We start from the raw sequence: 57,671 nt of genomic DNA, 5'->3' as shown, positions 1-57,671 counted from the left end.
TGGATGAGTCACCAGGAACAAGACTGACTCGGCTGGCATCATAAGGCAGCTGCAATTCTGTTCCAATTTGAAGCTTGTTCGGGTTTTGCAGTCTCTGCCGGTTAATCTGATAAATCTGATACCAGCGGGAAGAGCGCCCCAGATGCTTCTGTGAAATATCAGTCAGCGTGTCATTGCTGCCCACACGATACATGGGACGTCCATCGGTGCTGATAAAGAATCCGGCTGGCTTACCTGGCTTGCGGACAGTTGTACTCCCGGCAAATTCACTGACAGTAGTTTGAGGCACCTTATGGCTGGCCTGGTATCGGGCTTCAATCGCTGCCTGATCGGGGGCAATCAGTTTCAAACCGGGTTTCATTTTCCGAGGATCACTTACGCGGCTCTTGTTGATCTGCGCCAGCAGTTGAAAATAACGACCGGTCCCATAAAGCTTTTTGGAGATCGTCCAGAAATTCTCACCATTCTGCACGACATACTCCCCGCCCACTGCGGTTGCCGTCTGCTGACTGAACGATTCTTCCTGGAAGGCTCCAAACTCTTCGGTGGAAACTTCCTTGACAGGAGCAGGACCATCAAACAGTCCCTGTGCCTCTGGCTGATTTTCTGCGGTCATTTCGTCTGCACGGAAGGTGTTCGAATCAATGGCAGCAGCAGGCCGCTTCACGGTCGTCACACTTTCCGCCTGTTGTGCTGAAAACTCTTCCGCGCGAAACTCACCAAAACGCTCTTCACTCTGCGCAACTTCTGTATCACTGAATTCCGAGACCGCAGGGCGTTCAAACTCCTGATTAGACATGGCGGAATTGGCTGGCTCAAATGAATTCTCCGCTGCTGCTGCGGGAGCCTGAGGCTGTTCCTGGGCAAAACCGGAATCACTAAATTCATCGAAGCCCTTTGAATTGGAAATCTCCGTGATATTGACTTTGGCAGTTTTCTCAGGCATGCGATCAAATTTCTGAACCGGGACAGAATTTTTCTGTTCCGCCAGACCGAAGTCGTCAAACTCACTGGCAGCAGGCTGTTGAGGCTGCATCGACTGAGCCGGCTGTGGTTCTGCTCCAAAGGGATCTTCCTCAACCTGAACGGTGTCAGATTTCATTTCCGCGGCAGGAGCAAATTCATTTGCGGCAGGCTGTTCCATCAATCCTGACGAATCACCTGCAGCCGGTTGAGAAAAACCGGACGCTGGTTCGTTACCAAATTCATTTCCAAATTCGTTTGCTGGTGGTGTTGCCGCTGGTTGCTGCGCAAACTGGTCCGACTCGCCAAAGGGATCTTTTTGTGGTTTATCAAAGGCCGCTGGTTCTGACTGATTCTGCATTCCTCCCTGAAATTCATTCGCGGCAGGATTCGAAAACTCATTCGCTGGTTGTGCCGGACGATCAAACTGTTCAAATCCGTTGTCCGCCTGAGTGGCTGCCATTTCCACAGGTTGCGCAGGCTCACTCTGTGAATTGAAGGAATTATGATCGAACTGATTTGTGCCCGTTGATGCAGTTTGCTCCGTCGCAAACGGGTTCTCTTCCGCTGACTGCTCGGTAGGAGTCGAAAAGCCTGCTGTTTCAGCCGGAGGATTAAAATCATTGGACTGATCGGCGACCAGCCCCGTTGATTCACTATTCTCGCTGCCAGGAGCGAAAGGATCCTCTTTGCCGGATGTTTCTTTATCCAGAACTTCTTCCTCAGGACCATTAATGGCAACAGACTCCTGCGGACGATTGATTTTCTGATAAACAACCAGACCAAAGGCACTGAGCAGGATACAGATCAGACAGAGTCCTACTTTGGTTTCAATGGCGATACCCGACTTGGGTTTTTCGATTCCCCAGTCTTCTTCGGTGGTCTGTTCTGCTTTTTTTTCTTCAGTCATGGCTCTGAACCATTTCTCGTCTAAACGAAATAAGTCTTATTCAGACAAACAGAAAACTGCCTGTCTCCCTGTTCTGATTAATACTCACATTTATGTTTTCACAGCGACACGCAGCTTGGCTGTGCGGCACCGTGGATTGACTCTCTGTTCCGCCTGCGTCGCCACGATCGGCTTGGCAGTCAGATTTTTCCAGACCTTCTGGTTTTTAAATGCCTGCTTGACCATACGGTCTTCCAGAGAATGAAAGCTGATAATCGCAGCTCTCCCTCCGGGCCTGAGTACCTGCGGCAACACGGTCTCCAGCATGGTTTCCAGTTGTTCCAGTTCCTGATTTGCCGCAATACGCAATGCCTGAAAGACCCGCGTAGCCGGATTTTTTCGGGCAGCTGCCAGCGCTTTGCCGGGAATCGCCTGCTGCACGACTTTGATTAAATCAGCGGCCGTCCTGACAGGAACGGCTTTCCTCTGTTTCACAATCTGACTGGCAATCCGCTGGCTGAAACGTTCCTCGCCATACACTTCCAGAATCTCGCATAACTCTGATTCTGAAAGGCTTTCCAGCAACTGCCAGGCAGGAACTCCGGTCCGCGTATCAAAACGCAGATCCAGTTCACCCGCCGATTCAAAACCGAATCCCCGTTCGTCATCTCCCAGCTGATCGGAAGATAACCCCAGGTCCAGCAGCACACGATCCACAGTCTCGATCTGTAACTCTTCCATTACAGCGGGTAGCTCTGCGTAACTGCTCTGTCGCAGGTAACATCGACCTGCAGGCAGTGACTCCGGTTTTAATTTTTGCGTGGCAAAACCCAGCATCATGTCGTCGCGATCCAGACCGATTAAGGTCCCCTCATTATTAATTTTTTGCAGTATATGCTCACTATGACCACCTGCACCGACTGTGCCATCAACGACAATCAGCCCGGGAGACAAATCGAGTTGTGTTATTACTTCACGTAACAGGACCGGTAAGTGGACAGGCCTTTTCTGATCACCGGGCTTACCTGACATGTAACTGAAAACGATTCTAAATAATGGAACAATAGACTGGTTAACTGACTCCGACAGCATGATGCCATCAGAACCATTAAAAAAACGAATTGATTTTTTCGGGAGGGGTAGAGACTTGAGAAGTGAAACTCAGAGAGATGATTGACCTGATTCGTGGACTTTAGAACAAATCCGATCCTCAAGCGCAGGAAGTTTAGAAAAAACCTGTTTTTTTGGCAAGATCAGTTAAAGATTTTTGGAAATCGGAATTTAATAGCTGTAAGTGACTGATTTAAAACCGATTGAAAGCACTTTGAGTCCGGGAGAACGACGCCAGAGGAGAAAACTCAACTCTGTTTCAGCACACGCTTCTCCTGTTCAAGGAGGGAACCCTGAAGCCATCCGTCTCAAGCAGCATCCATTCTACCTGTCCTCGGAGACGAACGACCGGTGGCCCAACCCAATATCATGAGCACACACAGGTGACATCCATTTCACCTTCAATCCGCAAAGCCCGGTAGCCAGCGGAAGAGTTCCGATTTGTCCTCCTTGAACAATACTTTGATTCGAATTGTATTAACCACCTGGTGAAGTCTGCTGAAATGTTCCACATTCCCTCAAAGGTTACCAGGGCATTTGACCAAAGGCCTGAGAGGCCATTTCATCAAAATTTGGTCCATGATCATTAAGATAGGTATTCCATCGTTCCGCACTCCAGATTTCCGCATGGTCCTGAACTCCAATCAGAACCACTTCCTGTTTTGGTTCCAGACTGGCCAGTTCTGCTAAACGCTCAGGAATACAAACCCGTCCCTGAGAATCAACTTCCACTTTCTCTGCTCTGGCATAATACAGACGCAGATATCGGGCAGCTTCTGGACCATTTCTGGAAAAGTCCGCTAATCGTTGTGCCTGCTGTTCAAATCCCTTTTCTGAGTAAACCAACAATACGGACGCGGTGCCTGGAGCGATATAAATCTGGGAATTCTTTTCCTCAACGAGCTCTTCCTTGAGACGTTTGGGAATCGCCAATCGACGTTTACTATCCAGAATCTTATTGAAAGTTCCCGTTAACGCCATTGGTCCCCACTCATCACCACCAATCACCACAGAGTGAGAATTTACCACCCAAAATCGAATCGTCAAGCATGATTGAAAGCTGGGTTAGAGCTCGGCGAACCTGAATCGACCTAGATACTTATCACAACAGGAATTGTGACTTTGCTGATTTTTAAATTTTGTTACAGGAAGTCGAAATTCAGGCCCGAATTTCGTCCCAAATCAGTCATCCAGAGAGAGCAGATTCGTATAAATCCCGTCGTATTTCTCAGCAATTGAGTCCCATGTAAACTCATTCTTCACAAGAGCTTGCGCACTCTTCGCCATTTTGGTAAACCTGGCAGGCTGGGTGTTCAGATCCTGGAGGGCCTGCTGGATCTCGTCAGGACTTCCCGTCGCCACCAGAGTCCCCTGCTCCCCATTTTGAATCAGCTCAGAAACACCATCAACGCGGGTTGAAATGACGGGTAATCCGGAAGCCATCGCTTCCAGAACCACGTTGGGCATTCCCTCCCACAAGGAAGGCAACACAAGACAGGTGGCAGCCCGCATGAGTTGAGGAACCTGGGCCTGCCAGCCACAAAAATGAATCCGATCTGCACAGGATAGAGAATTCGCTTTCTGCTGCAGATCTGCTTTCAACGGTCCCTCCCCTGCAAACAGCAGATGAAAACCAGCCGCCTTCGGGGCGAAGTGCTCAAACGCTGTTAACAGATCATCGGGTGCTTTCTGGGGATCCAGTCTGCCGGCAAACAACACGACTTTCGCGCCACTGGGAATTCCCCAGGGACTTAAATCCAGTGGTTCCGCCTGATCAAATAATTCAAACTCAACGCCATTGGGAATCACCATGACCTTGGAAGCAGGCAGTTTCCCCTGCTGAATCGAGAAATCAGCCACCGACTGGCTGACACAGATATTCAGCTCTACCAGGCGATTGGTGAGTCGATCCAGTAGCAGGTGTCCATTTTTCCGTTTCTCTGAAACGCGAATTCCGGACACGATATGCGGGATTCCTGCCAGCTTCCCTGCCAGTCGACCAGCCAGATTCGCGTGAAACAAAAAAGTCTGCAGCAATAGCGGCTTCTGGACTTTCAGTTTCTGTGCCAGTTTCCTGATGATGCGCACATCCCAGGCTGACCGAACCTGCAGGATTTCCGTGGGAATCCCGGCTTCTTCCAGTCGCTCCACCAGGGGACCGGTCCCTGACAGAGAGTAGACCACCGGTGCCCAGCGCTCCCGATTCAATCGCGTGACGATCTGTACCAGCGCACGTTCCGCGCCGCCGGGCTGCAGGCCGGTAATACAAAACGCGATCGGAATGGGTCTGGTTGGATCAGCCAAACATCATCTCTCTGAGCACATCACTGATTTTATCAGAATGCGGGAAGCATCCCGTTTCATAACTGTCTCGTTATCAGTATGATATTCCCGCTTCGGAACAGGAAGTCGAGACGTTTTCTCTTGTTCACTGACTGTCTATTGTTCGCAGGTCCCAATGCGCGACAAGCTTAGATCTGGATTTAGTATTCATTGAATCCGGAGAAAATGAAAACCTCCGTTAAAATCCATCATTTTCCGCCGTCTGGCCGACGAAATGATCGATGATCCCTGTTCATGCTGACAGAAGCAGACTCTGACCTTCACCCTCTGAATAAGCGATAGATTACTTGAAAACCAGCTGGAACTTTGCTGAATGACCGATTTAAACGACTTTGATTATGAACTGCCTCCCGAATTGATCGCGACCGAGCCGACTCAGCAGCGGGATCAGTCGCGCCTGTTGATCCTCGACCGCAAGTCCCAGTCCATCACACATGGTTCGATTTCTGATCTGCCTGAATATTTAAAGCCGGAGGACTGTCTGGTTTTGAACAATACCCGCGTTCTCTCGGCACGATTATTCGGCACGCGCCAGTCTACGGGGGGAAAATGGGAAGGCCTCTACCTGGGTTCCAATTCCCTGGGCGAGTGGAAATTGATGAGCAAGACCCGGGGAAAGTTGAATCCGGGCGAAATCATTGAATTGCGTCCCGCGCATCAACGGTCACTCGAGAAACAGGTCACGTTGAAATTATTGTCAAAGGATGCGGAAGGTTACTGGACTGCTCTGGTAAGATCCGATGAAGATCACCACAGCCTGCTGGCGCATTTTGGCACGATGCCTCTGCCCCCCTATATGAAACGGGAACTCGCGACCGAGGAAGACTGGGAACGATACCAGACCGTGTATGCGGCTCAACCAGGCGCGGTGGCTGCTCCGACTGCGGGATTGCATTTCACGCCGGAGCTGCTCGAACGCTGTACGCAACGGGGAACCAGCATTGCCAACGTGACGCTGCATGTCGGCATTGGAACCTTTAAACCCATCTCTGTTGAGACGCTCGAAGCGCACAAAATGCATACGGAGTGGTGTGAGTTACCTGCCTCCTCCGCAGATCTGCTCAATCAGACACGCCAGCAGGGAGGCCGAATTGTCTGTGTCGGCACTACCAGTGTTCGCACACTGGAATCCGTCGCACAACAGGGACCACTGCAGGCCTGGCAGGGAGAGACGGATATTTTCATTTATCCCCCCTACCAGTTTCAGGCCGTCGATTGTCTGCTGACGAATTTCCATCTTCCCAAGTCGACGTTGCTGGTGCTGGTGAGCGCTTTTGCCGGCTCGGAATTTATCCGCGAAGCCTACAAAAAAGCTGTAGAAGCAGAATACCGCTTCTACAGCTATGGTGATGCCATGCTGATCTTATAGGCTCAGCTTTACTGAGGTTTGGCGATCTCTTTGGGAACCTGTCCCCCCAGATAACGCCAGTTTTTGATGAAGGAAATCAAGTCAGCCATCTGCTGTGGATCAATTGATTTCTCCAGACCGACTGGCATCAGTGAGACACCGTTCGATTTCATCTCGTCGATTTCATCCTTCAGAATCGTAATCGTCTTTCCTTCCGGCTGTGTCAGGGTAATGGAGGCCCCGCTGTCGGAGGAAATGATCCCGGTGTGAACCACACCATCAATCGTGATGATCGTGTAGCTGAAGAAATTCGCGTCGATGGCCCGGTTCGGGTCCAGAATATTGGTCAGCAGATATTCCGGGGTTTTGGTCCGCGAGTCCCCGATGTCCGGAGCCACGTTGACTCCCATGTCGCCAATCTTGTGGCAGGTCACACAGTTCTTGGCGAACACCAGTTTGCCCTGCAGAGGATCGGCTTTCAGTTTGAGTGATTTCTGATAGTCGGCCAGTACTTTCTGGCGATCCGCGGGAATTGCTGCAGCAAACAGAGCAGCGGCCCGCTTTTTGATTTCAGGATTACGATGTCGCTGCAGACTGCTGGAACGTGATGGACCGAGTTCCGAAATCTTGATCTGATCTTTCTCGATCGCATCCAGCAACAGACCAGTACGATCCTGATTTGCCAGCATCGCATCCAGAATCGCACGTCGCATGCCGGGAGTCTGAGTGGCAAAACCATCCATTAGAATTTCACCGATCCGAGGATCCGAATAAGGGCTGATCGCTTCAATGGCGGCAATTTTGACGGCTTGCGAATTGCCATCCTGAATCAGGGTCAGCAGCGTTTCGCCACCTGTTTCAAAACCAACGAACCGTAAAATACTGATGGCATTCAAACGCTGCCCTGTAGGGGTTTTGGGATTCGCGGCTGTATCCACAATCTTCTGATAGAATTTTTTCAGATTCTGCTGATCTGCATCAGACAGTTTGGACTGGTATTCTGTAATCGACTTACCACGTCGTCTGAGACTGTTACCCAGTCCTTCAAAACCTGAAATCTGCAACGGCAGGAGTGCATTGGAATTCAATACGCCGATCAAGGCGAGCGTTTCCTGAATTTCCTCAGGTTTCAACCGGGGACCGATGACGGCAGCCATTTCGCCGACGGCATCTGTGATTCCCGCCTGATCCGATGTTTTCACATCACCGGACTGCAGCTGCTTTAAGAACGATTTGAAAATTTCCACAGTCTGTTCGGGAGCAGAAGACAATACAGCCGCACGCGTAAAGGGATCACTGGCCCCTTCCAGCATCAGGCTGGCTAACTCATCCACAGTAGAAGAACCGCCTTTTGCTTCCCCCAGACTGATCGCCAGTTGAAATCGCAGCGGGCCTTCCGCCGACTTCACCAGTGACAGGACTTCTGCTTTCAGCTGGTCATTCTGCGACAAGCGGGGTTCGCTCAATTTGACTGCTTGAGCCACCACCCGCTGGGACTGATCTTTCAATGCTTTCGCAATCAACTCATCACTCAGTTTCCCCAGTCCTTCCAGTGCCCACAGGGCATGAACTCGTGACTGTTCGGATTTGCCGCTGGAAACCAGTTGTTCCAGTTGAGGTTGAATTGAGGCATCCTGGCGTTCGAAGATCAGGCGGGAAGCGGTTTCCCGCTGCCAGGCATTTTCTGAAGACAATGCGGCTACCAGCTGTTTTGGTGTCGCATCTTTCAGAGAGGTATAGACATTTTTGTCGATCTTCGCTCCCTTGGGAATAATGCGATAGATCCGGCCACGATCGATTCCATCATTCAGGTCGGAACGTTCTTTCAATTCGACAGGCATAAACTGGGGATGCTCAATCACGGCACGATACATGTCACACAGATACAAAGCACCGTCAGGACCATTGGCCAGGTTGACAGGGCGGAACCATTCATCGCGGCTGGCGATGAACTCCACCTGATCGCGTCCGTATTTGGAATCGTAAGTCGCCCCCATCGGAGTCAGCACATCCCGGTGCACCAGATTCGCAGTTGGCTCACAAGTGAAGCTGTTGCCATAAAATGAGTGTGGAAACAACCCGCCCCGATAAATGGTGACGCCACAGGCAGCGGTAAACTGACCGGCGTGCAGAGTCGAAGTGGTCCAGGTACGGCTGATCGCGTACACGCGGGAATCTTCGCCGTCGGGAGAGACATCATGATAAACCGACTTCACAGCCAGGTAAGGATTCCGCTTGAGATACCGATTTTCCAGCACGATATGTTTATTGGGATTCCGGTTGGAACAGACGAAGCGGTTTCCGTAATCATCAAAGGTCAAACCGAACTGCCCGATTCCGGAGATCGATTCATACTTTCCCGTCAGTGGCTGAAAACGAAAATCCAGTCCGTTGATGGGAACCTGCTCTGCCTTCTTTTTCCATTCGGGATGTGTGGCAATCACCGAACCGCCGCGTAAACCGTTGGCGATATAAACATGATTGTCCAGACCGAGTGTCGGGTGATTGGCCCGCAACTGAGAGTTCTCTTCTTTAAATCCGGTGAACCAGGTTTCGACGAGGTCCGCTTTGTCGTCTCCATCGGTATCTTTCATGTATTGCACTTTCCCCGCCAGGGTGACAATCAGTCCCCCTTTCCAGGGTTGGATACCAGTCGCAAACAGAAGTTTGTCAGCGAAGACAGTGGCAGTCTCATAAAAGCCATCCTGATCTTTATCCCGTAACAGTTTGATCCGGCTCTTTGGGTCTTCGCCCGGCTTGGGACCATGCGGATAATCTGTCATTTCCACGGCCCAGAGCACGCCCGATTCATCAAAGGCAACTGCCACCGGATTGATGACATTGGGTTCAGCAGCCACCACCTGCATTTCAAAATCAGGATGCACAACCGTCTGTTTCAGGCTTTCTTCCGGAGTCAAAGGAGATTTGGGGACCTCTTTTTTCTCAGGAGCGGCAGCGAAAGAGAACTTCAGACAGACTGCAGCCACCAGAGCCAGTGAGCCCCAGCGGAAAGTCTTCCGGAAAAATCGCGGGATCGAATGGCTGCCTGCACCGGCGGGCTGTTTAAACGCTTGAAAAGTAGCTGATTTCATGTTGGATCACCGTAACAATACAGAGGGAGTTCTGGTGTCTTATCAGACCTGGAATGGCACGCTGGTCGAAATGGTCCGCACGCTCGCTGGCGTGCTCGCCTGACATCGACCACCTGTCAAAACAGGACTGATGGACCAATAGTTTAAATCACAAAAAATTACTTACTTCGAAACTATCCTAACCGACAGGGTAACGACTCTCTATCTTACTTGAACCTGCTTTTTGATAATTTATAAACAATATTAACGTTTAGCGAAACCTATTGCACGCCTGGAGCGAGACTCTCCTGTTTTTTCGTTATGACTGCCCGCTATTTTGGGGATTCAGTCACTCGGGAACTCAATTGGCTTTTCACTCCCCTCGGAAATCGTTTACCCTGATACGAAGTGAATAGTGAAGCAGAAAATGATCGCAACCGGAATGAAACTCCTTTTGAAACATACGTGAACGATGCAGTCAACAAGCCTGGTGTTAATCCGTTTCTGTCTGTCGGCCTGGGTCGGTGCCGCCGTGATCTTTGTGATCAATGGCGTACAGGATGTCACCTTTCAGCCGTTTGACTCCTTAACCAGAGACCAGCTGATAACCCTGCATTTCCCCGTTTACTATACGATCGCCTGGGTGCTCTTAACGGGTTCTTTTCTAAGTTCGCTGGTACTCCGAACGAAAAAACTGTGGTCCCGGAAAAAAGCGAACCTGATCACGATTCTGATCATGCTGAGTCTGACCATCAGTCTGGTCGACTATTTCTGGATCTACACGCCGCTGGAATCGATGATCACTCCGGCCGGCAGCCCGCGCCCCGCGCAGTTCCATCACTACCATCAGGCCTCGAAGTACATCAACAGCATCAACATTCTTCTGGCGTTGATCGCAGCCATTCTTGTGAACGGCCCCCTGCTCCCTCAGAAATCAGAGAACAGCGGCACAGCCACTTCAGTCGCGGATGTGAAATAACTGTTTGAGTGCGTCGAGCAGACCATGCGGCGTTCCTTCCCGCGCTTCCTGTCTCAGCACTTCCAATGGCGGATGCAGCAGCTTGTTGACGATCTGTTCAATCGAGCGTTTGATTAACTCCTGATCTTTTTCATCAAGATGCGAAAGCTTGCTGAACAGTTTTTCGACTTCCTGTTCGCGCACATCGTGCCATTGTTCGCGGAGCTGTTTGATGATCGGCCCCGTCGCGCGGTGATAGATGCCGTGCATGAAACGCTCGGTTTCTTCGTCGATAATCGCGAGAGCTTTCTCGACTTCTTTCTGGCGTGCCCGACGATTCTTCTCGCAGGTCGCTTCCAGATCATCGATATCATACAGGAAGATATTGTCGTTGATCTGGCCGATCCCCGGCTCAAAATCGCGCGGTGCTCCCAGATCCAGGATAAAGAATGTTTTGTTGCCGGACTTCTTCAGTACCCGTTCAAAACAGGCAATATCGACAATCGGCCGTGATGCCCCTGTGGTACTCACGATCACATCGGCGGCGGCCAGACAATCTTCCAGTTCCTCATAAGGCCGGGCTTCCCCACCCCACCTGCCTGCCAGTTTCTGAGCGTTTTCCAGGCTGCGGTTCACGACCACAATCTTCTTGACCCCCTCATCTCTGAGATACGTCAACGTCTCTTCCGCCATTTCGCCGGCACCGATAATCAACACGGTCTTATCATCGAACCGTTCAAAAATCCCTTTGCCGAATGTCCCCACCGCCACGCTGGCGATAGAAACCCTGCCTTCCGCCAGCTGGGTTTCAGTTCGCACCCGGGCAGAGACCCGGATCGCCTGTTGAAACAGCGCATGCGTCAATGGTCCGCATAACGCATTGTCGGTCGCACGCTGGTAGGCTTCTTTGACCTGATTCACAATCTGGGGTTCGCCGAGCACCATGCTGTCGAGACTGGAGGCGACCTGAAACAGATGCCGGACTGCATCGGGGCCCGTGCGTTCCAGAAAATCCTCGAAGAAATCGCTGACCGGGACCTGATGGAATTCAGAGAAGAACCGGGCCAGATCCTGATGCGAAGGACCGAGCTCGGCATCCTGTGTAGCGGTATACAGTTCTACCCGGTTACAGGTGGAGATCACCACGATTTCGGTATCGGGATACGATTGCTTTAAAACGGAATACGCCTGGTCCAGTTGCTCCTTGGAAGAGAACGCCAGCTTTTCTCGAATATCCAGCCCCGCTGTCTGATGATTACAATACACGACCTGCAGATTCACGACACAACCCTTTCAACAGTCGAGTCATGAATTTTAATGACGGGAGCGCTATATTGTGAATGCCACGAGTCAAATTTCAGGATGCGTACATTCGACAGGATCTGAATGCCAATCACCGTCAGCAGTATCAGGCCTCCGGTCCAGATTGTCAGCTGGGCAATATGTTTCTGATTAGGCTGTCTGGTCCGCAGGATCAGAATGACGCTCAACATCATTCCCACCCAGACCACTTCATACACAATGATCACCGGATCAAAAAACGAAATGGCATGCGCGCCCTTGCGAACGTAAACTCCCAGCCCGATGCCGATGCCCATGCCGATGGTCATCAACGGTGCAGAAATCATGAGCGCCCAGCGATTCAGGCGCGACAGTTTTGCCAGACTGGGAAGATTGAATCCCGTCGAAAAATTCTGTTTCTGCTTCAGGCGCCGATGCTGAATCAGATACATCAGACTCAGGACAAAACTGAGTACGATTCCCACGCCCCCCAGCACGAGTAAGGAAGCGTGCAGCATCGCCCAGGAACGAATGGAAGGTTCCATCAATGCGTTGGTGGCGTTATCTACAAAATAGGAGGAAATCACCAGCGCCAGTACCAGCGGAATCAGAAACAGTCCGATCGATAATTCTTCATCAATCAGATTGATAAACAGAAAGATGGCCACCAGCACCCAGGAAAACACAATCAGCCAGTCCTGCGAGGAACTGAGCAACGGAGGCAACTGGGTTTCACGGGCGCGATTCAGCAGATACGCGGTCTGAGCGACCAGACCAGCGAGCGAAAACAGAAAAATCAGCGGTCGCAGGAAGCCGTTTTTTTTTCGCAGAAATCGAGTGACCTCCAGTCCGAAGGCAACCAGATAGCTGGCCAGAAAACAGAAAACGGTCACTTTCGACAACATGCCTGATACTTTGTCTGGTAGAGAGGAAATAAAGTGGTGGGCTTTTTACATCGCTGATGGGACACCAGCGGCCTCTCTATTATAGGGCTGTACAGCAGGTTGAGGGCAAGTCATCTTGCTTCGGATTCTAATTCGTACTCCGAGATTTTTTTATGCAGCGTGTTCCGGTTGATCCCCAGACGGGTTGCTGTCTTGGTCTGGACCCCCTGACATGACCTTAAAACCTGCAGAATCACTTCTTTTTCCACAAGTGATACAATCTGAGTATGGACATCGGTAGACGACTCTCCCACTCGCTGCAGTTCCATATTCACCAGATCACGACACATCGTCTCCGGATCCTGTGCTTTTGACGGGAGTGAACGGGCAATCGATTTGCCGGTGACATGTCCGGGCAACAGGTCCAGTGAAGGACCATCCAGCCCCGAAAGCACGATCAGACGCTCCACATAGTTCTGCAGTTCGCGAACATTTCCCGGCCAGGAGTAATTCTTGAAAGTCGATAACACTTCTTCAGAGAATTCCGGCAGCGGGATTTTCTCTTCTGCAGAAAACTGTTTGGCAAAAAAGTGAACCAGCTCGGGAATGTCTTCCGCACGCTCCCGCAGCGGAGGCAGGTTAATCGGAATCACGTTCAGGCGGTAATATAAGTCCTCTCGAAACCGTTCTGCTTCGATTTCATCCAGCAGATCGCGGTTCGTGGCAGCGACAATGCGACAGTCGACCTGAATGGATCGCGTATCACCGACGCGTTCAAATTCGTGTTCCTGTAAAACCCGTAACAACTTCACCTGCAGGGTAAAACTGACCGAATTGATTTCGTCCAGGAAAATCGTTCCCCCGTGAGCCGCTTCAAATCGGCCCGTACGATTTTCGACGGCACTGGTAAATGCCCCTTTGATGTGCCCGAACAGTTCGCTTTCGAGCAGACTTTCACTGAGTGCGCCACAGTTCACACGAATAAACGGACCGGTGGCGCGCGGACTGAGTTCATGAATCGCGCGGGCAATTAATTCTTTACCAGTCCCCGTTTCTCCTGTTAATAACACAGTAGATGACGTGGCTGCAGCGCGGCGGGTCAATCGATAGATATTCCTCATGGCCGGACTTAAACCGACCATATCTTCTAAAATGGGGCGATCGTCTTCCATTCTTTCTTTTGGAAAATCCTATTCATTCACAGGGAAAAAGTATCAAAGAGGCAACTCAGTAAGGTATTGGAATCGCAAAGCTTTCGGATGACTGGCTTTCCGAAAGAACTCGAACTCCCTGTTAACCAGCATGAAAAGATTGCAACCACATGCTCAAAAAGATGGCGAACGCAGCGATATGATATTCTGATGCGTAAGAAGAGGAAAGAGGTAGACCTGTATTTTTTATAAATCAACAGTATTTGATCGGACCAGATCGCCACAACCCTCGTGACTGCACTTTTTTTAAGCACAGTGCACGCAATAGTCGCACATTATTCCGGACTTGAGATGGCAGCGACTTCCGGAGTGACCTGAGCGTTCTGCGAATCGACGAGCACAACTTTCGGCTGGTGCTGGCGTGCTTCTTTCTCTTTATACTCAGCATAACTGGCGATGATCACCAGATCCTGAGGTTTGACCAGGTGGGCGGCGGCACCGTTGATACAGATCACGCCTGAGCCGGGCTCGCCAATGATGGCGTAAGTCGTCAATCGAGTCCCGGAAGTGATATTGTAAATCTGCACCTGCTCGTATTCGACGATATCTGCAGCATCCATGAGTTCCCGGTCAATGGTCACACTGCCGTTGTAAGCCAGATTCGCTTCAGTAACCGTTGCCCGGTGTATTTTTGATTTCAATAAAACGCGCTTCATCATTCTTAACCTGAAAGAAGTCAGACTTCTTTTTAACGGGATACAGACTCAAAGGATCGGCGTATAGTAACCATTCGCCTTAATGATTATCAAGAATATATCCATTTGATCACAAGATCGTATTTTCAAGTCTGGATGTGTACTGGACCTGAAACCGGATCCTCACTTCTATTATAGGCAGCCCCCTCTTCGTTTCCATCACTATTACGGATCCAGGGTTCATCTGCCTGGGCTCCCAGTGCACGGGCATAGAGATAGTAATAGGTGGGAATCAGGAACAGCACCAGCACGGTCGCCAGCATCAGACCAAAAATCAGGCTGGCAGCCATCGGAATAATAATCTGTGCCTGAAAGGAAGTCTCTTTCAGAATGGGTGCTAACCCGACGATTGTCGTCATGGAAGTCAGCAGCACAGGCCGAAAGCGACGACGGCCTGCGTCGATCAAGGCTTCGCGTAACGGGAGGCCGTCTGCGACACGATGGTTGATAAAATCGATCAGAACAATCGAATCATTGACCACGACACCTGTCAAAGCGACCAGACCGAACAGCGAAAACAGCGTCAATTCCATTCCCAGAATTGCATGGCCAAATACGGCACCGATAATCCCCAGGGGAATAATGCCCAGAATGATCAACGGCTGCACGTAAGAGCGAAATTCCACAGTCAGCAGCGCGAACATGGATGCCAGAGCGATCATCAGCCCCACAATCAGACTGTTGACCGATTCATCCGTCTGTTCCTGCTGCCCTTCCCAGCGGACATTGACATTCGGGTACTCTGCGAGTAACTGATCCATAAAGCCTCCCGACTTTTTCAGAGACTTGACGATCTCGCGTGCATTCCCCTCTTTTTCATTCAAATCGGAAGAGACGGTAATCGATCGCTGCTGATCAATTCGATTGATTTCTGAGTAGCCGCGTTTCACCGTCACATCTGCCAGTTCTGTCAGGGGACGTTCTGCTCCGTCGCCGGTGCGAATGCGAATGTCATCGAAACTCGATAATGATTTTCGCTCCTCTTCCGGATAACGCACCATCAGCTTGACTTCGTGACGTCCCCGCTGCAGACGCATGACCTCTTCACCGTAGTAGGTGGCACGCACTGTCTCTGCGACATCGGCCAGGGGAATTCCCATCGCCCGCGCTTTATCTTTAATCTTGATTTGAAATTCCCATTTACCAGGACTGGAATCGTCGTTGACATCTTTCACACCCGGATAGGTTTCCAGTTCCCGTTTACAGGCTTCGACTGCCGCCTCCAGCTCTGAAATATGTTTTCCATCCGCCAGCAGTTTGAATTCGATCGGCTTGCCTCCCGGCCCCATGGAAGGTGAATTGAAAGTCAGTCGGTCGACCCCCGGGATTTTCCCGACACGCTCTCTCCACATATCGAGGATCTCTTCACTGCCCAGCGTGCGTTCCTCGGCTTCTACGATCTCGACACTGACTTTTCCGACATGGCTCCCCTCGACAGATCCTCCCAAATTGGCTCCCGATTCATCACGCGTTCCGAAACCAACGTTCCGCCTCACAAGCTTGATCAGGGAATTGCCATACTCCTGCTGATATTCTCGATCCAGAGCTTCAAATTCTTCCTGTATTCTCCGGGTCATCTCTCCGGTAATTGACTGCGGCGTTCCGTCCGGATATTCAACCGTGGCTTCAATCATGCGGAAATCGGTCTTGGGAAAAATATTGAACGGCGCGAACCCGCCCATAATTAACCCTGCAGACAACAGCATCAAAGCCCCGGCGACTGCCAGAGCCGACGAAGGATAATTCAACGCCGCCTTGAGGACAGGCAGGTAGCAGCGGTCAATAAACCATTCCAGTTTGCGACTGACGAATCCGGCTTCCTGTTTCTGAACTTCCCCGTCCTTCGGCTGTCTCGCATGAGCCAGGTGGCAGGGAAGAATAAACGTACTCTCCATCAAAGAAATCAACAGCATGGCAATCACCGCGATCGGCATCACCGCGATGAATTTTCCCATAATCCCGGAGACGAACAGCAGAGGCATGAACGCGATCACTGTCGTAGAAACCGAGGCACAGACTGACGGCAATACTTCGGAGGCACCATCAATGGCAGCAGTCACGAATGACTTCCCCATCTGTCGATGTTCGTAAATGTTCTCACCCACCACGATCGCATCGTCGACAACAATCCCCAGCGCCATCAGGAAGGCAAACATCGAAAGCATATTCAATGTCTGTCCGGTGTAGTACAGAACAATACAGGCACCAAACATCGAAATCGGAATCCCCAGCGCCACCCAGAATGCCAGCCGGAATTCCAGAAAAATCGCCAGCGTGATGAATACCAGGATCAGTCCCTGAAAACCGTTCCGGGTCAACAGGTCCATACGGTCCTTCACATCGACAGACTGATCTTTCCATAGTTTCAGTGAATATCCGGGAGGTAACTTCTCAGTCTCAACAAATGCCCTGACTTCTTCTACGATAGCCAGCAGATCCTCCTGACTGGTGCGTTCCACGGCGACCGACAAAGCCGGCTTGCCGTTGATTTCGCTGATCATCGTCGTGTCAGCAAATTCGTCGTGAACGTGCCCCAGGTCGCCTACGGTCAGTACGACTCCCCCTGGTTCCGTCACGAGGGGGATCTTCTCAATTTCCCGGCCAGTCAGGTGTTTATTTTTGCCGCGTACTAATACGACCTCGGAAGCGGTATTCAGCTTTCCACCGGGCAGTTCCAGATTTTCTCTGCGTACGGTTCGCGCCACATCCTGTAAGGTCAGCCCATATTTTCGCAGGGTCGCTTCCGGAATCTCGATATCAATCTGATAATCACGTGCCCCGGCAATATTGGCCTGCGAAACCGATTTCAGCATCATCAGGCGATCGCGAATATTTTCTGCCACATTGCGCAATTCCAGCGCACTGTTTTCGTTTCGAACCTCCGGTCCGATCACCGCAACTTCGATCGCCACCTGTCGAAACGTGATCTGCTGAATCTCCGGATCTTCCGCCAGCTCCGGAAAACTGGGAATGCGATCGATTTCGGAACGCACCTCGTTCAGAATTTTCTGCACATCGGGAACATCCGCCCGTAATTCCAGAACAATCGACCCCGAGCCTTCATTGGCAATCGATGTCATTTTTTTGATGCCATCAATCGCGCGAACGGCCTCTTCCATTTTCTGGCAGATGCCTTCTTCGACTTCATCGGGACTGGCACCAGGGTATGGGACTGAGACCAGAATGATTTCCAGTTCAAATTCCGGAAAGACTTCACGCCGCATCATCATCAGTGAAACCAGGCCGACCCCCAGCACGGTCACCATCAAAGTATTCATGGCCGGGGAGTTATTGATGGCCCATTTGATGATTGACCTCATTCTGAGTCTCCCTCAGTCACCGGCATGCCTTCATTTGCTGTACTGAGGGGCGAGATCACAACCCGGTCTCCCGGTTTCAACCCCGATGCGCCCTGTTCAACCAGCATCTGATCGCCGCTGATGTCGACCACGCGGACTTTCTCGGAATGCAGCTTGCCATCGCGGACGACCCAGACCAGATTTCCCGGACGAATAGCCATCTCGGGAATTTCAAACAGGGAGACATTTCCCTTGAGGGGAATGTCAATCACGACAAACATTCCGCGTGTCAGCGGAGGCGCTCCGACAACCTGGCTGGTTGGCTGACCATTCACCAGGATGGCAGAAGGCCTCGGGTCAGAGACCACAATCCGACAGGGGACCGTTCTCGTTTTTTCATCCAGTCCGATCCCGTCGAACCGGGACAGTTCACCATCCCAGACAAACTTGCGTCCGCCCAGTTCGTAAGACACTTTGACGGGCAGTTGTGGCAGTTGATATCCCAGATCATGTCGATTGGGCTGATCCGGGAGTTTTTTATTCCCCTGAGCTGATTGAGCCGCATGCTGCCAGAGCAGATAGAGTTCTTCCATCCGCAGATCGATGCTCACTTCGACAGCAGAAGTATCTTCAATGGTCACCAGCGGGTCACCAACTTTGACATAACCATCTTTCTCGACGGAGTCCTCAACGATGACCCCATTAATCGGTGAATAGATCCGGGTGCGGCTGAGATCCAGTTTGGCACGAGACAGTTGCACGCCTACCAGATCGCGGGCATGCATCATACGCTGCCGTTTGGATCGCAGCAGATCGGCTTCATTGGTGATTTTCTGCAGCGCATTGCGCGCCGCCAGCTCACTCCGTTTGGCTTCCTCAAATTCGGTATCGGAAACCACATTTCTGGCTCTTAGTTTTTCCACCCGGTCCAGGTGCGTTTTCTGCAGACGTACTTCTTCGTGTGCCAGATCAATCATCGCTTTGGAGTTATCGATCTCGACTTCCAGTTCGTCGATGGCATCCTGGGCTTGAGCATGCTCCTGAGTCAGTCGCTTGACCTCGAGTTCGTAGTTCTCGGGATCAATCTGGATTAACAGATTTTCTGTCCCCTCTGCCGCTCGCTCCTTGTCAGTTGCTTTACGAACCAGGTTGCCGACCTTACATCCATCGCGAGTCAGGATCACCCTGCCTGCGACTTCCGCCGCCAGCTTCACTTCGCGGGAAGGAACCACCGATCCATCCACAGTCACGGAGAACCCGGAATCTGTCAGCGTCACAGGCTGGGTTAAAACCAGCGGTGCATTCTGGGACAAAAGTTTCTGACTCTGTTCCGGCTCTTTTTTCATCGCCATCAAGACGACCAGGCTGCCGCCGCCTGCGGCTAAAATGATCACCGGAAGCATGAAATGCTTCAGCTTCTTATAAAAGCTGCCTGATTTCTTAGTTTTGAAGTCTGACATGATTATTTTCTATCGTGAATTGCATCACAAATGAAATTGACAGTGAAACGCGTAAAGCCAATTCCAGTCGCCTGGCATTAATACTTTGATTCAGAGAGTTCCGTTTTAAATTCGACTCAGTTTTATTACAAGTTTTCCGATTGTGCATCGGATCGGTTCAGATCTGGTTAAGTGATGAAGAAGATTCCATTTCTGAAGAGAGGTATTCGTGTTTCAGATTTTTGATTGCTGACAGAGAAAACTGCAGAATATGTTCAATAATTTGTTCGGTATTGTAATGCGCTTTCTGTTCTTCCTCTCCAAGCATCAAAGTCACCAGACTGCCTGACACACGATAGAACTGACATTGAGCGGCAATACTGAAGATACACTGCATCCGTCGGTAGTCAGGTACGTCATCTCCCAGAATCTCCAGCAGGATTTTGTCGGCAATGTTCACAAACGGTCGGAACAGTTCCTGAACCAGATGCTCACAGGCCCGTGTCGGCCTGAGTACTTCGCGCATAATCAGATGATTGCTCCAGGAAAGTTCTCCCGTTCCCAACATGCGTCTCACCAGTGTTATGACCCAATCCTCTAATTTTTGTTCAGGGGGAGTATGCTCATTCCATTCCGGTAAAGGTGCCCGGGAAACGCCCATCTGCTTTGCCAGACAGATGACTTCCAGGTAAAGCTGCTCTTTATCGCCAAAATAATAATTGACACTCGCCACATTGACATCCGCTTTCTGACAGATTTCACGAACCGTTGCTTTCTCAAAACCTTTCTCTGAGAAAACAGGCCCTGCCACCTCCAGCAGTTTTTCACGGACATTAATGGTAGACATGAGTGGTGATGTTCCAGTTCTTTGTAGCGCTGACAGGTCAATCTGACAATCGAGTGATTTGAGACTGGCTGGTAGAATCGTTAAACCCGCCGTTTAAAACAATTGTATTAAACACGTGTTTAAATTCAAATAGTATTTTTGAAAATGAAATAACAGCTGCTTAAACTATTATTTTTAAAATACTTATAAAACAATGCTGCAATTAGAGTGTGTCCGCGACTTTTGAGTGGAATTCGCTTCTCAGCGGCAGATCCTGGCCGAATTCAGCACTTCAGATCCTGGTTCGATCAAAAGGCGGTTCGATCAACTGGCAAAGCGTTCGGGACCTTCTTCGCGGATATCAAACCGCTCAAACCCGGATTCATCAAGCCGCTGCCTGAGAAGTTCTCTCCATAGATGCTGCGGAAGTCCGTTCAAAATCCCGTACAGGACCATCCCGATCGTGAGACTGGCAACTTCGACGACGCGCATCGGCAGCGAAAATTGCCTTAAATCAGCGAAGATCTCCTCGGCACTGCAATATTCACCAAACTTCTGATCATGGTACATAAATTCCACGCCAGAGAAATCTTTGCTCCATTCATAGTCGAACGGACCAAATTCTCTTCTACGATGGAGAACCCAGAAGCGGGTTCCCTCAAAACGTATTCCGTGGGTACCTTCCAAAAGTAATGTTCCTGAAAAAGACTGGTACTCGTGAGTGCCATGAGTGTGTGAGACCTCTCATCAACCAGATGGAAACAAAATGGACTATTAAATCATACGAAATGAACCCACTTTTGCGAAGTCCGTTTTTGAACCTGAGCGGCGGCTTTACTGTCCATTTAACTCATTCACAGTCCAGCATTTCAGGTCGACTCTCTGGAAAGTCCTAAAAAACAAGTACCATAAGTCGATATCTGAACAGAACTTGCTATCATCGTTCCATATAAGTACTTTTTCTGAATCCCATTGAATCCCCTGGCTCCATGAAACACACAGATCCGTATATTACCGCAGTTGAAGTCGTCCGCAGATTACGAGACGCCGGCTTCCAGGCCTTATGGGCAGGCGGCTGTGTACGTGATCTTCTGCTACAGAAAGAACCCAAAGATTTCGACGTCGCCACAAATGCGCTCCCGGAGGAAGTGCGCACCCTGTTTGGTAAACGTCACACACTGGCAGTCGGTGCCAGCTTTGGAGTCATCATCGTTCGCGGACATCAGCCGGACTGTGATGTGGAAGTGGCCACGTTCCGCAGTGAAGGCCCTTACCTGGATGGCAGGCGCCCCGAACATGTGAAATTCACGACAGCGGAAGAAGATGCCCAGCGCCGGGATTTCACCATCAACGGCATGTTTTACGATCCCATCAATGACTCGATCTTCGATTATGTGGGAGGGAAAGCGGATCTCAACCAGCACATCATCCGTGCGATCGGTAATCCTCTGGAACGGATGCAGGAAGATAAACTCCGCCTGCTCCGCGCTATTCGGTTTGCAGCCACGCTCCACTTTCAACTGGAAGAAACGACGCGCCAGGCAGTTCAAACGATGTCAGATCAGCTCAATGTCGTCAGCCCCGAAAGAATTGCCGATGAGCTGCGCAAGATGCTGGTTCACCCCACTCGCAGCCAGGCGATTGCCCTGGTTCACGAAACCGGTCTGCTCAAACAGATTCTGCCAGAACTGGCTCCCCTCTGGGAATCCGCAGAAAACCAGAACCTCTGGCCGCTGACACTCGACCGATTGAAACGGGTCAACGCACACAGCTTTGAAACCGCTTTCGCGACGCTGCTGCTGGATTTACCCGCTGCCGGCCCCGCTGAGCGACTGGAGGAACTCTATGAGATCTGTAAACGTCTGCGATTTTCCAACCAGTCCCTGAATCTGGTCCACTGGCTGGTTCAGCAGCGAAACAGCCTGGAAAAGGCCCCGAACATGAAGCTGTCTCAGCTCAAACGCCTGCTGGCACACGAGGATTGTCCGCATCTATTTGAACTGGTTGCCGCCGATTTACGTTCTCGAAATCTACCACTGGACGACCTTGAATTTTGCCGTCAGTATCGTGATCATACTCCCAGAGAGGTCTTGAATCCCCCTCCTCTGATCTCAGGAAATGATCTGATTGACCTGGGCATCAAAACGGGTCCTCAATTCAAAAAGCTGCTGACGCAGGTTCAGGATGCCCAGTTGGAAGAACAGATTCACACACAGGAAGAAGCATTGGCGCTGTTAAGCCAGCTCCTTCAGAAATAAATATCGTATTCCAAATTTCATTCACAGTCGTTCGTTAAGGTTTTCTCATGTCTGATTTAGTTCGTATCGGAATCATTGGAGCAGGCGCCGTATCCGATTACCATCATGTTCCCGGCATCAATTTAGATCCCCGCGCGGAACTGGTTTCCATCTGCGATCCGAACTCAGAACTGCTGGCGCAACGTCAGACCGACTGGGGAAAAACCAAAGTTTCGACACGTTTTGAAGACATGGCAGAAGACCCTGATGTGGATGCCGTGATCATTGCGACCCCGAATTTCACTCATCACGAAATCGCGTTAGCCTGCATCAAAGGGGGCAAACATGTGATGTGTGAAAAGCCACTGGGCCTGAATTACACGGAATCGGCTGAAATGTACCGGGCTGCCCGGGATGCCAACCTGCGTCACATGACGGCTTTCACTTATCGCTTCGCTCCCTCGATGCGGTATGTGAAACACCTGGTTGAATCTGGTGCCCTGGGTGTCCCCCGTCATTTTCGCAGCCAGCGTTTTCTCGACTGGCCTGAATCCAGTTGGGGCTGGCGACAGAGTAAAAAACTGGCCGGTGCCGGTGACCTGTTTGACATGACGATTCACCGCATCGACTTCGCACAGGACCTGCTGGGGCCGATCAAAAGCATCTGCGGTGCTGTCGCCCAGTTTGTTCCCCGGGATAAAACCGCGGACGGGCAGCCTTGCGAACCGTCTGAAGTGGATGACTGGTCATCCCTGATTGGTCAGTTCGAAAACGGAGCTGTGGGAGTCTGGGAAGGCAGCACCCTGATGAAAGGCTACCACAACGATGGCTTCGGTTACGAATGGGCCGAGGTCAACGGTTCCGAAGGTTCCGCCGCCTATCAGTTGACCGATCCCAACAATATTCTGATCGGCAAACCGGGGCAAACCATGGAAAAACTGCCTGTCCCCGAAGAATTCCTGGTCATTGAAGGCAGCCCGCGTAAGCCTCACGAAGGGGTCCCCAGCACCGTCTTCCGTTACGACCTGGTCTATGAATTCGTCTCTGCGATTGTGGAAGAACGGGATGCGATTCCCGGTTTTGATCACGGTGCTTCGGCTCAGCTCGTTGCTGACTCCGTACTTGAATCGTTCGACAAACGGACCTGGATCGACATCAACTGCGACCTGTAAGCATCAGAAGGTCAGCTGGTAACGCACCATCCCGGTCGGCGAAATATCGTAATTGCCGATGTCGGATTTGTATTCCAACTTTCGATCGAAGACGAATCCGACTTCGAACTTGCTGATCATTCCGCCGGTGTGTTTCGTTTCGAGACCGCCGATTAAACGCAGATCGCTGTAGGTGGCGATGTCATCAATTCCCGATGGACCACGCCGAATACCCCACGAACCACCGCCAAACTCACCAGCAACATAGGCCCACCGCTCAAGTGTGTCTGTTTTTTCGATACGATACGTGAATTTCGGTTTGGGGAAGATCAGTTCGAGGCGTGATCCTTCGCTGAACCACATGATCATCCCCGCTGCAGGCAGCATTTTGATGTTTTCACGATCCAGATACACAACCCCCATGACGAACTGCTTGGAGCGGGAATGCACATAATAGGCGAGCCCCCTACCAGTAATTCGCAGAGAATCGGATGTCACATTTTTGAAATCGCTGTAAACCCCGGGAGCGACTTCCAGCTCATAGGACCATTTTTCGTTATGTTTTTTAAACCAGCGAAAGGCCACCGAGGTATCGTAAACTCGCGCTGGTAAATCCGTCTGTACCGGACCATCCAGATAATGCACGCCGAAATAAGGCGTCACCGAGAAACCTTCAAACCGCGGAAAATCGATCGTTTCAGACAAATTGATACTGAAAATCCCCAGGTCATTATCGGTCCCCGGCAACCATGTCACTCCCGCATCCCCCTGCTTATGAGAGATGAGGGGCACAATCGCATCACAGTCGACACAGTCATCGTCCGGATCAGCCCAAACCTGATCGTCTTCCAGCAACTGCGGGGGAATTCCTAATGCTTCGCGCGACTCCGCGTCCAGTACATTGGGAACCTGCGGAGACTGACTCACCTGTTCGATTTCGACATCGCGCGGCATGAAAATCGTTTGATGCTGCAGTGTCTGCGATCTGTCTGCAACCAGTTTACTCCGCGATTGAACAGACGAACCCTGAGCCCATGCCGTACCATCGGCACTCCCCATGCTGAACGCACACAGGGCGACAACCAGAAACACAGCCTGGCGGGACTGATACAACATGACTGATTTTCCCAAATTGACGATTTTATCTGGAAATCATTCTCTCAGCCCGGATAAGGGGACCAGAGTCAGATAGATAAGAGGTGGAAAGGGGAGAAATTTTGAGAGAGGTAGTAGTGAGTACCGGGTGAAATATCAGGGATTGAATTTAAGGTCAAGCCGAATCCCGATTGTATGGATCTCTGATTTCTCTGCAAAAATGCCCTGTCCTGATCGTTGCCCCTTACCAGATTAGATGTTAGAATCAGGTTCCTAGCACAGAATATATACATTCGAACATAGCAATTTTCTTTAATCAGGAACTAATGAGAAATGGGACGTGTTGAAAAAGGGCGTGAACTGGCCCAACGTCGAGTCCGCAAACACAAGCTGAAACAGCTCCGGGCTAAGTTTGCTAAAGCGAAAGATCCTTCGGAAAAAGAAGCGATCCAGGAAAAAGTTCGCAAAATCAGCCCTTTCACTGTTCTGGAAGAATCTGCATAAGCAGCTCCAGCAGTCGATTGATGAAACATGACGCTGACTCAACTGAAGTGAGCGTCGTTTTTTCATGCGCGATGGGAATCTGCCAATGGGTGAATTGAATTCGAAAATCAATCGGGCGGTCTGGATTGATATCCCAGTCGCTAACCTGGAACGCGCTGCTGCGTTCTATGAAGCAGTGCTTAACACCAAAGTTCACATCGAACAATTCAACGAACTGCAGTTTGGTGTGCTGGACCACGAACAGGGAAACGGCGGCTGCCTGATTCTCAACGCAGCAGCGATTTCATCCAGCCAGGGAATCCTGGTTTATATGAACGTCGATCAGCGCATTCGCGATGCCGTCACCCAGGTTGAATCTCAAGGCGGAAAAATCATCGAACCGATCCATTCGATCGGCCCGCATGGATTTCGAGCGATCATTCTCGACAGCGAAGGCAATCGCCTCGCCTTGCACTCCAATTCCGACACCTGAAATAAATGAGTCAACGCAGCTGCAGACATCTCGTCCGAAGCTGCGCTCAACTCAAAAATCCCAACGCCTGTAGAGCGTCGCTTATCTGCCGGAGAACAGAAACAGCCCTTCATGCGCATCCACATGAATCGTGGCCCCTTCCTCAAAATCTCCCGAGAGCAGCTTGTTGGCCAGCTCATTCTGGATATTCTGCTGAATGGTCCGTTTCAAAGGACGTGCCCCATACACCGGATCATAGCCTTCCTCTGCAAGTAGATCCTTGGCAGCAGTTGTGACTTCCAGAGTGTAACCATTGGCCTCCACCAGCCGAGACAGATTCTGCAACTGCAGCTCCACAATCTGGCGGATCTCTTCCTGTCCCAATGGATGGAATACAATCACTTCATCAATCCGGTTCAGGAACTCCGGCAGAAACTCATGCTGCAAGGCATCCATCACACGGTTGTGAATCAGCGCCTCATCTTCTTTCCCAGACAGATCCATAATCGTCTGGCTGCCGATATTCGAGGTCATCACCACAATCGTATTGGAGAAATCAACAGTTCGCCCGTGGCTGTCTGTCAGGCGTCCGTCATCCAGCAGCTGCAACAGGATATTAAACACATCCCGATGTGCTTTTTCGACTTCGTCCAACAGAACAACCGAGTAAGGCTGCCTTCGTACGGCTTCTGTCAGGCGTCCCCCCTCTTCGTAACCCACGTACCCGGGAGGGGCACCAATCAGCCGCGCGACCGAATGTTTCTCCATGAACTCGCTCATATCGATGCGAATCATGCTGCGTTCATCATCAAACAGAAATCCAGCCAGCGCTTTACACAGTTCCGTCTTACCAACACCGGTCGGCCCGAGAAACATGAACGAGCCAATCGGTCGATTCTGGTCCTGCAGACCAGACCGTGAACGGCGCACCGCGTTGGAGACCGCCTGCACGGCTTCATTCTGATTGATCATCCGTTTGTGGATTTCGTCTTCCATCCGCAGCAGTTTTTCGCGTTCACCCTGCAGCATTTTCGAAATCGGGATCCCGGTCCACATGCTGATCACCTTGGCGATATCTTCCGAGGTCACTTCTTCGCGCAACAGTCGCTCACCACTCACATCGCCGAGCTCGGTTACTTTCTGCTCCATCTCGGACAGTCGCTGACGTGCTGCGTTCAATTCCTGTTCTGCATTGTAGGCCTGAGAATAATCCTCATTGGAATTCGTCTGCTGTGCGCGATGAAACGCCTGCTCGTAAGCTGTATTCAGCCGATCGATCTCTTCTTTCAAGGGCTGCAGGCCAGACAGAGCCTCTTTTTCGGTTTCCCAGCGCGTCTTCAACGCATTGACACTCTCTTCGCGATCCGCAATCTGCTTGCGCAGTTCTTTCAACCGCTCCTGACTGTCGTGCGTCGTTTCCGTCGCCAGCGCAGCAGCCTCGATCTGCATCCGGGTTAACTGCCGGGTTGCCTCATCGATTTCCGCAGGCATGGAATCCATCTCCATCCGCAACTGACTGGCGGCCTCATCGACCAGGTCGATCGCTTTGTCAGGCAGAAACCGATCATTGATATACCGATCCGATAGAGTGGCCGCATTGATCAACGCATCGTCGGTGATCCGCACGCCATGATGTGTTTCATAACGTTCTTTCAAACCCCGCAGGATGGAAATCGTATCTTCCACCGTCGGTTCACTCACCATGACCGGCTGAAAACGTCGTTCCAGCGCAGGATCTTTTTCGATGTATTTGCGATACTCGTCCAGCGTGGTGGCCCCGACGCAATGCAGTTCCCCACGGGCCAGAGCGGGCTTCAGCAGATTCGAAGCATCAGCGCCCCCTTCGGCAGCCCCTGCCCCCACCACGGTATGTAATTCGTCGATGAACAGAATGATCTGCCCTTTCGCCGACTCAATCTCTTTCAGAACGGCCTTCAGGCGATCTTCAAATTCCCCTCGATATTTGGTCCCTGCAATCAACGCCCCCATATCCAGGGCAATCACCCGTTTGTTTTTCAGGTTCTGAGGCACATCGCCCATGACGATTCGATGTGCGAGACCTTCCACAATCGCCGTTTTCCCGACACCGGCTTCACCGATGAGCACCGGGTTATTTTTCCGACGTCGCGACAGAATCTGAACAACGCGGCGGATCTCCTGATCGCGACCGATGACCGGATCAATTTTCCCCTGCCGGGCCAGTTCGACGAGATCTTTACCATACTGTTCCAGCGACTGGTACTTCTCTTCCGGACTCTGATCGGTGACACGCTGCCCGCCACGCACGGCCTGCAATGCAGAAAGTACGTCGTCTTCTTCAATGCCGTTCAGCTCCAGGATCCGCTTCGGCTGATCGTCGACTGTGGTAAATGCCAGCAGCAGGTGTTCTGTCGAAACAAAATTATCCTGCATCTGATCTGCCCGATCCTGAGCTGCCTGCAGAACTTTAAGCAGTGCCTGACCGACGCCGACCTGCATCGTTGCCCCGGACACCTTCGGCAGCCGACTGATTTCATCATCGACCATTTTCTGCAGTTGAGGCAGGTTGGCTCCGATCTTCTGAATCAGCGGCTTCACCACCCCCTGCTCTTCATCCAGCAACGCTTTGAGCAGATGCAGCGGTTTGATTTCCTGCTGACCAAAATCTTCAGCCGTCTGTTGAGCACGCTGGACGGCTTCCTGGGCCTTTACAGTCAACTTTTCAAATCGAAATGCCATAACACTCCTCCGTTCTATTGTTAACCTGCGCAGCAACTCAACAGCCTGAATTATCATATCAGATAACTGGTCGGTAAGCAGTGCCCGTATATTAAATTTTAAGTGAATCAGACCCGGGGAAGGGAGAGTCTTTTGAGTCTGATCAATGGTATGAAACTGAAAAAACAGTCTTCCAGAAATGGATTTTAAGGCAGGAGTCCGGGGCTCAAGACGATCCTTGAGCCCCGTTCCTTATCTCACAGAACTGCTTCAGTCCTTTTTCTCAAACTCGGCATCAATCACATCCTCTTCATCGGAGGCAGCACCCGCTTCCGGAGCAGCACCTTCAGCACCACCAGCTTCCTGGCTTTGCTTATACATCTGCTCGGTGAAGGCATGTGTGGCCTGCTGCAAAGACTCACAGGCTGAATTGATGGCGGCAACGTCTTCCGTTTCCAGAGCATCGTTGACTTTCTTGACCGATGCTTCGATCGCAGATTTTGAGGACTCATCAATTTTTTCAGCATGTTCTTTCAACAGTTTTTCCACGTCATAAACGATGCGCGAACCATTGTTCTTGGCTTCAGCCAGCTCTTTTTTCTTCTTGTCTTCATCAGCGTGTGCTTCCGCCTGTTTCTTCATGTCTTCAATTTCTGCTTCAGACAGACCACTCGACTGCTCGATTTTGACCGAAGTCTCTTTGCCTGTCGCAACGTCCTTAGCTGATACATTCAGGATGCCGTTCACGTCGATATCGAATACCACCTTAATCTGGGGAACCCCACGCGGTGCCGGCGGAATTTCTTCCAGGTTGAACTGCCCCAGCAACCGGTTGTCGTTGGCCATCTGTCGTTCTCCCTGGAACACACGGACGGTCACAGCAGTCTGATTGTCGGCAGCAGTCGAGAAGACCTGATCTTTGGTCACAGGAATCGTCGTGTTACGCTCAACCAGTTTGGTCATCACGCCACCTTCGGTTTCAATCCCCAGAGAGAGCGGTGTCACGTCAAGCAGCACCACATCCTGAACATCACCAGAGATAATCCCCCCTTGAATCGCAGCTCCGATGGAAACCACTTCGTCCGGGTTCACCCCTTTGTGAGGCTCTTTACCGAAGATCTTCTTCACAAATTCCTGAACCTTGGGAACACGTGTTGAACCACCGACCAGCACGACTTCATCAATTTCGCTCGCACTGAGGCCGGCATCTTTCATGGCCTGCTCAACCGGTTTCCGGCAGCGTTCTACCAGAGGATCGATCAGCTTCTCAAACTCAGCGCGGGTAATCGCCATCTGCAAGTGCTTTGCACCACTGCTGTCAGCGGTAATAAAGGGCAGATTGATATCGGTTGTCTGCGAAGAGGACAGTTCTTTTTTGGCTTTTTCAGCGGCTTCTCTCAGACGCTGCAACGCCATCGCATCGCTCCGCAGATCAATCCCCTGCTCTTTCTTGAAAGACTCTGCAATGTGATTGATCAGTTCTTCGTCAAAATCGTCACCCCCCAGGTGACCATCGCCGTTCGTGCTCAAAGTTTCAATGACTTCATCACCCACTTCGAGAACTGAAACGTCGAACGTACCGCCACCAAAGTCGAAGACCACGATCTTTTCGTCGCTCTTCTTTTCCAGACCGTAAGCCAATGCGGCTGCGGTTGGCTCGTTGATGATACGAGAGACTTCCAGACCGGAAATCTGACCGGCGTCTTTCGTCGCCTGCCGTTGCGCATCATTGAAGTACGCAGGAACCGTCACAACGGCTTTGTTGACCTTGTGCCCCAGATAGCTTTCGGCAGCTTCTTTCAATTTGCGTAAAATGGAAGCCGAGATTTCAGGTGGCGTATAAGTTTTGCCACCCGCTTCAATTTTGACGTAATCTTCCGGCCCGCCGATAATTCCGTAAGGAACAATCTTTTCTTCGCTCTGGACTTCATTATGACGACGTCCCATAAAGCGTTTGACTGAGTAAACGGTATTCTTCGGGTTGGTCACCGCCTGACGTTTGGCAGGTTCACCGACAAGAGTCTCCCCTTTATCAGTGAAGGCGACCACACTGGGAGTGATACGATTCCCTTCCAGGTTGGGGATCACTTTTGCTTCCCCACCTTCCATGATTGAGACCACTGAGTTGGTTGTCCCCAAATCAATACCGATGATTTTTTCGCCTGACGACATGTGAGTTTCCCCTCTTTCTTTATTCGTATTTCAGATCTGTACAAAGCTCAGACAACGAGAAAACTCTCATAGCCTCATACATCTCTCTCTTGTGTTTCAATGCTTCGTTCAATTTTGCCTGAATTCACAGGCTGCCGGGCTTAACTGCAATGAGTGTGCCAAGCTGAACACCGTCGCCGCAAATTACGCATATGTCGTTTAATAACAACCACTTACAACCCCAGGTAGTTTTTACTTAAATTATTCTACCAACCAGCCACTGCCAAATTGACACCACAGCTGACCGATCCTGCCCCAGAGACAAAATGACATAATGGCAGTCAATTCATCCTGACCGCTGGAATAAAGGCTAAACAGTTCACAGGTCAGGCCTAACCGCTTGACAGTCCCCAAACGCGGCGGTACAAACTAGAACAATTGATAATCAGGTCCAAACTGGCATTCACCAGCCGTTTATGTCGTGAGAGAGCCTGTATTTCAAACGCCTCTAAATGATTATTTTATAATATTTTAAGCGAAATATTCAAGAATACGATTCAGGAGAAATCCGAAGTTAATCAATTCTTAAGGGATTGTAATCCAAACTTATGAAGTAATCCAATTTTGTGAAACTGGCAGTAAGCAACGAAACACAACCACGGAAGGCGTGTGATCTGGCTGCGGTTAATTTTCTGAGAGACAGAAACGAGACTCACATCCTGAAAGATTCCGATGGCCAAGAAAAAAGCGGTTAACAAACGAACTTCCGTCAGCAAACCGAAGTCGCCAACCAAGAAAAAAGTGGTCCGCGCCAGCACAAAACGAACCCCCGTATCGCTTCAGACCGAACTAAAAAAAATTGACCGCGAGATTGTCAAACTGGTCAATAAACGCTGTTCCATGACCGTCAAACAGATCAAGTCCGATCCCGAGCCCCGCAAGGCCATGTTTGACCCGAAATCAGATGAAGAACTGCGTGAAACCATCGAAAAACTGAACGGTTCCGGCCCGCTGACCAACAACGCCATCCGGGGAATCTTTCGTCAGATCCTGAGTTCTGCCCGCCGACAGATCCACCCGCAACGCGTCGCCTATCTGGGCCCCGCTTACAGCTATACACACCTGGCAGCTCTGGAACGATTTGGTGAAGGAGCCGACATGGTTCCCGTGAACACCATCGGATCCGTCTTCGAAGAAGTCAATCGAGGCAATACCGAATTTGGTGTCGTTCCCATCGAAAACAGTACAGATGGACGTGTCGTCGACACACTCGATATGTTCACCCGGCTGCCACTGCGAATTTGTGGCGAAGTACTGATCGCCGTACACCACAACCTGCTGGCCCGCTGTGAACGGAGCGAAATCACCGAAATCTACAGTAAACCGCAGGCACTCTCACAGTGCCGCGAGTGGCTCTCCCGCAACATGCCTCAGGCACACCTGCATGAAGTCACCAGCACTTCGACCGCCGCTCAGCTGGCAGCGACCAAACCAGGTGCTGCTGCAGTAGCCAGCCACCAGGCTTCTGTAGAATACGACCTGCAGATTATCGTGGAAGGCATTGAAGACAATGCCAACAACGTCACCCGTTTTGCCGTGATTGGCGAAGAGGTCTGCGATCCGACCGGTAAAGATCGTACCGCGATCCTGGTTCAAATCGCCCACAAAGCCGGCTCCCTGGCTGACACACTGCAGATCTTCAAGAAAAACAAGGTTAACCTGACCTGGATTGAGTCTTTCCCGTTGCGGGGAGAAGAGCCGGGATACCTGTTTTTCATCGATTTTGAAGGCCATGTCCAGGAAGCCCATATCAAACGCACTCTGAGCGAACTGGAAAAACGCGTCGTTCGCCTGGAAACCATGGGCTCCTACCCCAGAAGCGGGATTCTGGAGTAACTGAAACCGGGAATCGAGTCACCCAGGTCACCCGATTCCGGTTAATTCTGTGAAAACAGGGGTCATTTCAGGATTTTCAGCTCAAATCCTTGAATCATTACGTTTGACTCAATAACTTATGCAGCAGCTCCGATTGCTGCTGATAGCGGCATCCGTCACCTTCTGGCGATCGCGGACCGTTTTTGCTTTTGTTTCGCCCCCTGAATTCCCGGCGAAATCATTTTCTGTACAGTCAATACTCACATTCACCTTAACTTGAACCACGGGATTTATTATGCGTCGCTTCCTCGTAGCCGGTAACTGGAAAATGAACACCACCAAAGAATCCGGTGCACAGCTGGCTCAGGCACTGGCAGCTGAGGTGCCCTCTGAAAATCCCGCCGTTGAAGTTCTGGTTTGCCCTCCGTTTCCCTACCTGACCACGATTGGCGATATCGTTTCTGGATCAGGCGTCGGATTTGGCGCACAAAACTGCTACCACGAAGCACCAGGTGCTTTTACCGGTGAAACTTCAACCGAAATGCTGACCGACGTCGGTTGCCGTTCCGTTATCCTGGGACACAGCGAACGCCGCCACGTTCTGAATGAAACAGACGCAGATATCAATCTCAAGGTCAAAAAGGCCCTCGAAGCGGGTCTGCAGGTCGTGCTCTGTGTTGGTGAACTGCAGAGCGAACGTGAATCAGACCAGACAGAAGCCGTCCTCAACACCCAGATGACAGGTGGCCTGGCAGACGTCGATGCTGCTGCATTCGGGCAGATCGTGATCGCTTACGAGCCAGTCTGGGCCATTGGAACCGGTTTAACAGCGAGCCCCGAACAGGCAGAAGCAGCTCACCTCTACCTGAGAAACTGGTTAAAAGACCAGTATTCCGCAGAAATCGCTGATTCCACCCGGATTCTGTACGGCGGTAGCGTCAAACCAGACAATGCCAAAGAACTGCTTTCACAGGAAAACGTGGACGGTGCCCTGGTCGGGGGAGCGAGCCTCAAAGCAGAGCTGTTTATCCCCATCATTCAGGCTGCTGTTGAGTTATCTGCAGAATAGTCCTGAGTTTCTGCCATTTAGAGGACACTCTGAATCCAGAATCGATTTACAGATCGTATGTCATTACAGTATGATACCAGCGATCTGACTTCAGCATTTTGCGAGTGATTATATCAACTCGTTCAGAAGATATTTTAAGCCATTTAGGATGACACAATGATTTTTGCGACGTTCCTGGAAGCCATTACAGACCCTGCTACCATATTGATGACATTCCTGATGTTCTTCGGGGTCCTGCTGATTATCATCATCCTGCTGCAAAAAGGTCGTGGTGGTGGACTGGCCGGAGCTTTCGGTGGTGCCGGTGGTCAAAGCGCACTGGGAACGAAGGCCGGCGATGTCTTCACAAAAATCACGATCGTCATGGCTGTGATCTGGGTCATCCTGGCTGGTGTCTCCGGCATCACCACGCGAGCCAGTTCCGGCAAATACAGTGGTGGTAGTGCCGTTTCTGAAGAGACCTCTGTTTCTTCGGACGACAAAGACAAAGAAGAAGAGAAACCAGCTACCGAAGAAAAACCAGCAGGCGGTCCGGAGTTCACACCTCCCAAAGATCTCAATGCAAAAGAGACCAAACCTGCTGAAGAGAAAAAGCCTGCCGCAACAGACGAGAAAGCAGGCAAGCCGGCTGAGCCAGCAGATAAAGACGCTGCTCCCAAGGCTGCCGCTCCGGAATCGAAACCAGAAGACAAAAAACAGGAAACTCCTGCGAAACCTGAGAAAACCGAATCTCAACCCAAGTCAGAATAGTCAACTTAGTTGAGCCCTGCGTTCGGCAAAGTTTTGATGGTTCTTTAAACCTCAAATCGTTCCTGTTATTTCAGAAAAGAGTGTGTTGTGCTGCTGGGCATGACTGGTTTTGGAAGTGCGACTGCTGAAGATGACCGACTTTCGGTCCATGCAGAGTTACGTACCGTCAACAATCGCTACCTGAAAGTTTCGTCCCGTTATCCGGACTTCTACGCCAAACTGGGCAGCCAGATTGAGAAACTGATTCGCGGTTCCATCTCACGCGGGACTGTGAACCTCACACTGCGAATCGACAGCCTGGATCGCACCAGCGATTACCTGCTGGACGAAAAAGTCATTAAACAATACTGGGAACAGCTCAAGCACCTGTCTGAAATCTGTCATACTCCGCTGCCCGATCACGTCGACAGCCTGTTGACATTACCCGGTGCAGCAATCGACAATTATTCGCGTTCTCACACTCCCGAATCGGACTGGCCTTTAATTGAACAGGCGATTTGCGGCGCGTTAAAAGAACTCACTGAGTTCCGCAAGAAAGAAGGCGAATCGGCCCAGGCAGATCTGGAAAGCAGTAACCAGGTCATTCGCCAGCAACTGGAAGTCGTCAAAGAGAAGGCACCACGGGTCGTCACAACTTATCGCGATCGTCTGCATCAGCGACTGACAGATCTGCTGAAAGACCAGGAGGTCGAACTGGACCCTGACAGCCTGATTCGTGAAGTCAGCATGTTTGCCGATCGCTGTGACATCAACGAAGAAATCAGTCGACTCAGCTGCCATTTAGAGCAATTTGACTCAATCCTCTCAGCGAAAACGTCTCAGGGTAAAAAGCTGGAATTTCTGGTACAGGAGATGTTTCGCGAAATCAATACCATCGGCTCGAAAGCCAACGATGTTGAGATTTCTCATGCCGTGATCGAAATGAAACTGGCTGTTGAGAAAATCAGGGAAAACGTCCAGAACGTTGAATAGAATAGTAGTACTGATCTCCTGCGGATAAATAGAGAGACCACCCGACGATTACTCTGGAGCTTTGCCAAGTGCCTGAATCCCAAGCCAGTATCCCACCGGACATTCCGATTGTTGTGCTTTCCGGCCCGACGGCCAGTGGAAAAACAACCATCGTCAATCGTCTGATGCAGGAGACACCGGTCAAGCTGATCAAAGCGATCTCGGCCACGACCCGCCCTCGTCGGAAGGGGGAAGTGGATGGGGAAGATTATTATTTTCTGACAAAAGAAGAGTTTGAAAAACGGCAGGAAAATAACGAATTCCTTGAATGTGAACAGGTTCATGGGTTGGGATACTGGTATGGAACGTTAAAATCAGAGGTGGGCCGGGCCGCGGAAGAAGGGGGCTGGCCATTTCTGGAGATCGATGTTCAGGGAACTTTGAAGCTCAAAGAACAGTTCCCCCAGACCATTACGCTCTTTGTCAGAACATCCTCCGATGAAGAATATGAAAAACGAATCCGCAATCGGGGAACCGAATCGGAAGAAGTAATCGAAAAACGGCTGACGACAATTCGCAAAGAACTGGAGCAGGCCCAATATTATAGTCATGTCATTATCAATGACGATCTGGAACGTGCTGTCACAGAAATCGGCACCATCCTGAAACAACGGGAGCAAGAAATTAATGCTGGAAGAATTTAAAGAAGAAGAAATCGTCAACAAAGTCGGCGGCCGTTTCAAACTGTCTTCACTCATTCAAAAGCGCATCGTCGCTTTGAACCGGGGTGCACGACCACTGGTTGAACTGCAGACCAAAAACCACATGGAAATCGTGGTTCAGGAAATCATGGAAGACAAAATCTACCTCGACCAGTCTGGCGAAGTAGCCATCACAGACGATGCAGGTCCGCTGGATGCCATCGAATATGACGATGCCGGTCCGAGCCTGGAAGATCTGGTCTAACAGACTAGCGCAGAACCATGAACACCGGAAACCTACCCATGCAGGGGCGTGAAATTCTATTAGGTGTTTCTGGAGGTATTGCCGCATACAAGACGGCTGACCTGGCCAGCAAACTGGTCCAGAAAGGGGCAGCCGTCAGTGTGGTGATGACACAGGCCGCGCAGAAATTCATTGGCGCGACCACATTTGAAGCCCTCACCGGCCGCCCGGTCTACCAGGATGGATTTTCCCCCAGGGAACATTTTCAGGGGGAGCACATCGGCCTGGTCAGAAGGGCCGAACTGTTCGTCATTGCCCCCGCGACGGCCAACGTGATGGCACAGATGGCGCATGGCTTCGCGGAAGATCTGCTTTCCACGTTGACGCTGACCTGCACCGCTCCGATCCTGCTGGCACCAGCCATGAATGCCGACATGTGGGCCAAAGCCTCGGTTCAGCGCAATCTGGAACAGATCAAGGCAGACGGAATTCAGATCGTCGAACCGGGGGAAGGCTGGTTGAGTTGTGGTGTGATCGGGAAGGGACGGATGGCAGAACCGGCAGAGATTATAACCCGAATTGAAGAACTACTGGGGTAATTCGAAACTGCTCTGCCCTGCTTCGCTCCCCTCCATCGAATGATCCTCACATGCGAATTCTGATCACAGCCGGCCCGACGCGAGAATACCTGGATGATGTCCGTTACCTGTCCAATGCGAGCAGCGGACAGATGGGTTACGCTTTAGCCCGCTCTGCGATTGCCGCTGGTCATGAAGTCGCGCTGGTATCAGGCCCGGTCACGATCCCTCCCCCGGCCGGCTGCGAGCTGTACCAGGTCGAAACCACCGATGAGATGTTCGCACAATGCGAAAAACTGTTTTCTAACTGCGACGGTGTGATTGGAACCGCCGCCGTCTGTGACTACCGGATCAAAACCCGCAAACCCGGTAAAATCGCTAAAACCGGCGAAGCGATCACCCTGGAACTGGTGGAAACGATCGACGTTCTGGCAGAACTCGGGTCCCAGAAAGGGGATCGCTGGGTGATGGGCTTCGCGCTCGAATCTCAGGATGCCCGTTTTAACGCCGTTCGCAAACTCTACAGCAAAAAATGCGATGCCATCGTGCTCAACAGCGTGAGTGCCATCGGTTCCTCCGAAAACTTTGTCGAAGTGATCGACCAGACTCAGGAGACCGTCGCGACTTACTCGGGAGAAAAGACCCGGGTGGCGGATTCTCTGATCGAATGGATCCAGCAGCATCTGGCAGGCTGATCGCCAACCCCCCTTTCTCTTGCTGCTGAAATACGGAACTCAGGCTAAAACCTGCCGAATCGGTTTAACCGTTACGACCGTCACGATGTGCTCCTGATAACTTCCGCTGACTGCTCTAACCCGAACCGCGCTGCCGCGTGTGGTAAAAACACCACATCGTTTGATGAGTTTTTTCCACCCACCCTCCGTTTGTGTGCTAGGTTTGAGTGTTAAGGAAATCAACATCTTATTATGAATCCATACTTTTGTTTGGTACGTCTCAATGCCCCCCATTGAGACACTGGTCGTGAAAATATTCCCGTCTGTTGATGTTCTTGGGTTTTCATCGCAGACGGGAACTATTTTTCACTCGGACAAAATTTCTGGTTAATCCCCACAAAAAAAGAAGCCATCTTTTTGCGTCCGCTTTGCGCGCCGTTGATCCTCCTTTGAATAAACAACCCGAACGTTATTACATAGATTTGCAGGTTGGTCAGCATGATCGACATTCAACGGTTCAAAACAGATTTAATCGCGCTGGGATTACTGGCAGCGACAGTCTTTCTTGGACTGAGTCTGTTCAGCTATGACCCCGCAGATCCCCCTGCTCAGCTCGTCTATCCCGTCCGTGATGTCGCACAGAACCTGTGTGGCGACTCCGGCGCTCAGATTGCCCACTACCTGCGAACCGGTTTCGGTCTTGGTGCCTGGGGAATCTTCCTTGCATTAATCGTCGTCGATATGCGGATGTTCTCGCGGCAGGAAACGTCGGGCGTTCTGGTGGAACTCATTGGCTTAAGTCTGATTCTGGTTTCTATCTGCATCGTCAGTCAGATGATGCTGGGACAGAACAGTGCCACCCCGCTGATTGGCAGTGGTGGCTATATTGGTGCGCTCGGCTTTTCACTGCTGGAAACCCGGTTTTCCGTCGCTGGTTCTTTGATCCTGCTGACCTCCATGTTTCTGGCCGGCCTGTTACTGACTGCCGATACGCTTCCCGTTCGTCTCTTTTTTTCCTGTCTCACCTTTCCCTTCAAAGCCTTGAGCCGTGAATCGGCTGAAGTGGATGAAGAAGAAGAGACAGAGGAAGAGGAGTATGAAGAGGAAGAAGAAATCGTCGCAGAAGAAGAGGAAGACGAGTACGAAGAAGAAGAAGTCGTCGCTCCTAAAGCAAAAGTGAAACCAAAGAAGCGCAAGCCCATCAAAGTCAATCCGCCGGCGGGAATTCGCCTGGCGCGACAGACACAGCCCATCGAGCAAAAAAAAAACAGCTCGTATAAGCTGCCCGGGTTAGAACTGCTCGAAGACGCCGAAGACTTCCCGTTCGAGATGCTGGCGAAAAAAGCCGAAGAGGCGGCGGAAGTTCTGGAAAACACCTTCGCTGACTTCGGTCTCGATATCCAGGTTTCTGAAATCGATACCGGTCCAGTCTTAACCCTGTTCGAACTGGATCTGAAACCAGGTCTGCGTGTTGCCAAAGTCACCGCGCTGGCTCACGATCTGGCCGTCGCTTTACGTGTGCCTTCCGTGCGAGTGGTACCTTCCATTCCCGGGAAAAACACGGTTGGCGTGGAAGTTCCCAACGACAAACAGGTCATGGTCCGTTTGAAAGAGCTGATCGAATCCTGCTCAGATGAAACAGAAAAAAGCCGGATTCCCCTCTTCATGGGGAAAGACGTCAGCGGCCATCCTCTGACTGCCGACCTGGCCAAACTGCCTCACCTGCTGATCGCAGGTCGAACCGGTACCGGTAAGAGTGTCTGTCTCAACACACTGATTCTGTCGCTGTTGATGACACGCACACCCAATGAAGTCAAAATGCTGATGATCGATCCGAAGATGGTGGAATTGAGCGGCTACAAACGCATTCCGCATCTGATGCATCCCGTGATCACAGACATGAAAAAAGCGGAAGCCGTGCTGGCGTGGGCCGTCGACAAGATGGAAGAACGCTACGACCTGCTTGCCCGTTGCGGTTCGCGTAACATCGAAAGCTTCAACAAACTGGGTAAGGACAAAGTGCTGGAACTGGCCGGCATTGATCCTGACTCGGAAGAAGCCCTGCAGATGCCGGAAAAAATGCCTTCGATCGTGATCGTCGCGGACGAAATTGCCGACATGATGATGACTTCCGGTAAAGACGTGGAAGCACACATTATCCGTCTGGCTCAGAAATCGCGTGCGGTCGGAATTCACCTGGTTCTGGCAACTCAGAAACCAACCGTCGACGTGATTACCGGTCTGATCAAATCCAACCTGCCTGCCCGCGTTTCGTTCCAGGTAGCCAGCCGTGGCGACAGCCGTGTGGTTCTGGATGAAAACGGAGCAGACGCCCTGCTCGGTAATGGTGACATGCTCTACCTGGCTCCGGGAACCAGTAAACTGACCCGTGCCCAGGGTGCCTATGTCAGTGACGAAGAAATCGAACGCGTGATCGACTTCTTCAGTGATATGGAACCGGAATACAGTCCGGAACTGGCACAGATTACGTCTGCCAACTCCAAGAAGAACAACGGTGGCGAATCCGACCGTAAAGAAGACAGCCTGTATAACGAAGCCGTCGAAGTCGTGATCCGTGAAGGTCGCGGTTCTGTTTCCCTGCTGCAGCGAGCATTGGGAGTTGGTTACGGTCGTGGTGCCCGCTTGATTGACTACATGGCTGAAGATGGCATCGTCGGTGAGTATAACGGCTCACAGGCACGTGAAGTCTTGTACACAATCGATGAGTGGGAAGCGATGAAGTCCAACCAGTTTGAAGACGATTACGGCGAAGAGGAATACGAAGAAGAGTTCGTTTGAGCATCCGTCCCCTGCCCGTTCGGGAATCTGACCTGAAAACAGGGCGAAATCGGCTTTTCGTTTGACTCATCCCCCCGTGCTGCTTATGATCTTTCCATCGACTGTTTGTTATCGATTCCTATCAAGAGGAAGGCTCTCTGGTCTATGTTGTCTGTCTCAAATATGGTTCGCATCTGCGACATTATTATTATTTGTGAAATTCCAGACTCCCTATGACTTGAGGATCATTACCAATTTAACAGATTTTCATAACCTCAGGTCACAACCTGAGGTTTTTTTGTTATGGGGACCAGGACAGATCAAGCATTGCCCTGTGAACGCCTGAAAAGAATAAGAATATCAGCAGACACTGAAACCAGAGTGATCTCACACGTTTAATCAATAAGAAAGCTCCAACGATGGCCCGAATTCAGATGTATGACACCACTTTGCGGGATGGCAGTCAGGGAGAAGGCGTCAACTTCTCACTGGAAGACAAGCTGCAGATTACCGCAAAGCTCGATGAGATGGGTTTCGATTACATTGAAGGCGGCTATCCCCTCTCCAATCCGAAAGATACGGAATATTTCCAGCGTGTCGCGGAAATGGATCTGAAGCACGCCAAAGTCACCGCCTTCGGCATGACCCGCCGCAAAGAGATTGAGGCCAAAGACGATGTCGGCATGCAGGCCTTGCGTGATTCACAGGCCCCCGTGGTCACCATTGTCGGTAAAACCTGGGATCTGCATGTGACGGAAGTGCTGCGGGTCTCGCTCGAAGAAAATCTGGCGATGATCGCCGATTCGGTTGGCTTCATCAAATCCTGCGGACGCGAAGTCATCTATGACGCAGAGCACTTCTTTGACGGCTTTCGTGCCAACCCTGAATATGCACTCAAAACCATCAAGGCGGCAGCCGACGCGGGCGCAGACATCGTCATTCCCTGCGACACCAATGGTGGCAGTCTGCCTGAAGTGATTGCCAAGTACGTTGACCTGGTCCGTTCCGAAGTGAATGTCCCCCTGGGAATTCACTGCCATAACGACTGCGATCTGGCGACTGCAAATTCACTGACGGCCGTCGAACACGGTGCCATCCAGGTTCAGGGAACCATTAACGGTATCGGAGAACGTTGCGGCAATGCCGACCTGATCAGCGTGATTGCCAATCTGGTGACGAAAAAAGAAGGCTACTCGGTACTCCTCGACAACAACCTGCATAACCTGACGGAACTCTCACGCTACGTTTACGAACTGGCCAACATGAATTTCCGTTCCGGCCAGCCTTTTGTCGGCAGCAGTGCCTTTGCCCATAAAGGGGGCATGCACGTGCACGCGGTCAATCGCATCGCACGCAGTTATGAACATATCGAACCGGAAGTCGTCGGCAACGAACGCAAGGTGCTGGTCAGCGAGTTATCGGGACGATCCAACATCGTCGCGAAAACCACCAAGCTGCAACTGGATAACGATCCGGAACTGCTCACGCGGATCCTTGAAAAAGTTCAGGACCTCGAAAACGAAGGTTACCAGTTTGAAGCCGCGGAAGCGTCGTTTGATCTGCTCGTCAAAAAAGTCGCTGGAACTTTCAAACCGCATTTCGAAAAGATCCACTACCGCGTGAATGTGGAATCGGATAATTCGCATGAGCCGCTCACCGAAGCCACAATCAAACTACTCGTCAACGGACAGCAGGAACATGTGGTCGGCGAAGGGGACGGTCCGGTGAATGCCCTGGATACGGCGCTCAGAAAGGCCCTCTGCCCTGCCTACCCGGCGCTCGAGAAAATGCATCTGGTAGACTACAAAGTCCGCGTGATCAACTCTGCAGAAGGGACCGCCGCCAGTGTGCGTGTGGTGATCGAAAGCCGTGATGAACACAAGGTCTGGAGCAGTATCGGCGTCAGTGAAAATGTGATCGAAGCCAGCTGGCTGGCACTGGCAGACAGCGTCGAATACAAGCTCTACAAGGACGAGGGAACAATTTTAACCTGACCCGTGTCCCCTGAGACGGAATCCTCAACCGAAATCTGTTCCGGAATTCAAATCCCAGACCGTCAACAATGCCCGTCCTGCCTGTTTTTGCGATATCGGAACTGGTATAGTTCGTTTCAGTAACAGAAAAACACCTATTTCGTGGCAGAGCGATTTCTCCACTTTAACCATATCTTCAAGCACAAGACCCCATTCGAAATCATGACCGAATCGTTAGAGAAACAATATAATCCTGAAAGTGCACAACAGAAGTGGTACCAGTTCTGGGAAGAGAACGGCTATTTTCACGCCGAGCCCGACCCGGAAAAAGAACAGCACACGATCATGATTCCGCTCCCCAACGTCACCGGTGCCCTGCACATGGGACACGCGCTCAACGGCACGCTGCAGGACCTGATCACCCGCTGGCGACGCATGCAGGGCTACGAAGCGCTCTGGATGCCCGGAACCGATCATGCCGGCATCGCCACCCAGGCTGTTGTTGAACGCCGCATGAAGGAAGAGGAAAACCTGACGCGGCACGACATTGGTCGCGAAGCACTGGTGGAACGAATCTGGGAATGGAAAGACCAGTACGAAAAACGTATCCTGAATCAGCTGAGAAAGCTGGGCGCCAGCTGCGACTGGCAGCGCACCCGCTTTACCCTGGACGACATGTGCTCCAAAGCGGTTCGCCGTACCTTTCTGAAGCTGTTTTCCGACGGGCTGATTTATCGCGGCAAACGTCTGGTCAACTGGGACCCGTTCCTGCAGACCGCTGTTGCCGATGATGAAGTCTTTTCTGAAGACATTGCCGGCCAGTTCTGGACCTTCCAGTATCCGGTTGTCGGCAGTGACGAACGGATTTCCTTCTCGACCACGCGCCCCGAAACCATGCTCGGCGATACCGCGGTTTGCGTGCATCCTTCCGATGAACGCTATACGAATCTGGTCGGTAAACTGGTTCGCATCCCTTTAAACGGACGCGAAATCCCGATCATTGCCGATGCTTTACTGGCAGACAAAGATCTCGGAACCGGGGCCGTCAAAGTGACGCCCGCGCACGATCCCAACGACTATGCCTGTGGATTGCGAAATGATCTGGAACAGATCAACATTCTGAATCCGGACGGCACCATGAACGACGCGACCGGCGAGTATGAAGGCCTGGATCGTTATGCGGCCCGTAAAAAAGTGGTCGAAGACATGGACAAGCTCGGTTTCTTTGTTGAAGTCGAAGACCGGCAGATCCCCGTTAAACACAGCGACCGTTCCAAAACTCCGATCGAACCCTATCTGTCCGATCAATGGTTCGTCAAGATGGACACGCTCGCGCAGTCCGCCATTGATGCCGTTGACGACGGCCGTGTGCGTTTCTTCCCCAGCCGCTATTCCAAAACCTATCTGGACTGGCTCAAAGAGAAGCGGGACTGGTGCATCAGCCGTCAACTCTGGTGGGGCCATCGCATTCCCATCTGGTACTGTGACACCTGTTCTGAAGACGATTTGAAACAGGCGTTCGGCGATCGATACGATGTAAGTTTCCGTCGGGATGATGAAGACACCTGCTGGCTGATCTGCAGTGAAACCGATCTGACCGGTGATGAACTGGGAGTCGCGCACAAACTGATCCAGGATGAAGACGTTCTGGATACCTGGTTCAGCAGTGCCCTCTGGCCGCATGCGACTTTAGGCTGGCCCGACAAGAACCCGGACCTCGATTATTTCTATCCGGGCAGTGTCCTGGTCACCAGCCGCGATATCATCACCCTCTGGGTGGCCCGCATGGTGCTGACCGGCCTGTACAACATGGGCGACATTCCCTTCAAACATGTCTGCATCCATCCGAAAATCCTGGATGGTTTCGGACAGACCATGTCCAAATCCAAAGGGAACGGCGTCGATCCCATGGATCTGATCGATAAATACGGCGTCGATGCGGTCCGGTTTACGATCGCTTCATTCGCCGGTGAAACACAGGACGTCCGTCTGCCCGTGGGTTATGAAGATCCGGAAACGGGCGAAGTCGTGCCTCAAACTCTGGAACATCAGACAACGATTCCCGCCGGCGGCGAAAAACCGCGGATCAAATTCCCCAAGAGTGGAAAATCATATCAGTACACGAGTCCCTGGTTCGACCCGGATCCCGGCGAAAAGGTGGCACGCATCGTCAGTGAGCGATTCGAGTACGGCAGAAACTTCTGCAACAAACTCTGGAACGCCAGTCGTTTTGCCATGCTGAACCTGGAAGGGTACACCCCTGCTCCACTGTCGGAATCAGATCTGACGATGGAAGACCGCTGGATTCTCAGTCGGCTCTCCACGGTTGCCGAAGAGATGTCCACCGTCTTAAGTCGCTACCAGTTCGATGTCGCGACGCGTGCGATTCGCGACTTCACCTGGAATGAATTCTGCGACTGGTACCTGGAAATGATCAAGCCCCGCCTGTGGGATGAAGAACAGAAGCCGGCGGCACAGCGCGTTCTGGTGGGAGTCCTCGATACCCTGCTCCGACTGCTGCAGCCTTTCGTCCCCTTCATTACCGAAGAACTCTGGCAGCGACTCAACGAAATCGCTCCCGAACGGGGTCTCTTCACGCCGGAACCCGGGGCAGAAAGCATCATGATTGCCGCCTGGCCCGAACCACCGAAGGAGTGGCAGGATCCTCAGCTGGAAAAACGGTTTGAGCGTCTGCAGGAAATGATTGTCGCCGTACGAAATATTCGTGCCGTCTATAAAATTTCCCCGTCAGTGCCGCTGCAGCTCTTCCTGCGATGTGAATCCAGCGTGGCAGATGACATGCAGAATGTCGCGGGACAGTTTGACAACCTGGCGAAAACATTACTGGAATCCGCGGGCGCGGATGTCCAACGTCCCAGCGGATCAGCGACGTTTTCGCTCAACGATGTCGACGGTTTCATCGCGCTGGAAGGAATCATCGATCTGGAAGCCGAGCTGGTACGTCTGCGAGGCGAAGCAGAAAAACTCGAGAAACATATCGAAGCCAGCGAGAAGAAACTGGCCAATAAAAACTTTGTCGATCGTGCCCCCGCCGATGTGGTGGCAGGGGTTCAGGAGACGCTGGCAGGAAATCAGAAACAGTTGCAAAGTGTTCTGAAAACCATCGACGAACTCGAAGGAAAATAGGCTGAGCTTCCTGGCTGCGAATTCAGACAGGATCTGTTGCCCTGCCCGGAATCGGTGTATAATAACTTTGCGACCACAGGTATTTCAGTTTTAAATTCGTCACATAGAATCTGGTTTGCAGTGAATTCCCTGCCTGACCTGAGGAGGCTCTCTTGTTAGTGGAAATGGAGTTATCTCGCATTATTATCAGCGAGATCGGCGATCAGCAGGTGATTTATCTGCGCGAAGTGGAAGGCGAGCGTGTCTTCCCGATCCTGATTGGAATCTTTGAAGCCACCACGATTGACCGCCGCGTCAATCAGGAGTTTTCTCCTCAGCGACCGCTGACGCACGACCTGTTGAAAAACACGATCGAATCCCTGGGAGGCACCTTAAAAGATATCGTGATCACGCATCTGGAAGATCACACCTACTATGCCGTCCTGCGGGTAGAACAGGATGGCGAGCTGATCGAGATCGACAGCCGCCCCAGTGATGCCATCGCGCTATCGATTCATTACGATCCGCCTCTGCCAATTTATGTCCATGAATCGGTGCTGGAGCAAACAGCCGGTTAAGCGTTCTCAGCGACACGACAATGAAAATAATAAAGGCAGCTCGAAATCAGTATTCGAGCTGCCTTTTGTGTTGGTTTTGAGTCGTTTAGTTACATTCGGCAACCAGTGGTCCGGCCAGTTCATCCAGAATGATGAGTCGACCCGGCTGAGTCGTCATGTAAGTGGAAGGAATCCAACTGGTGGGCTCATGTCGCAGAGTCATCCAGACACTCATTCCCTGCCACTGCATGCCACGCGAGAAGATACCGTCACAACCGCCGATAATCTTGTCGGCCTGCAGGAAGCAGCCTGGTCCAATTGTGTTGGCATACGCGGGGACCAGAGTCGTGCGGCTCTTGAAGCTGGTGATGGCGTTCTGCTCGATGGTCAGAGGATGCAGCCTGGCACCGATGCGGTGAGTCTGTGCTTTCCATTCTTCTTCGGAATTAAATTCACCGGCAAAATGCGGTTCCCAGAACGCGATATGACAGACACGGCCGATACCGAAGATAACCCCCAGTTTCGCACCCGCGGATTTCAATTCGCCGATTTTTTCTGCATAAGAAGGGAGTACGTCTTTTGTGGCAAAGTGACGTTGATTTTCGGGAACTGTTAATTCACCCAGCGGACCGTAAAAGGCTTCCTGCATGGCGTACTGGAACGCACCGGGGTTAGTGGGAGGCAGAGTATTGCCTTCTGCGTCACTCCATTCATCCATGTTGAAACCATAAACATGGTCGCAGGAGACGCCCCATTCCTTGAGGAAGTAGACAGCCCAGCGATACATGCCCATCGGTCCCACAGGCAGGATCAATGCCAGCTTTTCACCAGCATCGCGAGACTGCTTAATCGTTAAAGCGATCTCATGTCCCAGCATCGTATCAAAGTCAGTGACGCTCCCGCACATCACAGGCTCAAAGCCTGCATGCCACCAGGACTGGCGGTCTGTAATGGTCGTCGGATCGGCACTCATGCACTGGTCGATTTTGGCCAGGTCCCATCCTGCTGGAAAATACCCTTCCATCATGGAACCGGCAATTGTACTCATTAAATCCATCGTTTTTCCCTTCTCAAAGCGATTTCACAGGTTGGACAAACTGTGCTGACTGTCAAAAACAGATAATTTCTTATCATTGTTGCAAAATTCAGAAACTGGAGTGGATTTTAGCATAGAAATGGCATAAGAACAGGAAAGAGCAGCCTGCGATTTGACAAACAAAAGAATATTTAAACAAAGCCATTGAGAACGACAAACATCTTGAAATCTCTTACCGATATAGTTCTAATAGATGAGCTGAGTCGGCATCTTAAATGATTTGTCGATCCTGCCTTAGCTTACCTGCCTTAAACAACCAGAAGTTTATCTTTAAACGATAACCGACAACCTGCCCGATTGCACAACGGAGTCCCTCTGTTGTCATACATCAAGCGTCTAATGCAAACCGATTTTCACTGAACTCAGGTTCTGCCAGCCAGAATTCTCGATCAGTAAACTATTTGTTTGGCTACTGACACTTGCTGCGGTTCACACAACCGGAGAAACGAAAAGATGAAAGTACTGATTGCCCCAGCATGTACGGCCGTTGCAATGATTGCAGGCTGGCTGGTCTACGAGCACTCCCTGAACAATACAGAAACTGCCCCCAAGAAAATCCTGACTGAACCGATCGCGGTACAAGTCACCCGCTCCACGGAAAAAACTCTCGAGAAACGCATCACCCTGGTGGGTAACCTGGAAGCGGGCTCCCAGGTCGAAATCCGCTCCAAATACAGCGGCTATATCAAAAACATCCCCTTCGACGTCGGTGAGCAGATCAAAGCCGGCGATGTGATTCTGGAACTGAATGACACAGAACTCCAGGAAATGGTCAGCAAAGCAGATGCATCTCTGACCGTTGCCAAGGCACAACTGAAAGCGCAGCTCACCGCTCAGGATCTGGCCCTCAAAGCGTATGAACGCCTGCTGGTCCTGCAGAAATCGGGGGTCAGCACGCAGCAGGAGATGGAAGAAGCGTTGGCCAACAAGGCGATTCAGGAAGCGCAGACCGAACTTGAAGAAGCCCGGGTGGAACAGGCCAAATCGGATCTGGAACAGAGCCGCCTGCGTCTGAGAGAAAATAAAGTGCTGGCACCGACGAATGGCTTTCTGGCAGAACGGATGGTTGATGTCGGCGATCTGGCAAAACCGGATGTCCCCTTAATGAAAATTGTGAATCTGGATCATGTCCGGACCGTCGTGCATATCGTGGAAAAAGATTATGAAGACGTCAAACTCGGACAGAAGGCACTGATCTCCGTTGATACCTTCCCGGGTCGCACGTTTTCCGGTCATGTGAAACGGAAAGCACCGGTGCTCGATCCACAGACCCGCACCGCCGCCGTACATATCGAAATCCCAAATGCCGACTTCTCGCTGAAACCGGGCATGCATGCCCGCGTGCAGATTGTCTTTGAACATCGCCACAAAACCAGCGTCCTGCCGATTGCATCACTCACCCGCAGAAAAGATGGCCCTGGTTTAGCCGTCTTCATCATTGGTGGCAATCCCCCGATGACCGAACGACGCAACATTGAAACCGGCATTAATAACGGAGAACTCGTCGAAATTCTGTCCGGACTTAAACCGGAAGACCTGGTCATTACTCTGGGGAACCGGATGGTCGATGAAGGACAGACCGTTACCCCCGTGGAAGTCCCCATGGATCAGGTGATTCAGGCCCCGCCTCCGTTACCGCAGAAAACTAATTTGTGATCAGGATGATCATTTGGTTCAACAGTAGATCATAAATTCCTGAGAAATCCATTATGTCCCTGACCCGACTGGCAGTCCAGCGTCCGATTACAACCCTGATGTCCTCACTGGTGCTGGTCATGCTGGGCGGGGTTTCTTTGTCGCAGCTGGCCGTGGATCTGATGCCTGACATTCAGAATCCCAGCGTCAGCGTGATCACAATTTATGAAGGCGCAGGTCCTGACGAGGCGGAAAAACAGATTACCCGCCCGATCGAACAGAACCTGAGTTCTGTCTCGGGCATCGAGAACATCCTCAGCAGCAGCATGGAAGGGAGCAGTACCGTCCGTCTGCAGTTCCAGTGGGGCACCGATCTCAATCTGGCAATCAACGAAGTCCGCGACTCGCTGAACAAGCTGAGAAACAAGCTGCCTGATGGCGCAGAAGATCCTTATATCCGCCATTTTGATGTCGCGGACCGCCCCATTCTGTACCTGGGGTTGAACAGTGATCTGGACCCGATCACGCTCACCCGCCTGACGGAAAATCAGATCATCCCCCAGTTCGAACAGCTGGAAGGGGTTGCCCGGGTCCGCATGCGGGGCGCAATTGAACGCGAGATCCAGATCAACCTGGATCGCAGCAAGCTCGAGTCGCTCAATATGGGCGTCAACGAAGTCATCAATGCGCTGAAGCAGGAGAATATCAACCAGCCCGCCGGTAATTACGAGGAAGGCAATTTAAACCTGCATATCCGCAGCCAGGGGGAATTTACCAGCCTGGATCAGATCGAGAATACGGTCGTTCGTGAACAGGCAGGTGCCACCGTTCATGTCAGAGATATCGCTGAAGTCGTCGATGGGGAAAAGGAACGGACAGAACTGACCCGGATGAACGGGCAGCCCGGCATTCTGCTTTACGTATATAAGCAATCGGGTGCGAATACAATCAGCGTGAGCGATCAGGTGCACAAACAGGTCGAACGGGCTAATAAATCGATCCCGGACGTGAATCTCACAATTCGCGTGGACAACTCGGAATACATTCGTCAGTCGATTGCCAACATCCAGGAAGCCGCCCTGTACGGAATGGGGCTGGCGATTCTGGTTCTGATTGTGTTCCTGCGCAGCTTCCGCAGCATGCTGGTGATTGGCGTCTGTATGCCCCTCTCTGTCCTGGCGACATTCACCCTGATTTATTTTCAGGGCTTCACATTGAATATCATCTCTTTCGGCGGACTGGCACTGGGCGTCGGTATGCTGGTTGATAATTCGATCGTGGTGCTGGAAAGTATCTTCCGCAAACGGGAAGAAGGGCTCGACCCCAAGACAGCGGCCATTGAAGGAACGGAAGAAGTCTCCTCCGCCATCATTGCCAGTACGATGACCACACTGATTATCTTCCTGCCTTTGATCTTTATTCATGGCACAACCGGGATTCTGCTGCATCAGCTGGCCTGGGTGGTCGGTTTTTCGTTGATCTGCTCGCTGGTCGCCAGCCTGACTCTGACACCGGTCATGAGTGCCTACTGGATTCCGGACCAGACCCCGCAAGCACATTCGCGCTGGTCGCGTCCCTGGTTCGCGTTAATTGACGGCTTCCATAACATGAACCATCGCATGCTGCTGGTACTGGAGTGGATCTATGAACGCATCTTAAAATTCAGCCTCAAGCACGCCACCATAACCGGTTTTCTCCTGCTGCTCTGTTTCACGACCACACTGGGATTGATCCCCCATATCAAAACAGAGTTTTTGCCGAAAACAGACGAAGCCGCGATCAATGTCTTTTCGCGAATGGCTGCCGGAATTCAACTGCGAAAACTGGATCAGCAGACGCGGATTCTGGAACAGGCAACCATTGAAGCAGTGCCCGAAGCAATCGCCATCGCCTCCTTTATTGGTGATGGTGCGGACGACGCGGATCAGTGGAACCGCACCACGTTACGAATCCAGCTGCTCCCCCGCGGCGAACGCGAACGGGGAATCGAAGAAATCCGCAAGGCACTCGACGATGCGATCGGCCCGATTCCCGGCATGAAAGTCCAGGTGAAAGCTCAAACGGAAATGATGCTGATGCGGATGATCGGGAGACGGGGTGGCGGAGATCTCGTGGTCCAGGTCGCCGGCCACAATCTGTTGGCCGCGCAACAGATTGTCGACCAGGTCGTCTCCGTCATGAAGCAAACCCCCGGTCTGATCAATGTCGAAGCGGAAGTTTCGGATAAACGGCCTGAACTGACCGCATCCATCGATCGGGAAAAAGCGGGGCTGCTCAAAATCAGTGTGCAGGATATCGCACAGACTCTGGAAACGACCATTCGGGGAACCGAAGCCACACTCTATCGCGAAGAAGGAGACGAATTTCCCGTCGTTGTCCGTTTGCGGGCGGAAGACCGCGATCAGATGGATGACGTGCAACAGGTCGGTGTGACGACGGCAACCGGCCGTACGATTCCTTTGAAGAATATGCTCACCTTTCAAGCCAACGAAGCCCCCGTGGTCATTGAACGCCAGAACCAGCAGCGAATCCTGAGAGTCTTTGCCGATGTCGAAGGACGGGACCTGGGGAGTATTGTGCCTGAGCTGGAGGACAACCTGAGTGCCATCCAGATTCCCTCCGGATTTTCGGTCAGTGTGGCAGGCGACTGGGAAGAACAGCAGAAGAGTTTCACAGCGCTGAAACAGGGATTCATCCTGGCGATTCTTCTGATGTATATGATTATGGCTTCGCAGTATGAATCATTGAGCGATCCGTTTTACATCCTGTTTGCGGTTCCGCTGGGGATGATTGGCGTCATCTGGGTCTTTGTGTTCACAGACACGACTTTGAACGTGCAGTCTTTCATCGGCATCGTCGTTCTGTCGGGAATTGTGGTCAACAATGCCATCGTGCTCGTCGATTACATCAACCAGCTCCGGCGGCGCTACCCGGAACGACCGGTCAACGAGTTGATCATTCAGGCCGCCACACGTCGTTTCCGACCGATTCTGATGACCACGCTCACAACCGTTCTTGCCATGATCCCGATTGCACTGGGCTGGGGCGAAGGGGGCGAACTGCAGGCTCCCATGGCGCGTGTTGTGGTCAGCGGCCTGATTGCCGGAACCACGATCACCCTGCTGGCGATTCCATTGATCTACCAGACCTGTACTGTTCCTGCTGCGAATAGAACAGCGCAAAACAGGGAAGTTCCCGTACCGGAACCGCTCCTCGGCGAACCGGTAAAATCCAGCTGAAATGACGGGGAATTCCGGTCTACGATAGCATCAACTCCGCCGGTCTGTCTATAATACGCGTCACGTGTCTTATCAGACCTGGAATGGTACGCTGGTCGAAATGGTCCGCACGCTCGCTGGCGTGCTCGCCTGACATTGACCTCCTGTCAGTACAGGATTGATGGACCACTGGTTTGTATTCGTCTGCACGAGTCTGTTCGGGTTTTGCCATCTGAGATCAGATTAACAGCAATTCCTGCACGATTTCAGTCTGAATACGAACTGAGGGATTGACGGTCTTTCTGTTACGGATTTTGCAATACAGGATGTTGTCAATCGGGCATCTCTCTCATCTCTGGGCATCTGGATATACACTCTGACGATGATGAATCAAAAACCGGCACTGATTACCGAACCAATTCCTTATAAAACTCTGTTTCCCTGGCTGAACCTGTTTCGGGTATTTCGGCTGGCTGTTGATTTCCAGAAAATTCTGCTGGCCATTGCAGCCATTCTGCTGCTGATGCTGGGCAATCAGCTATTTAATCAGCTCCCGTTTGCACCCGGGCAACCGGTGACCACCCGTTCGTCACTCGTACATCAGAGAATCGTATTCCCTCCCCGGAATTCCGACCTGTTTTTACATTCTCCACAACAGGGGCTGACCCCGATTCCGGAACAGTCTCCAGGACTGGTCGATTACATTCAGGGGGCCACCCTGCTGGAACCGATGTCCTATTTCACCAGGCCGGTTCTGACCCTGTTTGAAACCGGCGCCAGCTGGAGTTCGCTGGCGTATGCGACCACACAGCTGTTGTGGGCAATTATTATCTGGGCGGTATTTGGAGGTGCCATCACCCGAATTGCCGCCATTCAGTTTGCGCAGGATGATCACATCGGCATCCGGGCGTCGCTGGGCTTTTCACTGAAACGAATCCTGTCGCTGGTCAGTGCCCCCCTGCTCCCGTTTGCGGGCATGGGTTTCTTCTGGGTCCTCTGCCTGCTGATCGGACTGCTGGGTAATATTCCCAGTGCCGGCGGAGTCATTGTCAGCCTGTTCTGGGGACTGGCTTTTCTGTTTGCGTTCGTCATGAGCCTGATCCTGCTGGTCACACTGGCCGGCTGGCCTCTGATGATGACCACCATCAGCGTAGAAGACAGCGATGGCTTCGATGGCTTAAGCCGCATCTTCAGCTATATTTTCGGACGGATCTGGTATTTTCTGTGGCTGGTCTTTGTCACACTCTGTTACGGAACCGCCTGCCTGTTCCTGGTCGAACTCTTGATGCAACTGGTCTCCCACCTGGCATTCTGGGGCGTCAGCTGGGGCATGGGCAGCGAACAGGCATTTGATCTGTTCAACCAGGGGCAGACCAATCTGGCCACTTCCATTTCCAAAGGCTGGGGCTCCCTGCTCAATATCACGTTTTCCGGTTTTGTGATCAGCTTCTTCTGGTCGGCCAATACTGTCATTTATTTCCTGTTGAGGAAATGTGATGACGGCACGCCCATCGATCACGTCTACTATGCGGAAGAAGACCCTGACGCAGCAAATGAGCTGCCGCTGGCAGGGGTTGCCAAAGCAGGTGAACCTGTAATTGAACGGCCTGTGACTCCAGACACGACGGGTGACGACGAACAGCAGGAGTCGAAAGAGCCAAGCGACCCGGAGTAAGCCGGCACGGGAAGACTGAGCGTACTCTGACAGTCAGAGCACGCGCGGCATTCACTGAGAATCAATCGACAAAGCGAGGATCTACCAGCGGAACAGACCTGTTCCCCAGGCGAGTCCGGCACCGAAACCACTCAGGAGAATGGTATCGCCGCGATTGATCCGCCCTGACTGGAACGCTTCGTCCAGCACAATTGGAATCGATCCCGCAGAGGTATTTCCATAGCGATCCAGATTATTAAAGACCTTCTCGCGAGGAATTCCCAGCTGTTCACAGGCAGAATCGATGATTCTGATATTGGCCTGATGCATCAGGAACAGGTCGACTTCATGCACACTCATGCCGGTTTTGGTCAGCATCAGATCAATCGAATCGGCAACCGTTCGCACAGCCCACTTGAAGACACTGCGGCCATCCATATTCAGGTAATGACGCCCGGCAGCGATATCATCGGCAGTGGCAGGATTACGGGTTCCGCCGGAGGGTCGGTCCAGCAGAGAACAACCACTGCCGTCAGATCCCGTCTGATAGCAGGTCAGTCCCTGATGAGGATCACCCTTTGAGAGCAGAACAGCACCGGCACCATCACCAAACAGGGGAGCCACCCGGCGGTCTTCCGGATTCACGATGCGGCTGTTGCAGTCGCCGCCAATCACCAGAGCCAGCTTACTGTTTCCCGTCGCGACATACTGGGCAGCAGTCACCAGGGCATACATGAAACCGGCACAGGCAGCCTGCAGATCAATGGCAGGAGCATCCAGTCCCAGGCGATCCTGCACCAGGCAGGCCACGGAAGGACATTGAAAGTCCGGTGTGAAGGTGCCGACAATCAGCAGATCGATGTCTTCCGGATTAACGCGGGCGGCACGGATTGCTTTCTGTGCTGCTTCGTAGCATAAATCACTGGTTGCCATTTCTGGTGGGGCATGCCGACGTTCCAGAATCCCCGTGCGTTGTTCAATCCATTCCGGGTCAAATCCAAAACGCTCCTGCAGATCGTGATTTGTAACGACGTTGTCTGGTACATACGATCCACTCGAAACAATTTGTACTCCCAACAATGAATTAGTTCGTTGACTAATCACCTGGCGACCACGCTTGCTCTCTATTTTTTTTGTCTCAGGTGCCTGATCCTGTTGTTGATTTAACAACCCGGACGCATCCAGAACTGATTCCAGATCTGTTGAATCGACCTGATTATTTGATTGAAATTTCAAAGACATCTTGTGCATAATCCTGACATCCTTATTCAGTTTGAGTCAAACCTGTCGAACAGACAGAGCTCGACCTCCTTTCAACACGAGTCCGATCGTGATGCAGCACAATTCCATTGAAGATTGAACTCAGGATGAGATTCGGCTTCAAATGTCGATGCACTAACTGATTACCAAAACGATTTCGCGTCAGTAACCAAAAGCTATAAAGACTGGCAGCAAGACGGGTAATAACAAATCTCACTGACTGCTGACGACTGCCGTTCAGACCTGATTCGTCAACAATGTTCGCAAAGTATAGCGTTTCATAAAATTGGAAACTAGCGAAATATAGAAAATTCCAGCTAACGTATAATATAGGCAAGATTCGGTGTCCTGCAAATAAACTTAAAAGCCTATTTTGACACATTTTAGACTTAATTCAATTTCGGTTCTCGATAAGTTTTGGAATTCGGCAGATATCCCAAACTCCCCTGATGATCAAAAGGAAACCAGTTTCAGGCCACATCCTCATTGCACGACTGATTGGTCACCCAATATTGCATGACTGCCTGAAACTCCTGGTCCAGATCAGCAGACCGTTTGACCTCTACACTGACGCCGTAACCCCGCGTTTCCAGCACCCGGGTCCGGACAGATAACCCTGAGTCAAACTCGCAATTGACAGAGAGTTTTCCCTTGAGCGGAGGAGAAATCCCGAGATGCACGACCCGGGTTTTCTGCTGAGGTTCAAACTGCACCAGGATTCCGCCTTCAATGAATTCAAAACCTGCTTCATCAGCATTGCGATTCATCCATTGTGAGCAGCCAGCGTGTTCCTGATCTTCAGAAAGCGATTCCAGATCAGACTGGTTTTCTGCTAATAACGCCTCAAATCGCTGTTCGCGATCTGCATCGATCTCAGCGTGATCTGATGCCTCAAAATCAGCAGCGGCAGACGAAGATTCTACTGGAACGGTCTCAGAAAACTCCTGTTCGTGACTGTTGAACGGCTCCTCTTCAGCACGCTCAACCGCTTCCCGGTCAAGCCATTCCAGCACTCCGGCAAACGCCATGAAATAAGTCAGACAGAAAAACAGGATGCCTATCAGGTTGAGACCATTTTCGGGTAAGACCGCCAGCATACTGGCCAGCACTGGTAAGACAAGCGCCAGTGTGAGGCCGCTCTTTTGACTGCTTGTGAGCTTGAGCATGCGGAATTGACGCAGCAATAACAGATTCCCTGCGACAAGACAGGACATCAGGCTGCCTACGGTCAGCGTGGGGAGATAAGTGTCTTCCACCTGGATCGAACCGACGGCGCGTAAGAGCAGCAGCCCTCCCCCGCCGGCAATGATCACGCCTGTAAAAAACAGAGGGGAAAGCCCTCTCATAAGAGACAGCTTTCCCCGTGTTGATTCACTTTCCAGGCAATAAAGATTCTGCTTGGAGTGTTTCATATTGAGCATCTTCCCTTCTGCTCTGCCAATATCCGAGTCATCGGGATTGCTCAGGACATGGCAAATTGTGTCTCGGGTACTTCGTTCCCCAATCCGGCAGCGTCTCTTAATTCGGCTGCTTTGTCGGTGGCTTCCCAAGTGAAATCGGGATCGTTCCGACCAAAGTGACCGCCCCAGGTTGTCTTTCTGAAGACAGGGCGACGCAGCTGCAGATGGTTAATAATTCCCTGTGGGCTCAGAGGGAAGATTTCTGCAACCAGTTCGGAAATTTTCTCTTCCGGAATCACAGATGACCCTTTGGTATCCACGTAAATGCTGGTTGGTTCCACAACACCAATCGCATAGGAAAGCTGAACTTCGCACTCGGCAGCCAGCCCGGCAGCGACAATGTTCTTGGCAATATAGCGTGCCATGTAAGCAGCAGACCGGTCTACCTTGGTAGAGTCTTTCCCGCTGAATGCACCGCCGCCATGACGACCCCAGCCACCGTAGGTGTCGACGATAATTTTACGTCCGGTCAGTCCGGTATCACCGTGAGGACCACCGATCACAAAACGACCTGTAGGATTGATGTGGTACTTTGTTTTGTCACTCAAGAAGTCGGCGGGAATCACTTCCTTGATGACTTTTTCAATCACAAAACTATGAATTTCTTCCTGCGACACATCTTCTGTGTGCTGGGTGGAAACAACGACTGCTGAAACGCTGACAGGCTTTCCGTCTTCATAATCAACGGTGACCTGGCTTTTGCTGTCGGGCAGCAGCCAGTTGACTTCACCATTCTGGCGAATCTCTGTGAGCTTATTCAAAATCCGGTGTGAGAGGGCAATCGGAACCGGCATGTATTCTTCAGTCTGATTGCAGGCATAGCCAAACATCAGCCCCTGGTCTCCGGCACCTTCTGCATCAACGCCCTGGGCAATATCTGCACTCTGCTGATGCAGTTTTACCAGTACTTCGCAGGTATCGGCATTAAAGCCGATGTCGTTACTGGTGTAACCAATATCGCGGATGACGTCGCGTGCGACTTTTTCATAATCGACTTTGGCATTACTTGTAATTTCACCAGCCAGCACGACAAAGTCCGTGGTACACAGTGTTTCACAAGCAACACGTGAATAAGGATCTTGAGCAAGCAATGCATCCAGAATACCGTCGGAAACCTGATCGGAGACCTTATCCGGATGTCCCATACTGACGGATTCACTTGTGAACGAAAAATTAGCCATGCGTTACTCCACCTAAATACTTTGCCATGATGAGCAAACCCGGATCCAGGTATTTACCTGGAACCTGATCCATTACCTCAAATGATGAAACGACCTGTCTGCAAGGACACTTCTACACTCACTGTGCGTTTCATACAAAAATAATTCTGCCTAATTGTAGAAATCCAGAGTAAAGTCAACAAGAGCTTCTCTCGCTCTGCTTTCCGTTTTAGAAAATGTTTCTGGTATTTTTTACTGTAGAAAAAAGTCTTCTCAGACAGCGAAAAACGGCTTGAATCAGGCAGCTCT

The 57,671-nt window shown here is 51.4% G+C and carries 42 protein-coding genes (2 of these 42 cut by a window edge); 21 read left to right on the top strand and 21 right to left on the bottom strand.

Features of this window, described 5'->3' with window-relative positions; translation table 11 throughout:
• The 4 genes from ACN0YN_RS24045 to ACN0YN_RS24030 all read right to left on the bottom strand — a co-directional run.
• On the bottom strand, positions 1–1,873 hold the 5' portion of the coding sequence (locus tag ACN0YN_RS24045; RefSeq protein WP_417387577.1) for a LysM peptidoglycan-binding domain-containing protein. It extends 8 nt beyond the left edge of the window; the window shows 1,873 of its 1,881 coding nt (coding positions 1–1,873); it begins with the start codon at positions 1,871–1,873; its stop codon lies off the left edge, out of view.
• A gap of 90 nt (positions 1,874–1,963) precedes the next feature.
• Positions 1,964–2,884 carry a 16S rRNA (cytosine(1402)-N(4))-methyltransferase RsmH gene (gene rsmH, locus ACN0YN_RS24040; RefSeq protein WP_417387576.1) on the bottom strand — a complete coding sequence of 307 codons (921 nt, stop codon included), beginning with the start codon at positions 2,882–2,884 and terminating at the stop codon, positions 1,964–1,966.
• Positions 2,885–3,487: 603 nt separating this feature from the next.
• Complete coding sequence (mraZ, locus tag ACN0YN_RS24035; RefSeq protein ID WP_417387575.1) at positions 3,488–3,991, bottom strand: division/cell wall cluster transcriptional repressor MraZ; 504 nt, start codon at positions 3,989–3,991, stop codon at positions 3,488–3,490.
• 153 nt (positions 3,992–4,144) lie between these two features.
• Positions 4,145–5,266, bottom strand: a complete 1,122-nt coding sequence (locus ACN0YN_RS24030) for a glycosyltransferase (RefSeq protein ID WP_417387574.1) — start codon at positions 5,264–5,266, stop codon at positions 4,145–4,147.
• Between the two features lie 352 nt (positions 5,267–5,618).
• Here ACN0YN_RS24030 and queA point away from each other — a divergent pair, with 352 nt between their 5' ends.
• Positions 5,619–6,674 carry a tRNA preQ1(34) S-adenosylmethionine ribosyltransferase-isomerase QueA gene (queA, locus tag ACN0YN_RS24025; protein WP_417387573.1) on the top strand — a complete coding sequence of 352 codons (1,056 nt, stop codon included), beginning with the start codon at positions 5,619–5,621 and terminating at the stop codon, positions 6,672–6,674.
• Positions 6,675–6,682: 8 nt separating this feature from the next.
• On the opposite strand, the gene ACN0YN_RS24020 is transcribed toward queA, so the two are convergent.
• Positions 6,683–9,745 (bottom strand): PVC-type heme-binding CxxCH protein, encoded by a 3,063-nt coding sequence (locus ACN0YN_RS24020; protein WP_417387572.1) that lies wholly within the window; start codon positions 9,743–9,745, stop codon positions 6,683–6,685.
• Between the two features lie 451 nt (positions 9,746–10,196).
• Here ACN0YN_RS24020 and ACN0YN_RS24015 point away from each other — a divergent pair, with 451 nt between their 5' ends.
• Positions 10,197–10,703 (top strand): DUF4149 domain-containing protein, encoded by a 507-nt coding sequence (locus tag ACN0YN_RS24015; protein ID WP_417387571.1) that lies wholly within the window; start codon positions 10,197–10,199, stop codon positions 10,701–10,703.
• On the opposite strand, the gene hemA is transcribed toward ACN0YN_RS24015, so the two are convergent.
• The 8 genes from hemA to ACN0YN_RS23975 form a co-directional block, all read right to left on the bottom strand.
• Positions 10,683–11,963: a glutamyl-tRNA reductase gene (hemA, locus tag ACN0YN_RS24010; RefSeq protein WP_417387570.1), complete on the bottom strand. Its 1,281-nt coding sequence runs from the start codon at positions 11,961–11,963 to the stop codon at positions 10,683–10,685. The two genes, ACN0YN_RS24015 and hemA, sit on opposite strands and share 21 nt — an antisense overlap.
• Complete coding sequence (gene ccsA / locus ACN0YN_RS24005; protein ID WP_417387569.1) at positions 11,960–12,868, bottom strand: cytochrome c biogenesis protein CcsA; 909 nt, start codon at positions 12,866–12,868, stop codon at positions 11,960–11,962. The genes hemA and ccsA overlap by 4 nt, the downstream gene beginning before the upstream one ends.
• Positions 12,869–12,978: 110 nt before the next feature.
• The gene (locus ACN0YN_RS24000) at positions 12,979–14,019 is read right to left on the bottom strand and encodes a sigma-54 interaction domain-containing protein (protein ID WP_417387568.1); all 1,041 of its coding nucleotides are present in this window, start codon (positions 14,017–14,019) and stop codon (positions 12,979–12,981) included.
• 314 nt (positions 14,020–14,333) lie between these two features.
• Positions 14,334–14,714 (bottom strand): aspartate 1-decarboxylase, encoded by a 381-nt coding sequence (panD, locus tag ACN0YN_RS23995; RefSeq protein WP_417387650.1) that lies wholly within the window; start codon positions 14,712–14,714, stop codon positions 14,334–14,336.
• Between the two features lie 125 nt (positions 14,715–14,839).
• Positions 14,840–18,073: an efflux RND transporter permease subunit gene (locus ACN0YN_RS23990; RefSeq protein WP_417387567.1), complete on the bottom strand. Its 3,234-nt coding sequence runs from the start codon at positions 18,071–18,073 to the stop codon at positions 14,840–14,842.
• Positions 18,070–19,512, bottom strand: a complete 1,443-nt coding sequence (locus ACN0YN_RS23985; protein ID WP_417387566.1) for an efflux RND transporter periplasmic adaptor subunit — start codon at positions 19,510–19,512, stop codon at positions 18,070–18,072. Before ACN0YN_RS23985 ends, ACN0YN_RS23990 begins: the two co-directional genes overlap by 4 nt.
• Positions 19,513–19,669: 157 nt before the next feature.
• A complete protein-coding gene (locus tag ACN0YN_RS23980; protein ID WP_417387565.1) occupies positions 19,670–20,338 on the bottom strand; it encodes a TetR/AcrR family transcriptional regulator in 669 nt (222 codons plus the stop codon).
• Between the two features lie 303 nt (positions 20,339–20,641).
• Positions 20,642–21,004, bottom strand: coding sequence for a hypothetical protein (locus ACN0YN_RS23975; RefSeq protein ID WP_417387564.1), 363 nt, complete (start codon positions 21,002–21,004; stop codon positions 20,642–20,644).
• A gap of 302 nt (positions 21,005–21,306) precedes the next feature.
• Here ACN0YN_RS23975 and ACN0YN_RS23970 point away from each other — a divergent pair, with 302 nt between their 5' ends.
• Both ACN0YN_RS23970 and ACN0YN_RS23965 read left to right on the top strand, forming a co-directional pair.
• Positions 21,307–22,575, top strand: coding sequence for a CCA tRNA nucleotidyltransferase (locus ACN0YN_RS23970; RefSeq protein WP_417387563.1), 1,269 nt, complete (start codon positions 21,307–21,309; stop codon positions 22,573–22,575).
• 47 nt (positions 22,576–22,622) lie between these two features.
• Complete coding sequence (locus ACN0YN_RS23965) at positions 22,623–23,726, top strand: Gfo/Idh/MocA family protein (protein ID WP_417387562.1); 1,104 nt, start codon at positions 22,623–22,625, stop codon at positions 23,724–23,726.
• A 3-nt stretch (positions 23,727–23,729) separates the two neighbouring features.
• Here the strand turns inward: ACN0YN_RS23965 and ACN0YN_RS23960 are convergent, their stop codons facing one another.
• On the bottom strand, positions 23,730–24,821 hold the full coding sequence (locus ACN0YN_RS23960; protein ID WP_417387561.1) for a DUF6268 family outer membrane beta-barrel protein: 1,092 nt from the start codon (positions 24,819–24,821) through the stop codon (positions 23,730–23,732).
• Between the two features lie 312 nt (positions 24,822–25,133).
• Between ACN0YN_RS23960 and ACN0YN_RS23955 the strand changes: the two genes are divergently transcribed.
• Complete coding sequence (locus ACN0YN_RS23955) at positions 25,134–25,304, top strand: DUF6800 family protein (protein ID WP_417387560.1); 171 nt, start codon at positions 25,134–25,136, stop codon at positions 25,302–25,304.
• An 85-nt stretch (positions 25,305–25,389) separates the two neighbouring features.
• Complete coding sequence (locus ACN0YN_RS23950) at positions 25,390–25,776, top strand: VOC family protein (protein WP_417387559.1); 387 nt, start codon at positions 25,390–25,392, stop codon at positions 25,774–25,776.
• 81 nt (positions 25,777–25,857) lie between these two features.
• Here the strand turns inward: ACN0YN_RS23950 and clpB are convergent, their stop codons facing one another.
• Complete coding sequence (gene clpB / locus ACN0YN_RS23945; RefSeq protein ID WP_417387558.1) at positions 25,858–28,473, bottom strand: ATP-dependent chaperone ClpB; 2,616 nt, start codon at positions 28,471–28,473, stop codon at positions 25,858–25,860.
• A gap of 249 nt (positions 28,474–28,722) precedes the next feature.
• Positions 28,723–30,624, bottom strand: a complete 1,902-nt coding sequence (gene dnaK / locus ACN0YN_RS23940) for a molecular chaperone DnaK (RefSeq protein WP_417387557.1) — start codon at positions 30,622–30,624, stop codon at positions 28,723–28,725.
• Positions 30,625–31,335: 711 nt separating this feature from the next.
• On the opposite strand from dnaK, the gene pheA reads away from it, so the two are divergent.
• From pheA to ACN0YN_RS23880, 12 genes are all read left to right on the top strand, one after another.
• Positions 31,336–32,499: a prephenate dehydratase gene (gene pheA, locus ACN0YN_RS23935; RefSeq protein WP_417387556.1), complete on the top strand. Its 1,164-nt coding sequence runs from the start codon at positions 31,336–31,338 to the stop codon at positions 32,497–32,499.
• Positions 32,500–32,773: 274 nt separating this feature from the next.
• Positions 32,774–33,547: a triose-phosphate isomerase gene (tpiA, locus tag ACN0YN_RS23930; RefSeq protein WP_417387555.1), complete on the top strand. Its 774-nt coding sequence runs from the start codon at positions 32,774–32,776 to the stop codon at positions 33,545–33,547.
• A 156-nt stretch (positions 33,548–33,703) separates the two neighbouring features.
• Positions 33,704–34,297, top strand: coding sequence for a preprotein translocase subunit SecG (gene secG, locus ACN0YN_RS23925; protein ID WP_417387554.1), 594 nt, complete (start codon positions 33,704–33,706; stop codon positions 34,295–34,297).
• Between the two features lie 99 nt (positions 34,298–34,396).
• Positions 34,397–35,269, top strand: a complete 873-nt coding sequence (locus ACN0YN_RS23920) for a YicC/YloC family endoribonuclease (RefSeq protein WP_417387553.1) — start codon at positions 34,397–34,399, stop codon at positions 35,267–35,269.
• Between the two features lie 68 nt (positions 35,270–35,337).
• Positions 35,338–35,952: a guanylate kinase gene (gene gmk / locus ACN0YN_RS23915; RefSeq protein WP_417387552.1), complete on the top strand. Its 615-nt coding sequence runs from the start codon at positions 35,338–35,340 to the stop codon at positions 35,950–35,952.
• Positions 35,936–36,214: a DNA-directed RNA polymerase subunit omega gene (locus tag ACN0YN_RS23910; RefSeq protein WP_417387551.1), complete on the top strand. Its 279-nt coding sequence runs from the start codon at positions 35,936–35,938 to the stop codon at positions 36,212–36,214. Before gmk ends, ACN0YN_RS23910 begins: the two co-directional genes overlap by 17 nt.
• 17 nt (positions 36,215–36,231) lie before the next feature.
• The gene (locus ACN0YN_RS23905) at positions 36,232–36,792 is read left to right on the top strand and encodes a flavoprotein (RefSeq protein ID WP_417387550.1); all 561 of its coding nucleotides are present in this window, start codon (positions 36,232–36,234) and stop codon (positions 36,790–36,792) included.
• 50 nt (positions 36,793–36,842) lie between these two features.
• Positions 36,843–37,466 carry a phosphopantothenoylcysteine decarboxylase gene (locus ACN0YN_RS23900; RefSeq protein WP_417387549.1) on the top strand — a complete coding sequence of 208 codons (624 nt, stop codon included), beginning with the start codon at positions 36,843–36,845 and terminating at the stop codon, positions 37,464–37,466.
• Between the two features lie 477 nt (positions 37,467–37,943).
• Positions 37,944–40,244, top strand: coding sequence for a DNA translocase FtsK (locus tag ACN0YN_RS23895; RefSeq protein WP_417387548.1), 2,301 nt, complete (start codon positions 37,944–37,946; stop codon positions 40,242–40,244).
• A 398-nt stretch (positions 40,245–40,642) separates the two neighbouring features.
• Positions 40,643–42,217, top strand: a complete 1,575-nt coding sequence (gene cimA, locus ACN0YN_RS23890; RefSeq protein ID WP_417387547.1) for a citramalate synthase — start codon at positions 40,643–40,645, stop codon at positions 42,215–42,217.
• Between the two features lie 201 nt (positions 42,218–42,418).
• Positions 42,419–45,343 (top strand): valine--tRNA ligase, encoded by a 2,925-nt coding sequence (locus ACN0YN_RS23885; protein ID WP_417387546.1) that lies wholly within the window; start codon positions 42,419–42,421, stop codon positions 45,341–45,343.
• A 152-nt stretch (positions 45,344–45,495) separates the two neighbouring features.
• Positions 45,496–45,900 carry a bifunctional nuclease family protein gene (locus ACN0YN_RS23880; RefSeq protein WP_417387545.1) on the top strand — a complete coding sequence of 135 codons (405 nt, stop codon included), beginning with the start codon at positions 45,496–45,498 and terminating at the stop codon, positions 45,898–45,900.
• An 85-nt stretch (positions 45,901–45,985) separates the two neighbouring features.
• On the opposite strand, the gene ACN0YN_RS23875 is transcribed toward ACN0YN_RS23880, so the two are convergent.
• A complete protein-coding gene (locus ACN0YN_RS23875) occupies positions 45,986–46,936 on the bottom strand; it encodes a glucosamine-6-phosphate isomerase (RefSeq protein WP_417387544.1) in 951 nt (316 codons plus the stop codon).
• Positions 46,937–47,428: 492 nt separating this feature from the next.
• On the opposite strand from ACN0YN_RS23875, the gene ACN0YN_RS23870 reads away from it, so the two are divergent.
• From ACN0YN_RS23870 to ACN0YN_RS23860, 3 genes are all read left to right on the top strand, one after another.
• The gene (locus ACN0YN_RS23870; protein WP_417387543.1) at positions 47,429–48,631 is read left to right on the top strand and encodes an efflux RND transporter periplasmic adaptor subunit; all 1,203 of its coding nucleotides are present in this window, start codon (positions 47,429–47,431) and stop codon (positions 48,629–48,631) included.
• Positions 48,632–48,684: 53 nt separating this feature from the next.
• Positions 48,685–51,849, top strand: coding sequence for an efflux RND transporter permease subunit (locus tag ACN0YN_RS23865; RefSeq protein ID WP_417387542.1), 3,165 nt, complete (start codon positions 48,685–48,687; stop codon positions 51,847–51,849).
• A 361-nt stretch (positions 51,850–52,210) separates the two neighbouring features.
• A complete protein-coding gene (locus tag ACN0YN_RS23860) occupies positions 52,211–53,503 on the top strand; it encodes a hypothetical protein (protein ID WP_417387541.1) in 1,293 nt (430 codons plus the stop codon).
• An 81-nt stretch (positions 53,504–53,584) separates the two neighbouring features.
• Here ACN0YN_RS23860 and ACN0YN_RS23855 read toward each other — a convergent pair whose 3' ends face one another.
• From ACN0YN_RS23855 to ACN0YN_RS23840, 4 genes are all read right to left on the bottom strand, one after another.
• A complete protein-coding gene (locus ACN0YN_RS23855) occupies positions 53,585–54,724 on the bottom strand; it encodes a 3-oxoacyl-ACP synthase III family protein (RefSeq protein ID WP_417387540.1) in 1,140 nt (379 codons plus the stop codon).
• A gap of 488 nt (positions 54,725–55,212) precedes the next feature.
• Positions 55,213–56,154, bottom strand: a complete 942-nt coding sequence (locus ACN0YN_RS23850) for a hypothetical protein (RefSeq protein ID WP_417387539.1) — start codon at positions 56,152–56,154, stop codon at positions 55,213–55,215.
• A gap of 50 nt (positions 56,155–56,204) precedes the next feature.
• Positions 56,205–57,383 carry a methionine adenosyltransferase gene (metK, locus tag ACN0YN_RS23845; protein WP_417387538.1) on the bottom strand — a complete coding sequence of 393 codons (1,179 nt, stop codon included), beginning with the start codon at positions 57,381–57,383 and terminating at the stop codon, positions 56,205–56,207.
• 276 nt (positions 57,384–57,659) lie between these two features.
• Positions 57,660–57,671, bottom strand: partial view of a 3-deoxy-D-manno-octulosonic acid transferase gene (locus ACN0YN_RS23840; protein WP_417387537.1) — the end only. 1,332 nt of this gene lie beyond the right edge of the window; only the last 12 of its 1,344 coding nucleotides appear in the window; its start codon lies off the right edge, out of view; its stop codon occupies positions 57,660–57,662.

It is taken from the genome of Gimesia sp. (assembly GCF_048260065.1).
Taxonomy (GTDB): Bacteria; Planctomycetota; Planctomycetia; order Planctomycetales; family Planctomycetaceae; genus Gimesia.
The sequence above is the reverse complement of the archived record's forward strand: the minus strand, read 5'-3'. Positions and strand labels throughout refer to the sequence as shown.

Coding starts and splice junctions, on each gene's coding strand:
- dnaK (WP_417387557.1), bottom strand. CDS start 30,624: ATGTCGTCAGGCGAAAAAATCATCGGTATTGATTTGGGGACAACCAAC.
- tpiA (WP_417387555.1), top strand. CDS start 32,774: ATGCGTCGCTTCCTCGTAGCCGGTAACTGGAAAATGAACACCACCAAA.
- ACN0YN_RS23900 (WP_417387549.1), top strand. CDS start 36,843: ATGCGAATTCTGATCACAGCCGGCCCGACGCGAGAATACCTGGATGAT.
- ACN0YN_RS23960 (WP_417387561.1), bottom strand. CDS start 24,821: ATGTTGTATCAGTCCCGCCAGGCTGTGTTTCTGGTTGTCGCCCTGTGT.
- ACN0YN_RS23920 (WP_417387553.1), top strand. CDS start 34,397: ATGACTGGTTTTGGAAGTGCGACTGCTGAAGATGACCGACTTTCGGTC.
- ACN0YN_RS23855 (WP_417387540.1), bottom strand. CDS start 54,724: ATGTCTTTGAAATTTCAATCAAATAATCAGGTCGATTCAACAGATCTG.
- ccsA (WP_417387569.1), bottom strand. CDS start 12,868: ATGTTGTCGAAAGTGACCGTTTTCTGTTTTCTGGCCAGCTATCTGGTT.
- ACN0YN_RS23860 (WP_417387541.1), top strand. CDS start 52,211: ATGATGAATCAAAAACCGGCACTGATTACCGAACCAATTCCTTATAAA.
- ACN0YN_RS23870 (WP_417387543.1), top strand. CDS start 47,429: ATGAAAGTACTGATTGCCCCAGCATGTACGGCCGTTGCAATGATTGCA.
- cimA (WP_417387547.1), top strand. CDS start 40,643: ATGGCCCGAATTCAGATGTATGACACCACTTTGCGGGATGGCAGTCAG.
- ACN0YN_RS23985 (WP_417387566.1), bottom strand. CDS start 19,512: ATGTCAGACTTCAAAACTAAGAAATCAGGCAGCTTTTATAAGAAGCTG.
- ACN0YN_RS23875 (WP_417387544.1), bottom strand. CDS start 46,936: ATGGATTTAATGAGTACAATTGCCGGTTCCATGATGGAAGGGTATTTT.
- ACN0YN_RS23850 (WP_417387539.1), bottom strand. CDS start 56,154: ATGAAACACTCCAAGCAGAATCTTTATTGCCTGGAAAGTGAATCAACA.
- ACN0YN_RS24020 (WP_417387572.1), bottom strand. CDS start 9,745: ATGAAATCAGCTACTTTTCAAGCGTTTAAACAGCCCGCCGGTGCAGGC.
- clpB (WP_417387558.1), bottom strand. CDS start 28,473: ATGGCATTTCGATTTGAAAAGTTGACTGTAAAGGCCCAGGAAGCCGTC.
- ACN0YN_RS23865 (WP_417387542.1), top strand. CDS start 48,685: ATGTCCCTGACCCGACTGGCAGTCCAGCGTCCGATTACAACCCTGATG.
- ACN0YN_RS23980 (WP_417387565.1), bottom strand. CDS start 20,338: ATGTCTACCATTAATGTCCGTGAAAAACTGCTGGAGGTGGCAGGGCCT.
- metK (WP_417387538.1), bottom strand. CDS start 57,383: ATGGCTAATTTTTCGTTCACAAGTGAATCCGTCAGTATGGGACATCCG.
- queA (WP_417387573.1), top strand. CDS start 5,619: ATGACCGATTTAAACGACTTTGATTATGAACTGCCTCCCGAATTGATC.
- secG (WP_417387554.1), top strand. CDS start 33,704: ATGATTTTTGCGACGTTCCTGGAAGCCATTACAGACCCTGCTACCATA.
- ACN0YN_RS23895 (WP_417387548.1), top strand. CDS start 37,944: ATGATCGACATTCAACGGTTCAAAACAGATTTAATCGCGCTGGGATTA.
- ACN0YN_RS24000 (WP_417387568.1), bottom strand. CDS start 14,019: ATGGAAGACGATCGCCCCATTTTAGAAGATATGGTCGGTTTAAGTCCG.
- panD (WP_417387650.1), bottom strand. CDS start 14,714: ATGAAGCGCGTTTTATTGAAATCAAAAATACACCGGGCAACGGTTACT.
- ACN0YN_RS23885 (WP_417387546.1), top strand. CDS start 42,419: ATGACCGAATCGTTAGAGAAACAATATAATCCTGAAAGTGCACAACAG.
- ACN0YN_RS23955 (WP_417387560.1), top strand. CDS start 25,134: ATGGGACGTGTTGAAAAAGGGCGTGAACTGGCCCAACGTCGAGTCCGC.
- rsmH (WP_417387576.1), bottom strand. CDS start 2,884: ATGTCAGGTAAGCCCGGTGATCAGAAAAGGCCTGTCCACTTACCGGTC.
- ACN0YN_RS23970 (WP_417387563.1), top strand. CDS start 21,307: ATGAAACACACAGATCCGTATATTACCGCAGTTGAAGTCGTCCGCAGA.
- ACN0YN_RS23965 (WP_417387562.1), top strand. CDS start 22,623: ATGTCTGATTTAGTTCGTATCGGAATCATTGGAGCAGGCGCCGTATCC.
- ACN0YN_RS23910 (WP_417387551.1), top strand. CDS start 35,936: ATGCTGGAAGAATTTAAAGAAGAAGAAATCGTCAACAAAGTCGGCGGC.
- ACN0YN_RS23950 (WP_417387559.1), top strand. CDS start 25,390: ATGGGTGAATTGAATTCGAAAATCAATCGGGCGGTCTGGATTGATATC.
- pheA (WP_417387556.1), top strand. CDS start 31,336: ATGGCCAAGAAAAAAGCGGTTAACAAACGAACTTCCGTCAGCAAACCG.
- ACN0YN_RS23990 (WP_417387567.1), bottom strand. CDS start 18,073: ATGAGGTCAATCATCAAATGGGCCATCAATAACTCCCCGGCCATGAAT.
- ACN0YN_RS24015 (WP_417387571.1), top strand. CDS start 10,197: ATGCAGTCAACAAGCCTGGTGTTAATCCGTTTCTGTCTGTCGGCCTGG.
- ACN0YN_RS23905 (WP_417387550.1), top strand. CDS start 36,232: ATGAACACCGGAAACCTACCCATGCAGGGGCGTGAAATTCTATTAGGT.